The following is a 55,851-nucleotide window of genomic DNA, read 5'->3' as shown; positions in this document are numbered from 1 at the left end:
AACACAAATGGCAGAAGTACTTGTGCTCGTGGAGCACGCCGACGGTGCGATCAAGAAGGTCAGCACCGAACTGCTCACCGCCGCTCGCGCCCTCGGCGAGCCCGCCGCCGTCGTGCTCGGCACCGCGGGCACCGGTGAGAAGCTGGCCGACGCGCTGGCCGCCGCGGGCGCCGAGAAGATCTACATCGCCGAGTCCGACGATGTGGACAACTACCTGGTGACCCCGAAGGTCGACGTGCTGGCCGGGCTGACCGAGTCGGCCTCGCCCGCCGCGGTCATCGTCGCCGCCACCGCCGAAGGCAAAGAGGTGTCGGGCCGCCTCGCCGCCCGCATCGGGTCCGGCCTGCTGGTCGACGTCATCGAGGTCAAGTCCGACGGCACCGCGCTGCACTCCATCTTCGGTGGCGCCTTCACCGTCGACGCCAAGGCCACCGGCGACGTGCCGGTGATCTCGGTCCGTCCCGGCGCCGTCGAGGCCTCGGCGCAGGCCGGTGCGGGCGAGAAGGTGACCGTCGAGGTGCCCGCGCAGGAAGAAGGCGTGGTCAAGGTGACCTCGCGCGAGCCGGTCGTGGCCGGTGACCGTCCGGAACTCACCGAGGCGAGCATCGTGGTCTCCGGTGGCCGCGGCGTCGGTTCCGCCGACAACTTCGCGGTCGTCGAGGCGCTGGCCGACTCGCTCGGCGCGGCCGTCGGCGCCTCGCGCGCCGCGGTCGACTCGGGTTACTACCCGGGCCAGTTCCAGGTCGGCCAGACCGGTAAGACGGTCTCACCGCAGCTGTACATCGCCCTCGGCATCTCCGGCGCGATCCAGCACCGCGCGGGCATGCAGACCTCGAAGACCATCGTCGCGGTCAACAAGGACGAAGAGGCGCCGATCTTCGAGATCGCCGACTACGGCATCGTGGGCGACCTGTTCAACGTCGCCCCGCAGCTGACCGAAGCGGTCAAGTCGCACAAGGGCTGATCGGTCTCGCTGTCGAACGGCCCCGGACTCCGTGTCCGGGGCCGTTCGCGTTCCGAAGCTTCGGGTCTGCGGTGATATCCGCATGTCTTTGGGGTAGTTCGGAAAAGGTCGGCGCGAAATCGGTGCAATGTCCCAGGTTTAGCGTATGGCGCTCGTGACTGCGGGCGAAAAGGATTCGGCGGCAGTCGGTTTCACGTCGATGCACAGCCTGCGGACGTACACTCGGCCGGTGAGCATCCCCACGGAACCGATCGGTAGCATCCCCCGTCCGCACGACCTCCTGGCCGCCATGGCCGACGGATCCGGCGACGCCGCTGCGCTCGCCGAACTCCAGCAGCGGGCGGTTGCCGAGACCATCCGCCGCTTGGAGGAACTCGGCTCTCCCGTCGTCACCGACGGTGAGCAGAGCAAGCCGAGCTTCGCCACCTATCCCATCGCCGGGCTGGACAACCTGGCTCCGGACGGGGCGATCATCCCGTTCGCCGACGGGCACCAGCGGCAGCTGCCACGCCTGACCGCGGGACCGTTCCGCTACGCCGTCCATGCGGTGGACTATCTGCGCGCCGCCCAGCAGCACGCCACCGTGCCGGTGAAGCAAGCCGTCATAGCGCCGTCGGCGCTGAGCCTGCTGTATCCGGCCGACGGCATCGAAGGCTATCCCCGTGAGCGGTTCCTCGCCGACCTCGCCGACGCGGCCGAGGCCGACATCCGCGGCTGCCTGGACGCGGGCGCGCACCTGGTGCAGCTCGACTTCACCGAAGGGCGGCTGTCGCTGAAGCTGGATCCCAGCGGAGGCGTCCTCGATCAGTTCATCGAGTTGAACAACCTGGTGCTGGACCGATTCTCGGACCAGGAGCGCGCCAGGATCGGCGTGCACACCTGCCCGGGCGGCGACCAGGACTCCACACACAGCCTGGACGTGGATTACGTCGAACTGCTGCCCAAACTGCTGCGACTGCGGGTCGGCGCGTTCTATCTCCAGTTCGCCAGCGAGCCGGACCCGGAGAAGGTGCTCGCCGTGGTCGCCGAGCACCTGCCCGCCGCGGCGCGCGTGTTCATCGGCGTCACCGACCCTATCGACCCGGTCGTCGAGACCCCGCAGCAAGTGCGCGACCGCGTGCTGCTCGCCGCCCGATACCTTCCCGTCGAGCGATTGGGCACCTGTGACGACTGCGGGTTCTCACCGTTCGCCGACGACACCTCCACCTCACGGGAGACCGCGTTCGCCAAGATTCGTGTCCGCATCGAGGGCACGGCGCTGGCGGCGACACAACTGCGCCTCTGATCGGTGTGACGCGCTCGTCTCCACCGCTCGGGCATCGATGCCTGCGGTTCTGGTTCGGAGCAGCCCGACGCGACCCCGCCCCATCCGGTCAGCAGCGGTGCAACGCCGTGAGCAGGGTTTCCAGGATCGGTGAGCGCCGGGCGTCGGCGCGCAGCACCGCCGACACCGGGATGCGCAACTTCGGCTCGGCCAAGCGCAAAGCGACCAAGCCCTCGATGGTGCTCTCGGCGTAGAGCACGGTCCACGCGTCGGGCCGGTTGATCAGCTCCATCGTCGCGGTGTGGTCCGGGGGGATGGGTGGCCCGAACGTGGGCCCGGTGGGCAGTTCGGCGAACGTTTTGCGAATCACGGTGTGCAACAACACCTGTTCCTGCTCCGGTGGCAGCAGCAGGGGATACGAACTCAGATCCGCCAGCGTCACCATGTCCTTCGTCGCCAGCGGATGCGCGCTGGAGGTCGCGATCACCAGATCCTCGACCCACAGTTGCTCCACCACGAGCCCGGGTTGGTCGACGCTGCCGCGGATCAACGCGAGGTCGCAGTCGCCGTCGGCCACCGCGGTGATGCGCTGACGGAAGGGTTTGATCACGAACTCGATCTCCGCCTCCGGGTGCGCTGCGCGCGCCCCCGCGATCGCCGACAGCGAGCGGGTGGCGAAGGACATGTTCGCGGCCAGCCGGATGCGCGGACCAACGGTCCGCACGGCCGCACGGATCGCTGATTCCAGGCTCAGCATTTGTTTCGCGAGGGGAAGTAGCCGGGCGGTGGCGTCGGTCGGCACCACCGAGCGGGTCGAGCGCTCGAACAGTTGCACGCCGAGGTCGCGTTCCAGCCGGGAGATCTGATGGCTGATCGCCGACTGCGAGATGAAGCAGCGCGCGGCGGCGCCGCTGAAGCTGAGCTCTTCGCACACCGCGACGAAGTAGGTGAGCTGCCGAAGTTCCACAGCGACCTCCTATTAATTACGAATCAAGATAAGAGTCATCTGAATTATGCGCCCAGACACCTGAAATATCCGCCCTCCGGATCGCGGTTCGTAATGAGAGAAGGAGGCTGTCATGCAGTACGTGGATGCGGGAATCGAAACCGCGGGTGTCGTCATTGTCGGATCGGGGTTCGGCGGGCTCGCCGCCGCCAAACAGCTGGCCAAGTCGGGGGTGGACTATGTGCTGATCTCCAGCACGCCCGAGCATCTGTTCCAACCGCTGTTGTACCAGGTAGCGACGGGTGTGCTCACATCGGAGGAGATCGCGCCGCCGATCGCGGGCATCCTGCGCCGCCATCGCGAGGCGGACGTGCGCCTGGGCACGGTGGTCGACATCGATCCGGACCGGGCCATCGTCACCTACGAGCACGAGGGCATGCGCCACCGCATCCGCTACGGCTCGCTGATCGCGGCCACCGGCGCCAGCCAGTCCTACTTCGGCCGGGACGATTTCGCCGAGAAGACCTTCTCGCTCAAAACCATCGATGACGCGCGGCGGCTGCGCGCCCAGATCGAGCGCGTCTTCGCCGAAGCCGCGGGCGCCGACGAGCAGACCAGGCGCAGGCTGTTGAGCTTCGTCGTGGTCGGCGCGGGCGCGACCGGCGTCGAGGTGGCGGGTCAGCTGAAGGAACTGGCGAAACGGCATTTCCACCAGGAGATCTCGGTCACGCTCGTTGAGGGCGCGGGTGAGGTGCTCCCGCCCTTCGGCGGCGGGCTGTCGGAGTACGCGAAGAAGTCGCTGATCCGCAGCGGCGTGGACGTGCTGCTCGGCACGTTCGTCACCGACATCGAGCACGGCAAGGTCACCGTCAAGGACACCGACGGCGTCGAGCACGGCATCGCGGCGGAGACCGTGGTCTGGTCGGCCGGCGTGCAGGCGGGCGGATTCGCGAAGATCCTGGCCGAGGCCACCGGCGTGGCGACCGACCGGGCCGGCCGGCTGCTGATCAACCCGGACCTGACCGTCGGCGGGTACGCCGACATCTACGCCATCGGCGACATGACCTCGCTCAACGGCTACCCCGGCCAGTCGCCGGTGGCCATGCAGGAGGGTAGGCACGCCGCCGACATCATCCGCCGCAAGAAGCAGCCCGGCACCCCCTTCACCTACTGGGACAAGGGCAGCATGGCGGTGATCAGCCGGTTCAGCGCGGTGACGAAGCTCAACGAGCGCATCACCTTCCGTGGCGTCATCGCCTGGTTCATGTGGCTCGCGGTGCACCTGTTCTACCTGGTCGGCTTCCGCAACCGCTTCGCCGCGGTCGCCTCGTGGCTGGTCGCGTTCATCGGCACCGGACGTCCCGGTTTCGCCGAAGAGCGCACCACCCCGACGAAGGTACGCACCTCGGCGAGCCGCGCCGCGTACCGGCTTCCCGCCCCGGCGGAATCGCGCCGCCCCCCGCCGGGAGCGGCGCGATTCACTGCGTCCGGCTTCCGCGCGCACCTTCGGTCCCGGTGCTGGGCCGAGCGCAGTGACTTGTGCGACAAACCGCATGGACGGAAGCGCTGGAGGTGCCGATGAGCGAACGCGGTGGAACCGTTCGGTGAACGCTCGGTGTGACAGTCGTCTCGTTCACCCAACCGGCATCGTCGCGACACTTCGAGGTTGCTGCGGCGCATTCTCGGACTGGCTTCATCGTGGATATGACTATTTCGTCCGTGCTGACAGCCTCGGCTCGACCGACGGAGTCCGGCGAGGAACGGTCGCGCTACTCGCTGGTGGTCTCCTCCGATCTCGACCACCGTGTCGCCGCGCAGCGCCTGCGCTACAACGTGTTCGCCAACGAGCCGGGCTTCCGGATCCCGGACGACGGCACCGGTTTGGACGCCGACCGTTTCGATGAGCACTGCGATCACCTGCTGGTGCGCGACGACGCCAGCGGGGAGTTCGTGGGCTGCTACCGGATGCTGCCGCCGGACAAGGTCGCCGCCGCGGGCGGGTACTACACGGCCACGGAATTCGATCTCGCGCAACTGGATCCGGAGGGCATGCGGATCGTGGAGATGGGCCGCGCCTGCGTGGTCCCCGACCACCGCAACGGCTCGGTGCTCACTCTCATGTGGGCGGGCATCCTGCACTACATCCAGCTCACCGGTTACGAATGGGTGATGGGCTGCGTGTCGGTGCCGATGCAGGACACCCCGGCCGATCCGCCCGGAGTGAACGTGCGCGGCGTGCGCGACATGCTGCTCGGCCGCCACGCCTCCGATCCGGAACGCCGGGTGCACCCGTACAACCCGGTTGTCGTCGACGGCAAGCCGCTGGACGAACTGACGCCGCCGCCGCGGCCGAAGCTGCCGCCGCTGGTGCGGGGCTACCTGCGGCTGGGCGCGGAGATCTGCGGCGAGCCCGCGCATGATCCCGCCTTCGCGGTCGCGGACTTCGTCGTACTGCTCGGGCTGGACACCATCAACACCCGGTACCTCGACCGACTACGCGATGCCGCCGCGACCCTCGACGGGGGACGGTGAGGACCGTGGTCTTCGACGCGCCGCCCGCCATGTCCTCCGCGCACGCATGGATGCCGTCGAGCCCCTGTGGGCCCGGCTGTCTGGATTCGATCGACGAAGTCGGCCTGGCACGTGTGGCCGCCCGGCTGGCCGGGGTCGCCGGATTGCTGCTGAGCTTCCCGGTCGCGAACGCGGTGACGCCTCGCGGCAAGCGTGTGCCACTGCAGCGCGGGTACGCGCGCCTATTGCTCGGTTGCCTGGGCATGCGGCTGCGCGTAGTCGACAACCGGGTGGCCGCGGACGAGCGCGGTGTCGTCGATGAGGGCGACGCCGCGCTCCCTCCCGCCGGATTCGGAGCAGCGGACGGCGGCGTATTGGTCGTGAGCGGACACATCGGCTGGACCGATATCGTCGCGCTGGCCTCGGTGCAGCCGCTCGGGTTCGTGGCGCGCGCGGACATGGTGGACTGGCCGCTGATCGGCAACCTCGCCAAGCGGATGCGGGTGATCCCGATCGAGCGCGAGAGTCTGCGTCAGCTGCCCGATGTGGTGGCCGAGGTGGGGGCGCGGCTGGCCGCTGGCGAGCGGGTCGGCGTCTTCCCCGAAGGCACCACCTGGTGTGGCCGCGCCTACGGCACGATGCGTCCCGCGTTGTTCCAAGCTGCCGTGGACACCGGAACTCCGGTGCAGCCGGTTCGGTTGCGGTACCTGGACCGGCACGGCGTGCCCTGTACGGTGCCCGGGTTCGTCGGCGCCGACACCTTCGGCTCGTCCGCGCGACGGGTGCTGCGGTCGCGCGGGATGATCGCCGAAGTGGTGCTGGAGCCGGTACAGCAGCCCGGCACGGACCGGCGCGAGCTGGCCCGCCGCTGCGAGGCCGCCGTCCGCGACAGCGTCGTGTCGCGCCACGGTGCGCTGGAAGCCATGGAGTGGATCGAGGCGGGGCACACCCGGGTGCAGGACCCGTCGGTTGCGGCCGATGCGCCGGAAGTGGTTCGCAGGCCGCGCCGCCGCCCGGTCTTGCTGGGCCGCCGGGGTGCGGCCGCCGCGCGTTAGGAAGGGCGCAGCGCGTGGGTCCGGAGTCGCTGCCGCCGGAGTCCCGTGCTCATCCGCGCATCAGAACCGCGCGCCGCCCGTCCACACGAATCCGGAGCGAACCGCAGGCGGCTCGCTCCGGGAAACGTGAATCGGCTCAGAAACCGCTGCCCGTGGGTGGCCGGAACCCGTGGTGCCACCCGTGCCTGCCGTGATTCCAGTCGTCGTGGCGTCCCCGATCCCAGTCGTTGTGCCGCCCGTGGTTCCACCTGTCGTGGCGGTGCCAGTTGCTGTGGTCGTGCCGGTTGCGGTGGTCGTGGCCGTGGCCGTGGCGGTGGCCGGGACGGCCGTGGGCCGGCTCGATCTGCTCGGCCGGCTCGAGCACGATCGGACTGGCCAGCGCCGGCACCGCGACGGCGGTGATCGGCATCAGGGCGAGTACGGACGCGGCCGCGGCGCGTGCCAGCACACGTCGAGTACGTCCATGGGGGCGTGGTTCCATCGGAACTTCCTCACATATCGATTCGTCCGGTAGTCGACCGCTCGGCGCACCGGCCCTGGATCCGCTCCGTGATCGGGCCGGGCAGCGATCAACACGTCATTCAACGTACCGCTATTTAGCGGTACATTCAATAGGGGAATACCCTGAGATTCGCGCCCCGACGGGGGTATTCGACGGCGCGGCGGCCCGGGAACGCATCCTTCACCGGCGCGCGAGCAGGGGGGAATAACCGGCTGACGGTGACGGCTATCCTTAACTGGTCATGAAGTCGGCTTTTTCGGGTCCGGTCAACGGTGCTGCGCCCCACACGGTCTACCTCGATCACGCGGCCACCACACCGATGCTGCCCGCGGCCATCGAGGCGATGACGGCTGCCCTGCGCACCACGGGCAACGCGTCGTCGCTGCACGGCTCCGGCCGCGCCGCCCGGCGGCTGCTGGAGGAGGCCCGCGAGTCGATCGCCGCCGACCTGGGCGCCCGGCCCTCGGAGGTCATCTTCACCTCCGGTGGCACCGAGAGCGACAACCTGGCGGTGAAGGGCATCTTCTGGGCGCGCCGCGACGAAGATCCGCGCCGGAACCGGATCATCGCCAGTTCGGTCGAGCACCACGCGGTGATCGACGCGGTGGAGTGGCTGGAGCGGCACGAGGGCGCTGAGGTCACCTGGCTTCCGGTGGACGCCGAGGGCGTGGTCGCGCCCGCCACGCTGCGGGCCGCGCTCGCCGCGCATCCCGACGAGGTCGCGCTGATCACCGTCATGTGGGCGAACAACGAGGTCGGCGCCGTCCAGCCGATCGGCGAACTCGCCGCGCTGGCTCAGGAATTCGGCGTGCCGATGCACAGCGACGCGGTGCAGGCGGCGGCCCAGTTGCCCATGGATTTCGCGAAGACTGGTCTTTCCGCGGCGAGCTTCGCCGGGCACAAGGTCGGCGGCCCGCACGGTGTCGGGGTGCTGCTGCTCGGCAGGCAGGTGCCGTGTGTGCCGCTGCTGCACGGCGGTGGGCACGAGCGCGACCTGCGATCGGGAACCTCCGACACGGCGGCGGCCATCGGGCTGGCGGCGGCACTGCGCCAGACCGCGGCCGAACTGCCCGCGCGGACCGCCGAGCTGGTCGCGTTGCGGGAAGCGCTGATCGACGGCATCCGCGCGACGGCGCCCGAGGCGGTGCTCAACGGACCGGTCGGCGAGCGGCGCCTGCCCGGCAACGTGCACGTCACCTTCCCCGGTTGCGAAGGGGATTCGCTGCTTATGCTGCTGGACGCGGCGGGGATCGAGTGCTCGACCGGTTCGGCGTGCACCGCCGGCGTGGCCACGCCCAGTCACGTGCTGATCGCCATGGGCGTCGAGCCGTGGCAGGCGCGTGGATCGCTGCGGTTCTCGCTGGGACACACCTCGACGCGCGCCGATGTCGAGGCGTTGCTGGAAGTATTGCCGCAGGTGGTGGAGCGGGCCAAGGCCGCGGGTCTGGCCGGTGCGAAAGGAGGTGTCTGATGCGGGTACTCGCCGCGATGAGCGGTGGTGTGGATTCGGCCGTGGCGGCGGCGCGTGCTGTCGATGCCGGTCACGAGGTGGTCGGCGTCCATCTGGCGCTGTCGGCGACGCCGGGCACGCTGCGCACCGGGTCGCGCGGCTGCTGCTCGAAGGAGGACGCCGGTGACGCCCGGCGCGCCGCCGACGTGCTCGGCATCCCGTTCTACGTCTGGGATTTCGCCGACCGGTTCAAGGAAGACGTCATCGATGATTTCGTCGCGGCCTACGCGGCGGGCGAAACGCCGAATCCGTGCCTGCGCTGCAACGAGAAGATCAAGTTCTCCGCGCTGGCCGACCGAGCGGTGGCGCTCGGCTTCGACGCGGTGGTCACAGGCCACTACGCGCGGCTCGAGGACGGCGTGCTGCGCCGTGCCGTCGACGCCGACAAAGACCAGTCCTACGTGCTCGCGGTGCTGACCGCGCAGCAGCTTTCGCGCGCGATATTCCCGGTGGGCGACACGCCGAAGCCGCGGATCCGCGCCGAGGCCGCCGAGCGCGGCCTCGCCGTGGCGAACAAGCCCGACAGCCACGACATCTGTTTCATCCCCTCCGGTGACACCCGCGCCTTCCTCGGCGCGAAGATCGGCATCCGGCCCGGCGCGGTCGTCGACGCCGAGGGCCAGGTGCTCGCGCGGCACGAAGGTGTGCACGGATTCACCATCGGGCAGCGCAAGGGACTCGGGTTGCCGGGCCCCGCCGCCGACGGCAAGCCGCGCTACGTCACCGGCATCGACCCCGATTCCGGCACCGTCCACGTCGGTTCGGCCGACGACCTGCAGGTTCGAACCGTCGAGGCGGAGCGTGCGATCTGGACCTCGGGCTCCGCACCCGCCGGCCCGATCGAATGCGTTGCGCAGGTCCGCGCGCACGGCGGCACCGCGCCCGCGGTCGCCGAAGCGGTGGGCGACGGACTGATCGTGCGGCTGCGTGAGCCGCTGACCGGCGTCGCACGCGGCCAGGCCGTGGTGCTCTACCGGCCGGATCCCGAGGGTGACGAGGTGATCGGCAGCGGCACCATCTCCGGTACCGCACGGGATCAGGTGGCGAGTGAAGCGGAGGCCGAGGCGGCCCGGTGATCCGGACCGCCCCGCGTGGTGTGGCCTGCGACGCTGTCCGGTGTAGCCGCTGAGGACGGCGGAGTCCTGTAATGGCGGAATCGAACGGACGGAGTACGGGTGTACGAGACCGGCATGGATGACGTGGCGCAGGAGACTGGGACGGATGTGGCAACCGAGCCGGTTCGCGTTCCGGGCGGCATCGCCACCGGAGTCGGCTCCTGGCCGGGAGCCGATCCCCGCGAGGCCGCCGCGACTGTCGTCGGGGAACTGGGCGAGCTGCCACATCTGGTGGAGCTGCCCGGGCGCGGCGCGGGCGCGGATTCGATCGGCCGTGCGTCCGCGCTGCTGGTCGACCTGCGCTTCGACACCACGCCGAGGGGTTACCGGCTCGCGCCACGCCCGGGTTCGGTGTCCCGGCGGGCCCATGACCTACTGCGCGCCGATCTGGACGCGCTCGAGGAAGCATGGGAGAACGCCGGTTCGTCCGGCAGCGGACGGACGGTGAAGGTGCAATCGGCGGGCCCGCTGACCTTGGCCGCGCAAGTCGAACTACCCGGTGGGCATCGCGTGCTCACCGATCCCGGTGCGGTGCGCGACCTGTCGGAATCCCTCGCCGAGGGACTGGCGCAGCACGTCGCCGAGGTGCGCAAGCGGCTCGGCGCGCAAGTCGTCCTGCAACTGGACGAACCGTCGCTGACCGCGGTCCTGAACGGCTCGCTTGGCGGCGTGAGCGTGCTGAACACCGTGCGCGCCTTGCCCGAGCCCGAAGCGCTGGCCGTGCTGGACACGGTGATCGCCGCCCAGTCCGCGCCGGTCCTGGTGCACAGCTGCGCCGAGCCGCCCGCGCTCGGCCTGCTGCGCCGCAGTGCCACCGCGGGAATCGGCTTCGATCTGAGCACCATCGGCACCGGGCAACTCGACGAGGTGGGCGAGGCCCTGGAGGCGGGCAAACAACTGGTGCTCGGTCTCGTCCCGACCGAGGTACCGGCCGCAGCGGTCACCTGGCGAACGTTCGCCGAGCCGGGAGTGCGGCTGATCGATCGGCTCGGCTTCAGCCGCCGGACGCTGGCGCGACGGGTTGCGGTCAGTCCGGCATGCGGTCTGGGGGGTGTCTCGCTGGAGTGGAGTCGACGGGCATTGCGCTTGGCCACGGAGATCGCGCGCGCGTATGCCGAGGAGCCGGAAGAGCTTTCGTTCTCCTGACGTTCGCCGATGGGAATCGCATCGTGGCGGTGCCGGGCGGTCCACCTTGCCTCAAACAGGGAAACGGACCGGTCGGAATCTGTACGGTCGGGGGCGGCGACGTGCGCGAACATCCCGATGCGCTGTCGGTGGCCTCCGCTAATGTGCGATGCGTGAGTGACAGCGACAGCGCGGCGGCCCCGGCGACGGCAGAGCAGCGGGTTGAGTGGCAGCGACTCGCGGACGAGGTGCGTGAGCATCAGTTCCGCTACTACGTCCGGGATGCGCCGATCATCTCCGACGGCGAGTTCGACACGCTGTTGCGACGGTTGCAGGCCATGGAGGACGAACATCCGGACCTGCGCACGCCGGATTCGCCGACCCAACTCGTCGGCGGCGGTTTCGCGACCGATTTCACCGCGGTCGACCACCTCGAGCGGATGCTGTCGCTGGACAATGTGTTCGACGTCGACGAGCTACGCGCCTGGGCCGCCCGGGTGGAGGCGGAGACCGGGCCGGACCTGCATTACCTGTGTGAGGTGAAGATCGACGGCGTCGCCCTGAACCTGGTCTACCAGAACGGGCGGCTGGTCCGTGGCGCCACCCGCGGTGACGGACGCACCGGCGAGGACGTGACGCTCAACGCGCGCACCATCGACGACATCCCCGGCGAGCTGACCCCCAGCGACGAGTTCCCCATCCCCGCCCTGCTGGAGGTCCGCGGCGAGGTGTACTTCCGGCTGGAGGACTTCGAGACGCTCAACGCCGCCATCGTGGCCGAGGGCAAGCCGCCCTACGCCAACCCGCGCAACACCGCGGCTGGTTCGCTGCGTCAGAAGGACCCGTCGGTCACCGCGCGGCGCAGGCTGCGCATGATCTGCCACGGCTTCGGTCGCATGGAGGGCTACACACCGACCTCGCAGTACGAGGCGTACCGCGCACTCGCCGCGTGGGGCCTGCCGGTGTCCGAGCACAGCAGGCGGGTGCAGGGCATCGACGCGGTGATCGAACGGGTGACCTACTGGGGCGAGCACCGGCACGACATCGAGCACGAGATCGACGGCCAGGTGATCAAGGTGGACGAGACCGCGCTGCAGCGCCGCCTCGGATCCACCTCGCGCGCTCCCCGCTGGGCGATCGCCTACAAGTATCCGCCCGAGGAAGCGACAACCAAGCTGCTGAACATCCAGGTGAACGTCGGCCGCACCGGCCGCGTGACGCCGTTCGCGGTGATGGAGCCGGTGTCCGTCGCGGGATCCACGGTCGCGATGGCCACTCTGCACAACGCCTCCGAGGTCAAGCGCAAGGGCGTGCTGATCGGCGACACGGTCACCATCCGCAAGGCCGGCGACGTCATCCCCGAGGTGCTGGGCCCGGTGGTGGACGCCCGCCCCGAGGACGCGCGCGAATTCGTCATGCCGACGCACTGCCCCGAGTGCGGCACCGAATTACGTCCGGAGAAGGAAGGCGATGCGGATATCCGCTGCCCGAATCAGCAGTTCTGCCCGGCGCAGTTGCGTGAGCGCGTCTACCACGTGGCCGGCCGCGGCGCCTTCGACATCGAGGCCCTCGGGTACGAAGGCGCGATCGATCTGCTGAAGTCCGGCGTCATCACCGACGAGGGTGATCTGTTCGACCTGGACGAGGCGGCGCTGCTCACCACCTCGTTGTACGCCAACAAGAACGGCAGCCTGTCCGCCAACGGCAAGCGGCTGCTCGAGAATCTGGCCGCCGTCAAGGACCGTCCGCTGTGGCGGGTGCTCGTCGGCTTGTCCATCCGGCACGTCGGCCCCACCGCGGCTCGGGCGCTGGCCGCCGAATTCGGCAGCCTGGACCGCATCGAGCAGGCGTCGGTGGAGGAACTGGCCGCCGCCGACGGCGTGGGCCCGACCATCGCCGCCGCGGTGGCGGAGTGGTTCACCGTCGACTGGCATCGGGCCGTGGTGGCGAAGTGGCGGGCCGCCGGTGTGCGGATGGAGGACGAACGCGACGAATCCATCGAGCGCAACCTCGAGGGCCTGTCCATCGTGGTGACCGGTTCGCTGCAAACCTTCACCCGCGACGGCGCCAAGGAGGCGATCCTGGCGCGTGGCGGCAAGGCCGCGAGTTCGGTCTCGAAGAAGACCGCGTTCGTGGTGGTCGGGGACGCGCCGGGATCCAAGGCCGCCAAAGCCGACGAACTCGGGGTACCGATTCTCGACGAGGAGGGATTCCGGCGGCTGCTGGCCAGCGGGCCCGAAGCAGTCGCGCCGGAGACGGTCGCGGAGGACGCCGAAGCCGAGGAGTGACCGGCGCGTCAGCCGATGCGGCTCCGCGCTCGCTCGGGCGCCGATCGGACCGGGATGCGAGTGGTCGGCACAGCGCGTCGTGCTGATCGGTTGAAACGGGCGGCCGCCATCGAGCCCCGGCGCTCCCTCGCGTCGCTCTGATCGCAGCGCGGAATGCTCAGCGGGGCAGAACCGTTCGCCGAGCGTCTGGTGCTGGGCCCGTACAGCAGCCGTGGAGACCGGCTATCGGTGGCACGAGTCCGGCGACAGCGCTCCGGTGTTCGGGCCGCCGACTCAGTTGACCGTAACTGTGGCGCCCAGTTGACCCGCGATGTCGAACCGCCCGCAACGCCCGGAACTCAGTTCGAGTTTCTGCGTCGTCAGCTTGCCGCGGCGGTTCTTGAACGTCGCCTCGGCGGACACGTCCGCGCTCGGCGTCGAGCACACCTTCGACACCACGCCGGGCGGGTCGTAACTGACCGTCCCTGCGCCCTGGCAGGTGTTCGTGCTGTCGGCCAGGAACACGCGTGCGGTGCCCTCCGGACACGGCGCGTCCGCCACCGCTTCCGGCGCCACGACCAGCGTGCCCAGCGCCAGCGCGGCGACGACCGAGCTGCCAACCACAAGACGACGAATCGTCGGCCCCATCGATACCCTCATCCCATCGAACATTCCGGCAGTACGCCGTGGAAACGACCGCGGCGTGCAGGCATGCTAACCCGCTATCACCGGAGTTGTCCCGACGACCGACCTCGACCCGTGCGGGTACAGCAAGTCGTCCACGGCGAGTTCGGCGTCCGCGTAGCCCACGGGAATGTGGTCGCCGGACCGGTACCTGGTCCGGGAGCGATAGCCCTGGGCAGTCGGCTCGGTGTGTTCGTAAATCACGTCTTTGGTGACGACCCAATAGACCGGATACCCAGCGCGGCTGTAGAGATCTGCTTTGCGATTGAGATCCTGTAGCACCGTTTCGTCGGAGACTTCGACGACGAGCAGTACGTCGGAAGCTGCCCAGACGGACAACTTCGTGCCGATCATGTCGACCGGTTCGGCGTCCGACCGAAGTGCCCAGCAGTCGGGATCGGGCAGGGAGTCACCGGTGGGCAGCGTCGCCGTGGTCACTTCCACGCCGGCATGCGGGAGCCGACCGACGATCCGGCCCACTGTGAACCCGTGCCAGTCCCCGATTACCACCGGCCATACCTCCCCCTCGACGAGTTCGACGCGATGGTCGAACGCGCCCGCCTCCCACGCGCGCAGGAACTCGCTGCGCGTCCAGCGGTAGGCGATCGCGACTGCCCCCGCCGACGTGCACAGAGCGCGCTCCGCGGTGGTGGTGAGGCGTTCCACGGCGTCCTCGACGTCGAGTCCGCGTCCGGTGATCAGCAGGTCGAGGCTTTCGAAGCTGGTCAGCGCCCACAGGATGTCGGTGGCCCATTCGACCGAGACGTCCTCGCGGAGGACGCCCGCCGCGGCGAGGCGGTTGGCCAGATGGGCGACGCCGCCTCGTCGGTCTTCTTCCATGCGGCGCACCGCCTCCGCGGCCGAGGTCGGATCCAGCCGGTCCATCGCGTGCAGGACTCGATAGATCTCGAGATCGCGCGCCTTCATGCGGCCGGCCGCGGCGATGGCCGCGCGCAGATGAGTGCGGGGATCGTCGGAACCGACGGCGGCGGTCAGCTCCCGGATGCCCGTCCGCTCGGACAGGTCGGAGACGAATGCGTCGAAAAGTCCTGCGCGAGAGCCGAAATCGACATAGATCGTCGAGCGGGACACACCTGCGATCCTCGCCACCTTGTCGAGGCTCAGCTGCTCTGTCGGGGCCTCGCGCAACCGCTGCGCCACGGCGTCGAGGATGTTTCGCCGGGTCTGTTCGGCGCCCTCGGCCCGCGCGACTTGGTCGTACTTGCGCTTGCTCATGCGTTTCATCCTTCCATATTTCAGTTGACAGTCTGTCCGACTAAAGCTCACTATTTGACAAGACATACTGTTCGATGAAATGGAGACAAAGGGATGGACCCGTCCGTACGAAGAGCCGGCTACGGTCTGCTCGCCCTCTGGCCGACGGGGCTCGTCCTCGTCATGGCCCACTCCGAGCACTTGGTGACCACACCGGTGTTCGTGCTCTCGGACGCGATCTATGTGCTGGGCGCGGTGGTGCTCGTGCGGCGCCTCGCACCGGCCGCGGAGTGTGCCGCGACGACGTTCGTGCTGGCAGGGATCGGCTTGTTCGCTGTCTGCGGGTTCACCGGCGGTCCCACGGCCCGCCACACCTCGTCGATGATGGTGAACACCGCCGCGCTGCTCGTCATGTCCGTGGCGCTGCTGACCGGCGCTGCCGGACTGCTGCTGCGGCATCGGCGCTCTGCTTCGATACACACGGCGGTGCCCGCGGTGGTGCTACTGGCGATCGGCACCTGCGGGTTCTGCATGAACCTCCTGGCTCGCTTCGCGATCGTGCTCACGGGCGCAGACCAGCAGCAACTCATGGTCGAGGAAACACACTGGATGGCCGCGCGATACCTGCGCGGCCTGGAAGGCCCCGCGGACTTCATCGGTTACATGTTGGTCTGGCTGGATCTGGTGCAGATCGGATACATCCTCACCGCGTACCTGGCGGCAGCGGCTCTGGCACGGGTGATGGCAATGGAATCATCGGTGGTTCGGCACGCGGGAGTGGTCCTCACTCGCATCGGCTACGGGCTGGCGGCCACCTTGTCGGCCGGTGCCGTGCTCGCCGTCGTCATGCCGCGGTCGGTCGACGAGGTTCCCGCGACCGTCGCGTTCGTCACCAGCATCCCGTTCATGGCGACGCTGGTTCCCTTCGCTCTCGGCGTGGCGGTGCTGGCCGCCGCCGGTAGCCGTGCTCGACAGACTCAGGAGCTGAAATGAACGTGGTGACAGCGCTTGTCGCGGGTGTGCCGGCGTGCGCCGTGGCCGGTTCCGGGGTGGCGACCCTCGCGCGTCAGCCGAAGCTCGTCGGCATCGTCGCCGCGGTCGGCTTTCCGGTGCGGCGGATGTGGATGCTGGGGGTGGTCGAGCTCGCCGCGGCCTTCGGGTTGGCCTTCGGGCTCTGGTGGCGGCCACTGGCGGTAGCCGCCGCCATCGGGCTGGTCGTCTACTTCTGTGCGGCGATCGGGATGCATCTGCGCATGCGGCAGCGCGATATCGCCGCGCCGGTCGTATTCCTTCTGTTCTCGGTCGTGGTCCTGGCGCTCTCGGCGGTCGGCTTTTGAACGTAGCGTGCGCATCCGCGCGGTACGTTGCCACCTCGGCAGGCACCGCGACTCGCCGCTGCCGGACTGTCGAGCCGAGTGTCGACCACGCCGGAACGGCCTCAACCACTAAGGACATCAAACGTGCTCAACGACAATTTCCCGCGCTCGAACGCCTATCACCCGGACTGGGTGCGGTCGGGCGTCAGCGGTGGAGCCAACCCCCTGTGGCTCACCGAATGGCTGACAGAAGCCCTCGACCTCCGGCCCGGCATGCGGGTGCTGGATCTCGGATGCGGGCGAGGCGCGTCATCGGTGTTTCTGCACCGGGAGTTCGGCGTTCAAGTGTGGGCGGCGGATCTGTGGTTCGGCCCCGACGAACGCGCGGCCCGCTTCCGCGACGCGGGCGTATCGGACGACGTGTTCGCGATCCGCGCCGACGCGCGTGCCTTACCGTTCGCCGGGGAGTTCTTCGACGCCATAGTGAGCATCGATTCGTTCGTCTACTACGGCACCGACGACCTCTATGCCAATTATCTGGCCGCCTACGTCCGGCCCGGCGGGGCGATCGCGATCGCGGGCGCGGGTCTGACGCGTGAGATCGACGGACCGCTTCCCGATCATCTGCGGCCCTGGTGGGAGCCGAGCATGGCTTGCCTGCATTCGGCGTCCTGGTGGCAGCGGCACTGGCGGCGCAGCGGCGTCCTCGACGTCGACACCGCCGACACCATGTCCGAAGGCTGGCTGCGCTGGCTGGACTGGCAGTACGCGGTTGCGCCGGAGAACACGGTCGAGATCCGCGCGCTCGAACAGGACGAGGGCAGGTATCTCGGTTATGTGCGCGCCGTCGCGCATCGCACCGACGCCGCCCTCGACCCGCCGATCACCTCCGTGACCACCACTTATCAGCGGCATCCACTGCTGCGGGCGAGCCGGTAGGAAACGGCGTGCGCGCTCGGCGCGGATCGCGGGTGTCACCGGGCTGATGTCGCCCCACCGCGGCGCAGACGGAAGTATGGCGGCATGCTGCGCAGTTTTCAGGTGACCAACCACAGATCGCTGGCCGACGAGCAGGAGTTGCGGCTCACCAAGGGAAGCGGGCCGGTGGCCGTGCCGGTGACCGCCGTTCACGGCGGCGCCGCGGCGGGCAAGACGAACCTGATCGATGCGCTCGGGCACATGCGCGACGCGGTGCTGCATTCGGTGACCGGGTGGGACCCGTACGCGGGTCCGGTGCGGGCGCCGCATCTCGGATTTCCGGAGCGCCCTTCGGAATTCGTGGCGGCGTTCGTCGCCGAGGGCGTGCCCTACACCTACGGGTTCCGGTTGGACAACGCCGACGTGACCGCCGAATGGCTGCACACCCACCCGCGCTCGCGCAAGCGAATCGTGTTCGAGCGCAGCGGGGAACAGATCAAGGTCGGCCCGATGTTCGAGGCAGCGCGCTACGGGATCACCGCGCTGGCTCCGCTGGTGCGTCCGAACGCCCTGCTGCTCGGCCTCGCGGGCCAGATGTACTCCGACGCGCTCGTGCCCGCGTATCGATGGTTCGAGTCCATGCTCGAGGTGCAGCGCGGTCCGGTCGAACCCGACGCCATCGCCCACCGGGTGGGCAGCCACATCTCCCGGTCACCGGACAACGCGGCCCGGCTGCTGATGTTGTTGCGCACGGCCGAGCTGGGCATCACCGACCTGCTGCTCGCCGAGCACGACCCGATGTACGCCGACTACCTGCGCGAACTGGACGCCGACATCGCCGGCCTCGGCAAGCAGATCGACCTGTGCGCCACCTCGCCGGGCTACGGCGACCAGTTGCTGCGCGAGAGCGGCCTCACCGTCGTGCTGCTCGAGCGGGAGCTGACCAACCTGAAGGCGGCGCGTGACGCCCTGTACGCGCGGATGGTGGCCCGGCGCGGCGTGGGCCTGCGCTTGGTGCACGACGGCATCGACAACCCGTTCGAGATCGGCGACGAGTCCAGCGCCACCCTCTCGTTGCTGCGGGTCCTGCCCGCCATGCTCGACGCGCTGGACGCGGGCCGCGTCCTCGCGGTCGACGACATCGGCGCGCGCCTGCCCGCCGAGGAGACCGACCGGTTGATCCAGCTGTTCCAGAATCCGGAGACGAATGCCCGTGGCGCGCAATTGATTTTCACCACCGACAACCGGATGCTGATCGATCGGGGCAACGGACGTTCGCAACGCACCCGCTCCTCGGTCTGGCAGGTGCGGCGCACCGATCAGGGCACCAGCGAGCTCGCGCCCGTATGAGGCGCACCTAGCATGGGGGCATGCTGGAGTTCGCCTCGCTGCTGATCCTGACCGCGGTGCTGGTCTCGCTGATCGTCTTCGTGATCCGCGGCAGGCGGGGCTATCAGCCGGCGAACCCGGAGGAGGGGACGCTGTACATCACCGGCGTGAGCCCGCAGCCGGACTCTCCCGGTGAGCAGTACGTGACCATCACGGGGAAGCTGACCGGTCCTTCGGTCCCCGGCAAGGTCGTGTACGGCCGCTTCGTCTGGGACACGAAGTCCTGGCCGGCGACCGGCGATCTGCTCACCGTCGTCTATCCGGCGGGCAAGCCCGACCGCTGGCAGATCTCCCGGCCCGGCTGAGGACGCCACGGCCGATGGCATCATGCCGGATATGGATGTATGTGACACCGAGGTCGTCGTCCGCACGGCGCGGCCGCAGGATTACGAGGCGGTAGGCGAGCTGACCGTGGAGGTCTACGTCGGCGAAGGGTACGTGCGGCCGGACAGCCCGTACGTGCACGAACTGGCCGATACCGCCCGGCGCGCGACCTCCGCCCGGGTCCTCGTCGCCGTCCATGCCGATCGAGTCGTCGGCTCGCTCACCGTCGCGCGTCCCGGCACGCCTTATGCGGAGACCGCGCTGCCGGACGAGTTGGAGTTCAGGATGCTCGCGGTCGCGCGATCGGCACGCGGCCTCGGGGCCGGAACCGCGTTGGTGCGCAGTGTGATCGATATGGCCCGAGCGGAAGGCTTCGCCGCCGTCGCGTTGACGACCATGCCCGCCATGGCCCACGCCCGTCGGATCTACGACCGCTTCGGCTTCCGCCCTGTCCCGAGCCGGGACTGGCACACCACTGTGGGTGACCCGCTGCACGTCCTACGGCTGCCGGTGGACTCGGCGGGAGCGATTCAGGCCGATTGAGTGCGGCCGCGAGGCTGGGATCAGCCGAGAACGGTGGCGACGATTCCCGAGAGATAACCGAGCCGGGCCACCTCGGAGGGCCGGAAGTCGGGGCCGCCCGGGCGGCCGAGCAGCAGCACCTTCCCGGAGTTGCCGAGCGGAGCGGCGGCCAGTTTGGTATCCATGTCGCGCCAGATCTCCGGCACCCAGTCGGCTTCGGGATCGAGCACGGTGGGTTTCTCCAGCGGCATCCACGGCGCCGAACCCGCCTGTGTCTGTGGCGCGCTCGGGCTGCCGACCACCCGGTAGGCTCCCTGCGGCCCGACGTCGATGATCGTGCTCCAGCCGACCCGCAGTACTCGCGGCACGCCGTCCACCAGCACCTGCATCCGGTCGTCGCGGGCGCTGGCCACCTGATCGATGAGCTCGAGTTCGCGGTGGGTGTCGAGCACGCCGGAATACGGGCGGATCGAGTCCACGTGCACGTCGCCGATCGATTCGGCGGCGGTGATGAGAGTATCGGGGAGTGCGCCGGAGGGGACCTCGACGACCAGGTCGTCGACGGCGTACCCCGCGCCGCGCTCGACCACATCCAGCGAGAGGATGTCGGCTCCGACGGAGCCGAGTGCGAGGGCGAGAGCACCCAGGCTTCCCGGTCGATCCGGAAGTTGCACGCGGAGCAGATACGACACGTGCGTTTCCTTTCTTAGAGCGGCCGAGGCTCTGAACGGATACCCGGGTGACGCAATACTTACACCCCTTACGGCCGGTTATCGAGTCGAAGCCCGTCCAGTGACGTACGCCACTCGGCAAATTCGCGCCGCGGCGGCGTGTCGTGCTATCCGGCGACGTCGTGTCGCGGCTGAGCGGGGGTTGCCGGAGACACGCTGGGCGACGGTCGCGCCGCCGTGCCGACGAAGCACGGGTGCCGGGTGGTGACGTGGTCGCCGGTGGCTAGGCTGTGTGCGTTGAGCACAGTTGATAACGAAGCCGAAAGGGGTCCCGCGGTGCCCGCCATCTCCCGTGACGAGGTCGCACACCTCGCCCGGCTGTCCCGGCTCGCGCTGTCCGACGCGGAACTGGATCAGTTCGCCGGACAGCTGGATTCGATCCTGAGCCACGTGCGGACCATCTCCGAGGTCGCCGCCGCCGACGTCCCGGCCACGGCCTCGCCGAATCCGGCGACCAATGTGACCCGGCCCGACGAGGTGGTGCCGGGCCTGACCCCGCGTGAGGCGCTGGCCGCGGCCCCCGCGGTGGACGAACAGCGGTTCATGGTCCCGCAGATCCTGGGAGAAGCCGAATGAGCGCGACGGCCGGGCCGGACCTGACCACGCTGTCGGCGGCCGAGCTGGCCGACAAGATCCACGGCCGCGAACTGTCCTCGGTGGAGGTCACCCAGGCGCACCTGGATCGCATCGCCGAGGTCGACGGCGAGTACCACGCCTTCCTGCACGTCGCGGGAGAGCGGGCGCTCGAGGCCGCGGCCGCGGTGGACGCCGCGATCGGCTCGGGCGCAGAGCCCGCCTCGCCGCTGGCCGGAGTTCCGTTGGCGCTCAAAGACGTTTTCACCACCACGGACATGCCGACCACCTGCGCGTCGAAGATCCTCGAAGGCTGGGTGTCGCCCTACGACGCGACGGTCACCAGGCGGCTGCGCGAAGCGGGCATCCCGATCCTCGGCAAGACCAACATGGACGAGTTCGCCATGGGCTCCTCCACCGAGAACTCCGCCTACGGCCCGACCCGCAACCCGTGGGACGTCACCCGCATCCCGGGCGGCTCGGGCGGCGGTTCGGCGGCCGCGCTGGCTTCGAACCAGGCGCCGCTGGCCATCGGCACCGACACCGGCGGCTCGATCCGCCAGCCCGCGGCCGTCACCGCCACCGTCGGCACCAAGCCCACCTACGGCACGGTGTCGCGCTTCGGCCTGGTCGCCTGCGCGTCGTCGCTGGATCAGGGCGGTCCGTGCGGCCGCACGGTGCTGGACACCGCACTGCTGCACGAGGTGATCGCCGGCTACGACCCGCGCGATTCCACCTCACGGGACGTGCCGGTGCCACCGGTTGTGGCGGCCGCGCGAGCGGGGGCGCAAGGCGATCTGCGCGGGGTCAGAATCGGTGTGGTGAAGGAACTGCACTCCGACAGCTACCAGCCCGGCGTGCTCGCCTCCTTCGACGCCGCCGTGGCGGTGCTGAAGGATCTCGGCGCCGAGGTGGTCGAAGTGTCCTGCCCGCACTTCGAATACGCGCTGTCGTCCTACTACCTGGTGATGCCGTCGGAGGTGTCGTCCAACCTCGCGCGCTTCGATGCCATGCGCTACGGCCTGCGCGTCGCCGACGACGGGCAGCACAGCGCCGAGCAGGTCATGGCGGCCACCCGTGCGGCCGGGTTCGGCCCTGAGGTCAAGCGCCGCATCATGATCGGCACCTACGCGCTGTCGGCGGGCTACTACGACGCCTACTACGGCCAGGCCCTCAAGGTGCGCACGCTCATCGCCCGCGATTTCGACAGCGCCTACGAGCAGGTCGACGTACTCGTCTCGCCGACGAGCCCGTTCACTCCGTGGAAGCTGGGCGAGAAGGTCGACGATCCGCTGGCCATGTACCTGTCGGACCTGTGCACCCTGCCGACCAATCTGGCCGGCCACCCCGCCATGTCGGTCCCGTCCGGTCTGAGCGAGGACGACGGCATGCCCGTCGGTCTCCAGATCATGGCTCCCGCCCTCGCCGACGACCGCCTCTACCGGGTGGGCGCGGCCTACGAAGCAGCCCGCGGACCCATCGCCTGACGTTGCTCTCGGAGCCGCTCGGTTCCTCGCACCGGTGACACGGACTGCGCGGAATCGAGCGGTTGCACTGGACGCCGCACCGGCCTACTTCGCGCCTGACCGGGCGGGCTGCCGTCGCTGCCCGGTTCGCTCACGAGGCTCGCAGCGACTCCGCCTGCTTCTGGATGCCGTCGGTCATGCCTTGGAAGCCGCGCCGCAAATTCTTGCCGAGCAGGGCCACGACCACGGGATGCAGCCATCCGCCGAGTTCGAAATGCGACTCGTAGCGGGTGCGGTCGTCCCCGAGCGGCGTCACGGTGTGCGAGCGCAGGCTGCGCAGGGCGCCAGGGGGGACCGGCTTCATCGAGTAGCTGAGTTCGCGGCCGGGTGTGTGCGAGCGAATCCATTCGCGCTGCTTGCGCGGGCGCGAACCGGAGAGGCGCACGAGCATGTCGATCGGCTCGCCGGGCACCAGCGAACTGCTGCACTCCGTGACGAACGGATTCCACTCGCCGTAGCGCGGGAAGTCGGTGATCACCTGCCACACCAGTTCGGCGGGAGCGTCGATGTCGGCGGTGAGGTCGATGACGAAGGCCATGCGGAAATTAGAACATGTTCTATGACGGCTCCGCGCGGGCGACGCGCCGAACGGCTCAGCAGGAACCCATGGCGGTGCCCTGGTCCGTGCCGTAACGGTGGCCGTGGCCCGGCGGAGCGTTCAATGCGGCGAGCAGGTCGGCGGTGGTCTGCGCGAAGCTGACCACCGGAAGCCATTGGGGGACCGGAGCGTCGACGCGGGTCCCGGCCAGGTCGGGCGCGCGCCACAGCTGGGAGAGCGACCAGTGGATCACCGGGTCGGAGCTGTTGGCCAGCACCGTCGCGCCGCCGCGGTGGACCTGGTTGGCGGGCGGACCGGCCCAGAGGGCCGCGCAGGTCCGGCGGTCCAGCTCGGCGTCGTCGGAAAAGACGGCATTGCCGCCGAGAGCGCCCAGGCTCTGCCCGTACAGGTACAGCTTCGGCTTGTGCGGCAGCCCTCGAACGTGGTCTTCCACGGCGGTGAACAGCGTGCGTGCGGCCGTCACCGCCGCGTCGCGACCGAACACGAACGTCGCCCAGCTCGGGGCATAGGAGTACTGCAGCCCGACCAGCGCCACGTCACCGTCGAAGCGCTGATCGAAACCCGCTACGGCGTTCGCGTCGATCCAGCCCGAGCCGGTGGGCACCGTGACCACCAGGTGGGAGCGCGTGAAGCCGCCCGACCGTTCCAGTTCCCGAATCGCCAGCGCGACGCGGCTGTCCAAGTCCGGCGCCGAGGCTACCCCGACGTAGACGCGCACGGCCCGCACCGATGCGCCGCTGACGAACTTCCGTCCCTCGGCGCCCAGCGACGCCCAGCTCACCGCGGATTCCGAGCTACCGGACCCCGTGTGCGAAACCGGGCGCACCAGAGCGGGATCGAGTTCGGCATTGGCCTTCGCGTACACCGATTCCCGCCATCCGACCATCGCGGGCACGCCGACGACATACAGCAGGACCCCCACGACGGCGGCCAGCGAGATTCCCCGCGCCCAGCCCAGCTTGCCCCATGCCCAAGCGACCGAGCGGGTGGCGCAGGCGAATAACCCGATGATCAACGCCGCCCCGAGCGCCCATCGCACCCAGTAGTCCGTTCCGATCGGCGGTATGCCCATCGCCGCACGCAGCCGGTTCTGCCAGTGCCCCGCGTTCGCCGCGGCGCCCACCACCGATACCGACGTCGCGATCAGCAGCGGCCACCGCACCCACGCCTGCCGTTGGTCGATGTCGAAATCCCAGCGGCGCAGGAGGATGCGCAGCACGCCGGCCGCGCCGAGCGCGAGCGCCGCGAGGAGCCCGGTCAGCACGGCTTGTGCGCTGGGCGTACGCGGCAGCAGTCCCGGGGCCGAGGACGCCAGTGCGCCTGCCCCGACGCCGAGCGTCGTACCGATCCGTGGCGGCGTCACTCGCCACAGGATGACGGCAACCCGGGGACGGCGGTTCATGAAGGCCGTCACGCTCGATGTCATCGTGGCACCGCTGTCGCGTAGGCGTCGTTCGGCAAGCGGTCCGCCAGTGCGGGCTCGCGCCGCCGATTGCGCAGGACGAGAACCGCGGTGAGCCCCGCGATTCCGGCGCCGAGCACGCCGAGCAGCTTCCAGGTCGCCGCCGAACCGGCATGCGCGGTGCCGAGCAGGGGTTCGACCACCGGCGCGCCGTAGTCCTGCCGCCGCGAGTTCAGGTCGACGGCGGTCTTCGCGACCGATGCCATCGCATCGCAGCGGGCGCGGGAGAACGCCTCGACGCGGTTGGCACAGGCTCGGTGCATCTCCCGGTCCAAGGTCGCGTCGAGGGCCTGCCGCGCCCACGGTCCCAGCGGTTCGCCGCGCCGGTCGGCGTAGCGCAGCAGGTCGTAGCCGAGGTCATGGGCCTTGCACGCGGTATCGAACTCGGCGGGCAGCGTCACCGGGGACGAGCAGTCGCCGCGCGGATTGACCACGAGGCCGTCCATCGTGCTCGGCCGGTAGCCGAACGACGCGACGAAGTCCGCCGGGATGGCGCCGAGCACGCCCGCGCCGCCCGCGGCCAGTTCGGCGACGGCGGCGCCGACCTGTGCGCTCTCGATCGGGGCCGCCGCGGCGGCGTGCGGGGCGGGTGCGAGGAATACCGTCGCCGCCACGGTGGTCAACGCCGCCGCGGTGAGCGCCGCGTAGCGTCTCGGGTGTTCTGTGACGGAAAGGGTTGGGGCGGAATGGGTTCGGGCTCCTGCGGCCGAAGCGTACCGGGTCTCGGGCCCGGCGCTGGTCGGTGTCCTCATGGCGACGACGTTAGGGACCTGTCTCCCGCGACCGCCTCACGCCCGGGGAGGTTTCCCGTGCCGTGCCGCCGGGGGAGCCGTCGCGCGGGTCTGGCACCGGGGTATCGGGCCGGAAATCACCCGTGGGTATGAGGCCCCCGCGAGCCGCGAGTTCCTAGTGTCATAGGCATGAACCGAGAAGATCGCGCCTGGACGCGACGGCTGGACGCGCGGACCTGGTTCGACCTCGGCACGGTGCTGCTCGCGCTGATCTGGTACACGGTGGCTTGGCCCACCCTGCATCTGACCCACGCGGTGCCCGCCGCGGCACAGCCGTTCATCGCGGCGCTGGCCGCGTTCCCGGTGCTGCTGGTGCGGATCAACCCGGCGTTGGGCTGGGCCATCTCGGCGGGTTCCGGGCTGGTGATTGCGCTGGCTATCCCACATCAACCGAACAACGACCTGCCGTTCCAGGTCGTGCACGTGCTGAGCCTGCTGGTGCTGCTGTTCGCGGTGGCGCTGCGCGCGCCGGGACAGATCGTGGCGGTGGCCTGGGGTGCGACGGCGCTGCTGTTCGCGGCCACCATGCCCGGTGAAGGAGAGGCGTTGGCGAGCGCCGCGTGGGGCTGGCCGGTCGCGCTGGCGGCGCTGGTGCTGTTCGGGCTGCTCGTGCGCTGGCTGGCGCTGTCGCGTCGACAGCTGGTGCGCCAGGAAGAGGAGAACGAACTCGAGCGGGCCCGCCGGGCCATCCTGGAGGAGAAGGCGCGCATCGCTCGCGACCTGCACGACGTGGTCGCCCATCACATGTCCCTGGTGGTAGTGCAGGCGCAGACCGCGCCGTACCGGGTCGAGGGGGTCACCCCGGCCGCTCGTGCCGAGTTCGAGTCCATCGGCGCCACGGCGCGCGAAGCGCTCAACGAGATCCGCGGCATGCTGGGCGTCCTGCGTAGCGACGGCCAGTTGCCCGAGCACGCGCCCCAGCCGAAGGCGGCCGATGTCATCGGCCTGTTCGAGGGCGCGCGGCGGGCCGGTGTCCGCATCGAGTGGACCGTCGACGGCTCGCTGGACACGATCCCGGAGACCACCGGCCTCGCCCTCTACCGCATCGCCCAGGAATCGCTGTCCAACGCGTCCCGGCACGCCCCCGGCTCCCCTGTCGAAGTGCGCATCGCGCGCGGTGCGGATCTGCTGCTCAGCGTCGAGAACGAGCCGGGAGCCACCCCTGCCCGGCCGGTCGGCAACGGCGGACACGGCATCGCGGGTATGCAGGCCCGAGCGCTCGCCGTCGGCGGCGAGGTCACGGCGGGCCCGCGCGACGACGGTGGCTTCCACGTCCACGCGCGCTTCCCGCTCACCGCGCCCGACAGCGTCGCGGAACTCGTCGGGGCGGCCGCATCCGTGCCCGCCGAACCGGCACCTCGAGTCCCGAACCCCTGACGGCGCAGGTTCCGCACACGGCGGCCGCGGGAGATACGGGCGCAGCGCGAGCACGCGCTGGGCAATTATGGTGAGCGGGTGTCAATTACCGTGTTGATCGCCGACGACCAGGCGATGGTCCGTCAGGGTTTCGGGGCGCTGCTCGCAGCCCAGCCGGATATCAGCGTTGTGGGCGACGCGGCGGACGGAAAAGTCGCGGTGGCAGAGGCGAAGCGGCTGCGCCCGGATGTCGTGCTGATGGATGTGCGCATGCCGGAGATGAACGGGCTGGACGCGGCCCGCGCCATCCTGGCCGCCGGGTTCGACCCGCCGGTCCGCGTGCTGATGCTCACCACCTTCGACATCGACGACTACGTCTACGAGGCGCTGAGCCTCGGCGCCAGCGGTTTCCTGCTCAAGGACGCGCCCGCCGAGGAATTGGTGCGCGCGGTGCGGGTGGTCGCAGACGGTCAGGCGCTGCTCGCGCCGACGGTCACGCGCAGGCTCATCGCCGACGTCACCCGCCGCCGCAGCGCCGCCCGCGCCAAGCCGGCGCCGCAGCTGTCCGCGCTGACTCCCCGCGAGCGGGAAGTGCTCGAACTGATCGCGAAAGGCATGTCGAACAGCGAGATCGCCGAAAGCCTCTTCGTGGCCGAACAGACCGTGAAAACCCATGTCTCCAAGGTCTTCTCCAAGCTCAATCTGCGCGATCGAGCCCAGGCGGTGGTCTTGGCCTACGAGACCGGCCTGGTCACGCCGGGCTGATCCGGCTCACAGCGGCGCGCAGGAGCCGCCGCGCAGTTCGTCCAGATGACGCCCGAGCAGCTGCGCCATCCGGCTCAGGATGGCGGTGGAGTCCTCGAAGGTACCGGAATCGGCCTGCGCCGCGAGCGCCACGGCGATCATGCCGGACCGGACCGGCACCAGCCCGAACTGGCGGACGGTGTAGACGCCGGTCTCGTCGTCCGGGCCCCAGCCGCCCTTGAAAGCGGTGCCCTCGAGCACGCCCAGACCCCACGCCTGTTCGGGTGTGATCTCCGTCATCAGCTCGGTGACGTGGAACGATTCGGGCAGGCACGGCAGCTGGGAGGCGAAGCGGACCTGATTGGCCAATGTCCATTCGGTGCCGCCGAAGGAGGTGTAGTCCAGTGTGGTGCGCGGGCCCGCCACACCGGTCGTGGCGTCGCCCGCCTCATCGATCACGTCCTGGACCGCCTTGGCCGCTTCCAGCCCGTCGCCGAGCGACTGCCACAGCGCCTCGGCGGCGTCGTTGTCCGACCAGGTGATGGCGGCCTCCACCTCGTGGCGGATCTCCTCCTGGGAATCGTGACGCAGCGCGGCGATCGCGAGCGGCACCTTCATGGTGGACCACGCGATGCCGCTGACCCAGTCGCCGAAGACGGTCATCCGGCCACCGCCCACGGGCATGATGGCCATCCCGACCTGTCCGCCCAGCCGCGGTTGCAACTGGGTGAAGTCCGCGGCCAGCGAGTCGGGAACGGACACCGTGAGGTTCGGCCGCCAGGCTCCCACGGTGTCGACGACCACCGGCGGCGCTTCGGTGGCGGTGCGCTCGCCGGGAAACAGGGCGCACGAGGTCAGTGTGAGCAGCACCACCATCGCCACGGCGCGTAGCCCCGAACGACGCGTCGAAGCGGATCTCGTCGACCTCACCACCGAGTCCTCCCCACCACCAGTGGCGCGTCGCGCTGTTCTTCGGCGGTGCAAAATAGCTCATCGGGCTCGTCCGGTCGGTGACCGGACGAGAGACATCGCCGCGGCACGCGACGGTGTCGCCGGCACGATATCTCGGACATAGTTTTGCGGATCTTCCCGGAGAATTCGAAACCCCGTGGCCACGGGGTCACCCGGTAGGCTCCGTGATCGATAGGAAAGCGCCCGGACGTGATGTCCGGTCGCCGCGGTCACCTGAAGGGGGCGTGTTGCTCGACAGCGGTGCGGTGTTCGCCGGGTTCACCATAGAGAAGCTGCTCGGCCAGGGCGGCATGGGGTCGGTGTATCTCGCCCGTCACCCCAGACTGCCGCGGCAGACCGCGCTCAAGCTGCTCAACCGGGAGCTGTTCACCGACGTGGAGGTCCGCGCCCGGTTCGAGCGGGAGGCGGACCTGGCGGCCCAGTTGGACCATCCGAACATCGTCGCGGTGTACGACCGCGGCGCCGAGGACGAACAACTGTGGATCTCCATGCAGTACGTCGACGGCATCGACGCGGCGACGGTGAATCCGCAGAGCCTGCCGCCGGAGCGCGCCGTGCAGATCATCGAGGGCGTCGCGGCCGCACTGGATTACGCGCACGGGATGGGAGTGCTGCACCGGGACGTCAAGCCCGCGAACATCATGCTGGCCCGCGCGATGGGCGGCCATGGCGAGCGGGTCTTCCTCACCGATTTCGGCATCGCCCGCCTGCGCGAGGATTCCACCCATCTGACCCAGACCGGCATGTTCACCGCGACGCTGGCCTACGCCTCGCCGGAGCAGATGACCGGTGCGCACCTCGATCACCGCTCCGACCAGTACTCGCTGGCCTGCGCGCTGTACTGGTTGCTCACCGGCATCGCCCCATTCGACGCCCCGGCTCCGGCCGACATCATTCGCGGGCATCTCCAGTTGCCGCCGCCCTCCGTCGCGGCCCGCCGCGCCGGTTTGTCACCCGCGCTCGACGCGGTGATCGCCAGGGCCATGGCGAAGCGACCGGACGACCGCTTCGCCTCCTGCGCCGAATTCGCCGCGGCGGCCCGTCGGGCGCTCACCGAGCCCGCCCCGACCGTGGTGGCCGCCCAGTACCAGCCGCAGCCCGCGCCAACCGTCCTCGCGCAACCGGCTCATCCGGCGCCGGAGGCGAGTCCGCCGATCTACGTTCCCGCGGGGGCCGCCCCGAGCTACACGGCGCCGCCGCAGTACAACCCGAACCCGACCGGCGGACAGCACTTTCCCTCGTCCGACAATTACGCGGCGCCCGCTTCCCAGCCGAATTACGCGGCGCCGCCCCCGTATTCCGCACCCCCCGGACCAACGGGTTATCCGTCCCAGCCGCCCGGCTATCCGTCGCAAGGTCGCTCCAATACGGGGCTGATCGTGACGATCGTCCTGGTGATCGTGGCACTGCTCGTCGGAGGCGGCATCGTCGTCGCGAAGGTCGGATTCTCGGACTCCGCGTCGCCGCTCGACCTCGGCACCAAGACGCCCGCGGGGCCGTCCGACGCGGACAAGCTCGCCAAGGCGTTCCCGGAATTGCTGCCGCAGGGGGTCGACACGAAATACGGTGTCGGCTCCGGGCCGGGTTATCGCGGCAAGACCTGCTTCCTCGGTACGGCCAAGCCGGGCAGCAAGGTCTCCAGCGGCAACGGGGTACCCGACTTCCCGAACTGGGCGACGGCCTGGAACTGCTGGGGCACGCCGATCGACGAACCCGACTACGTCCTCATCGGCTTCAAGTCGCCGCAGGACGCCCGAGCCGCGGTACAAGACCTGCCGTCGAACACGGCGGCCACCGAACGCAACGGTGGCACAGCGTATTCGACCTACCGGTGGCAGGAGAAGTCCGGCGGATTGCCGGACGGTTTCCTGGTCGTCGATTTCGACGACGACCCGGCCCGGTCGAGCTACCTGCTGTTCGCCACGGTGACGCTCACCGACAGCATGCCGAGCTCCGGATTCGGCATCACCGCCGCGAAATTCAAGACCTGGTTCGCCGAACTGCCGTTGTGAGCTGGTCGGTTCAGTCGACCGCGAGCGCCTCCACGATGGGCAGCCGGGCCGCCCGCAGCGCGGGCGGGATCGACCCGAGCAGCGCCAGCGCCAGTGCGATCAAGCCGTAGACCAGCAACATCGGGCTCGGCTGGTAGACGACGTCGATGGTCAAGGCATGTCCGATGGCCACCGTGGCCAGGTACTGCACCGCCGCGCCGAGAGCCAAACCCAGTACCGCGCCGACGAGCCCGATGCCCGCGGCTTCGGCCAGCACCGAACGCATCAGGAATCTGCGCCCGCTGCCCATGGCACGCAGCACGCCGAGTTCCCTGCGTCGCTCCAGCACCGAGAGCATCAACGTGTTGAGCAACGCCACCGTGGCGACCAGCACCACGATCCAGAGAATGGCATTGCTCATCGCCATCCCCTGCCGGATGCTCGACGACGCGGCCACCACCGTGTCGGCGCCGGTGTCCACGTTCAACTCCGGCGGCACCACCTGCCGGATCGCCGCGAGGACCGCCGCGCGATCGGCGCCGGGTTCGAAGTCGACGGCGATGACCGTCTCGCCGGGCCGCTCGTACCAGTCGCGCATCAGATTCAAGTCCATCATCACCACGCCCGCGATGGCGGAGAAGTACGGGATCACCTGCAGCACCCGCACGGTGCGCGGGCCGGTCGGCGTCGGCAAGGTCAATTCCGCGCCCGCGCCGACGCCGAGTGAGCGAGCCACGTCGCGGGAGATCGCCACGCCCTCCCCGGCCGACAGCCGGGCGACCGAATCGTCGGTGAGCATGCGCATGCGGGTTTCGCGGGCATCCGGCGGAAACCCCTGCAGCATCACGCGACTGCCGCCGAGCGTGGCGAAGGCCATCTGCGCCGGGCTCAGATGCGCGACGCCGGGCACCGCCGCGAGCTTGCCCGCCAGATCCGCGGGCAGCAGCGGCCCGGTGGGGAATTGCGCCATCGACGCCGGACTGATGTAGGCGTCGTTGCGCGCGAGATCGGTGAAAGTCACGGTGGCCGAGTCGATCATGTTGCTCGACGCGCCGCTCATGCCGACGGTGGCCCCGACGCCGATCATCACCGTCATCGCCGTGGCCCACACGCGACGCGGCGAGCGTTGCAGGGTGGTCGCGCCCAATGCGCCGGGAGCGCGGAACCAGCGTGCGATTCCGGCCGCGGCCCACACGATCGGACCGGTGGCGGCGAAACACAGCAGGATCGCGGCGATGAAAGAGATCGAGATGGCGGTCAGCGAGTAACGGCCGAGATCGCTGCTCGCGATCAGCACCGCGGCCCCGGCCAGCCCGCCGCCGACCGCGACGGCCAGCCAGCGCAGCAGCGGGCTTCCCGCATCGGACCGGCCCGCACCGACCGGAACCAGCGCCTCGATGGGCCGCACCTTGTACACCTGGCGGGCGGCCAGCGCCGCCGCGAGCACACTGGTGAACACGCACGCCACGACGGCGAACGGAATCACGTACCAGGGCACCGAGTATTCGGTGCGCGCCTCCACCGACTGCACGATCGCGGTGGGCAGGGTGCCGATCGCGACACTGCCCATGAAAACCCCCAGCGCCGCGCCCACCGCACCGCCCAGCACCCCGAGCAGCGCGGCCTCGGCCAAGAGGTCACGCACCATCGGGCCGCGTTTGCCGCCGATCGCGCGTAACAGCGACAGCATCGGCCTGCGCTGGGCGATCGCCATGCTCATCGCGTTGTAGATGAGGAACGCCGAGACGATCAGCGCGGCGGCGGAAGCCATGGTGGTGGAGTAACGCACGATCTGCACCGCGCCGCCCGCCTGCGCGGTGCGCAGACTGGGCTCGGCCACCACCGCGCGCCCGTCCACCGCCTCGGTGAGCGCCGCGCGCACCTGCGCCGCGTCGGCGCCCTCGGCGGGAACGATCTGGACGGAATCCAGCCGCCCCACCCGATCGGTGATCTTCTGCGCGAGCCCGAGGGGGGCGGCGATGAGATGCCCGTCGTTGAGTTTCCGGGAAGTCTCCTCGTCGAGGACGCCCACGACCGTGACGGTCGTACCGCCCAGCGTGAACTGCTCGCCCTCGGCGCGGCCGAGCCCGGTGCCCACCAGTACCCCGTTGGGCACCGAGAGAAGCTTCCCCGTGAACGCGCCCATCGGGGCGGTCAATTCACTGCCCAGCGCCCCGATATTCGCGTCGGCGCCGATCAGCAGCGCGCGGTCGGCGCCGGTGCCGATCTGCGCCCGCAGCATCGGCACCGCCACCGCGACGCCCGGCGTGGTCGCGATCCGCCGCAGCAATTGCTGGTCGAAGCCGGCGTCGGTGATCCCACTGACCTCCAACTGCGCCTTGCCGCCCAAGCCGCGGGTCAGCTTGTCCACCGAGCCGGTGACCGAGCCGGAGATACTGAGCACCGCCACCAGGAGCGACGCCGAGACACCCATCACCACCAGCGACATCAGGGTGCGGCCGCGGTGGGCGAGCAACTCGCCGATATTGAACAGTCGCAGCCGATCCCACGCGGCGCCGATCATGCGGGGGTCTCCATGCTCACGCTTCGCTGCCGCCTGCGGGCCTGACCGCTCACGCGGTGTTGGTTGTTCGCGTGAGCGGGGCCCTGCGGGGTTACGCTTCGCTGCCGCCTGCGGGCCTGACCGCTCACGCGTTGACCGTCCGCTCGACCTTGTCGTTGGACCCGATCCGCCCGTCGCGCAAGGTGATCACGCGGTCGCAGTAGGTCACCGCGCCCATGTCGTGGGTCACCATCACCACCGAACTGCCCGATCCGGCGATCTCCCCGAGCAATTCGAGGATGGCGGCGCCGGTCTTGGAGTCGAGGTTGCCGGTGGGTTCGTCGGCCAGGATCAACGGCGGGTCCATGATCAGCGCCCGCGCCACCGCCACCCGCTGCATCTGCCCACCGGACAGTTCGGCGGGGCGGTGTTCGGCCCGCTGCCCGAGCCCGACCCGGTCGAGCAATTGCAGCGCGCGCGGTCTGGCCCTGCGCAAACCCGTGCCGTCCAGCAGCTTCGGGATCGCCACGTTCTCCCATGCCGACAGCGTGGGCAGCAGGTTGAAGAACTGGAACACGAAACCCACCTGGTGGCGACGGAACGCCGACTGCTGTTCCTCGTCCAGTGCGCCGATCTCCTCGCCCCGGAACCGGATCGAGCCCGCGTCGGGACTGTCCAAGGCGCCGAGCAAGTGCAGCAGAGTACTCTTGCCGGATCCCGAGGGCCCGATGATCGAAGTGAATTCGCCCGGCTCGATACGCAATCCGACGTCATCGAGCGCGCGGACGGCCTGGCCGCCGACCCGATACTCCTTCGTCACGCCCGATAGTTCCAGCATTGCCGGCTCCGCCATCGATGTCCCCCGCTCCGTACCGTCGATCAAAGTTGTTCGTCCCTCGTGGCGCGTTACCGCGCCATGGCCTCCGACGCGAGTTTGCGGCGACGATACTGTGCATCGAGCACCGCGCGCAGCACCGGCTGCTCGGCCGCCAGCTCGAGATAGGCCTCCATCGCCGTCGATCCCTGGTCGAGTTTCGCGGCGTAATGAAGGTTCCATCGGTAGCGCAGCGTGAGCAATAGTCCGTCCACGCCCCCGAACAGTCGATCCAGGTCGGGGAGCCCCTCGAACAGGTCGGGATCGGTCGGGTCGAGCGCCGCACGGGTGAGCACGGTGTGCACGATGTCGGTTCGAGCGTGCTGATCGGTCCAGGACATGGCCATCGCCTTCCTCTGTGAACTACCGCCAACGCTACGGACGCGACCGTCTTGTTGTCGTCGTGCCAGGGACCCGAATGCGTCTCCGCCCACGGTAGGAGTGGCGGCCCGCTTCGGGGACGATGTACCGGCACCCGGACGGCGGCTAGCCTTGGAGAATGGGTTCGACCGGCGTATCCGCAGCACCGCCCGGTACGCCTCGGGCAGGCCGCGTGCGGGCCTCGATGCAGCGCATCCGCCTGCGGTGCGCCGAGTTCGGCCGCGATCCGGTCGCGGCGTTCCGGCGCAGCGTCGAGGAGTTGCCCTACGACTACCCGCCTTCGATCATCATCAGCGTCGACGTCGCGGTGCTCGTCGTGGCGGTCGCGGCGGCCGTGCAGCGGCACAGTTACTTCCCGACCGTGCTTCCGATCATCGCCGTGCTGCTGACGTGTGCCTTCGGTCCGCTGCACGCGTTGCTCGGCGTGCTCCCGCGCCCGCTGCTGCTCGGCGTGCTCGCCATGGCGGCCGAGGCGCTGTTCCTCGCCCAACCGGTCGCGGCCGACTTCGCGCCCTTCGTCCTGGTGGCCGCCGCGGGTGAGATCGCGGCGATCGCGCCGAAGCGGGTGAGTATCCCGGTGACGGTCGCGATGATGCTCCAGCTGGTCGCCTTCGACGCGATCGGTCACGTGCCCGAAGGGCTGCCCACATACCTGGTCGGCATCGCGTTCGGCTGGATGGCCGGACTGATGCTGCAATATCAGCGCCGTTTCCTCTACCAGGAACGCGGGTACCAGGACATCCGCGCGGCGCAGGCTGCCGACGAAGAGCGCCACCGGATCGCCCGTGAAGTGCACGACGTGATCGCGCACTCGCTGAGCATCACCCTGTTGCACCTCACCGCCGCCCGGCACGCGCTCCAAACCGATCGCGACGTGGACGAAGCCGTGGAAGCGCTGACCGACGCCGAGCGGCTCGGCAGGCAGGCCATGGCCGACATCCGCCGCACGGTGGGCCTGCTCGACGCGCGCCCCTGGAAACAGGTACCGGAACCCGGCGTGGAGGACATCGAGGACTTGGTCGGCGATTTCGTGCGGGCCGGTCTGGACGTGCGCTACGACCGCCACGGCGACCTCGGGGCGGTGTCCCCCGCGGTCGGGCTCGCGCTGTACCGGATCGGCCAGGAGTCGCTGGCGAACGTCGTCAAGCACGCCCACGGCGCGTCCGCGCGGGTCCGGCTCGCGGTGGACGCGACGATGGTGACCCTGACGGTGGACAACACGCTGCCCGCCGGGCCGCCCGGGCAGCGCGGCGCGGGCATGGGGCTTTCCGGCATGCGGCAGCGCGCCGAACTGCTCGGTGGCCGGATGACGGCGGGCCCGTCCGATCGAGGTTGGTCGGTGCGCGCGGGCATTCCGCTCGCGCCCGGCCGCGGCGGATTCTCTTGTTCGGTGCTCGGCACCGCGGCGACCGGAAGGGAAGGGACGTGAGGGAGCCCCAGCGAGTGAGTCGAGGCAGCGGCACGACGGCGCCGAGCGTCGGCGAGGAGCGGTCGTGAGCGTGCCGTCGCCCGCGAGTGGCGAAGATGCCGTGACCGTACTGGTGGTCGACGACCAGGAACTCGTGCGCGGCGGTCTGCGGCGCATCCTGCGCAGGCGGGACGGCTTCGTGGTCGCCGAGTGCGCCGACGGCGACGAAGTGCCCGCCGCCGTCGCGCAGTCGCGCCCCGATGTGGTGCTGATGGACCTGCGGATGAAACGGGTCGGGGGGATCGACGCGACCAGGATGCTGCGGGCGCGCGAGGGCGCCCCGCCGGTGCTGGTGCTCACCACCTTCGACGACGACCAGTTGCTGTCCGGAGCGCTGCGCGCGGGCGCGGCCGGATTCATCCTCAAGGACTCGCCCGCCGAGGACCTCATCCGCGCGGTGCGGATGATCGCGGGCGGCGGAGCGTGGCTGGATCCCTCGGTGACCGGTCGTGTGCTGTCGGCCTACCGCACGGTACGTCCGGTCCGCACCACCAGCGATGCCCGGCTGTCCGAGCTGACCGCGCGGGAGTACGAGGTGCTCGAACTGATCGGGCGCGGTCGGGTCAACGCGGAAATCGCACGCGAGCTCGGCATCTCGGAAGTGACCGTGAAAAGCCATGTGGGACATATCTTCGGCAAGCTCGATCTACGGGATCGAGCCGCGGCGATCGTGTTCGCGTTTGACCACGGGGTGGTGACACCCGGAGAATCCAATCTTTGACGGGCAGGCTCCGGTCGCGTACCGCGTGATCGTGGTGTGCTGCCCGGGATGCGGAGGATGACGGGTGCAGGAACCTGGGCCGAGAACCGGAACGCGGTTCGGGCCGTACGAACTGCGGTCGTTGCTGGGCAAGGGGGGAATGGGGGAGGTCTACGAGGCATACGACACGGTCAAGGGCCGTGAGGTCGCGGTCAAGCTGCTGTCGGAAGAGCTCGCCGCGGACCCGACCTACCAGGTGCGGTTCCGCCGGGAATCGCAGGCCGCCGCCCGGCTGGCCGAACCGCACGTCATCCCGATCCACGACTGGGGCGTGATCGACGGTGTGCTGTTCATCGACATGCGGCTGGTCCGGGGCGTCGACCTGCGCACCCTGTTGCGCGGCCGGGGGCCGCTGAGTCCGGCTCGCGCCGTCGGCATCATCGAGCAGATCGCCTCGGCCCTGGACGCCGCGCACGCGAGCAATCTGGTGCACCGTGACGTCAAACCGGCGAACATCCTGGTCACGGACCAGGATTTCGCGTATCTCGCCGATTTCGGGATCGCGCACACCGAAGGCGACAGCGCGGTGACGCTGGTCGGCATGGCCGTCGGCTCCTACATCTACATGGCCCCGGAACGCTTCGACGTCGGACCGGTCACCGGCCGCGCCGACGTGTACTCACTGGCCTGCGTGCTGCACGAATGCCTGACCGGAGCGACGCCGTTCCCTTCGGGCAGCATGAACGTCTTGATCAAGTCGCATCTGTCCGATCCGCCGCCGCGGCCGAGCACTCAGGCACCTGGCGTTCCGGCCGCGTTGGACGAGGTGATCCGGCGCGGCATGGCCAAGGACCCGGCCGACCGCTTCCCGGCCGCGAGCGCACTGGCCGCAGCCGCACGCGCCGCCCTCGCCTCGGCGACGGCCACCGGACCGACGCTGGTCGTGCGCGCGCCCGACCGGACGCCACGCGCGGGCGAGCAAGCCGGTGCGGCGGTCGCACCGGAATCGACGGGCGAGTTGTCCTTGCCCGCGGTGATCCGTCCGAGCGCGCCGACGGTGGTCCGTCCGACGGAGCTCCAGTTCACGCCGCTCCCGTCGGTGGACCCGCCGCCGCAGGGTCCGCGAGCGCCGTACCCGCCCGAGGTGGAGCTGCCCCCGATGCGCCCGTTCCCGGACGCGCATCTGTACCCGGAGACCCAGGCGTACCTCGAGGCCGCGGGACACCAAGACGCGCAGCACTACCCGGCCCCGCCCACGCAGGTGTACCCGCAAGGCATCCAACAGTCCTACCCGTCGCCGGACCTCGTCGGTTCCGCGCAGCCGTACGCCGAACAGCTGGACGACTCCGCGCCGGGTGCTCCCGACTCCACCCGGGCGTACCCGGAACCGGCCGCGGGATGGGCATACGCCGACCTGCCGCCGCAGGCGTACTCCCAGGCACCCGATCAGGCCGAGACGCAACGACATCCCGGAGTCGGGAACTACTCGGAGGACACCAGGCGGTATCCGGAGCACCGACAGCCACCCGGCGCGGCCGCCCCGCCGGACGCGTCCGACCATCTCCCCGCCCCCGAGGCTGCCCCGACCGAATATCTCGCGCCGGTGGGGCAGGACGGCCTCGCGACTCGCACGGACTATCCGCCCCGGGGCGACTACCCCGCGCGCACCGGCTACCCGCTGGGCCGTGACGAGCCGGAGTACGACTACGACGACTACGACGAGTCCGCTTACTCCTCGTCGCGTCCCGGTCGCTCCATAGCGCTGCCCATCATGGCGGCCGTTCTCGCCGTCGTCGCGGTCGCCGTCGTCGGCGCGGTAGCCTGGCAGTCGTTCGGTTCCGGCGCAGTCGAGACGACCTCCGCCGCCGCGCACTCCGAGACGTCCGCGCCGGCCGTGCGTCCCAGCACTCGGGCGCCGAGCAGCACATCGGCCGCACGCGCGACGTCCACCTCGGTCAAGCCGACTCCGGTCAGCCTGCCCGCTGGTGCGCAGCCGTGCGGCGAGGGACGGGCGGCCTCCGGGTCGTTCACCCAGTCGGCGACGGGCACCGCCGTGACGAGTTGCGCCTTCGCCGAAGAGGTGCGCAGAGCCTATGCCGAACTCGGCACGGCGCAGAACGCGGCACGCGACGCGCCGCGCACGGTCGTCGCGACCAGCCCCGTCACCGGACGGACCTACACGATGAGTTGCCAACCCGAAGGTCAGATCATCACGTGCAGTGGCGGTGAGAACGCGGTCGTTTACGTCTACTGACGTGCACGACGGCGGGCTACGGCACGGCCGGCGTTCCGCCCGGGACCACTGCCAAGCCCGCCGCTTTCCATGCCCGGAAACCGCCGACGAGGTCGGTCACCCGGCGCAGGCCGAGACCGAGCCCGTCGGCGGCGGCCAGACTCGACGCGTAGCCCTCGTTGCACACGATCACCACCGGGGTGTCCGCGGTGAGGCCGGGTAGCCGGTGTTCGCCGTTCGGATCGAGGCGCCACTCCAGGACGATCCGTTCGACCACGACCGCACCGGGTATCTCGCCCTCGGCGAGCCGATTCGCGTGCGGCCTGATGTCCACGATCAATCCGCCGTCGGACTGCAACGCGGCCGCCTGCTCCGGCGCGACCCGCTGTAGTCGCGCCCTGGCTCGCGCCACCATTTCCTCGGCGCCTGTGCTCATCGTTCACCTACTCCGCTCGCTGATGTCCCCGTGAAATCCGTGAGCGTACGGTATTCGCGAACCGGGCGCAGCGGCGGCGAGTACGCGTGCACCGACGCGGCGGGCCACGGCTTGTCGTTGCGGAGCTGGTGCGCTCGATCGGGCCCGAACGCGACCGTGTCACCGGCTCGCCGTTGCGCCTTCCGTACCTGGCCGCCGAGGTGCAGGTATTCCTCGCGGAGTTCGCCGACGGTCATGGTGAACGCACCGGAAGCGCCGCCGTGGTCGTGCGGTTCGGTGCCTTGACCCGGCGCCCAGGACAGCAGCCACAATTCGACGCCCATGGTCAAGGCGAGGCGGGTCCACCAGCGCTGCTGGGGATCGAAGCGCGCGATGTCCAGCAGCGGCGTCGCCAACTCCGCGGCCACTTCGCTGGTCAGTCTCTGTAGTTGCGCCGGCGACCACAGTGCCCGGTCCGGATGGAGGGCGTCTCGCACCACCGGCAGGTCTATGCCGGGATGGATGTCGCGAGCGTGCTTGAGATTCACCGGAAGAGATGTGGTCACATGTGCTCCTGACGTGTCGGTCGGATGAGCGCTCCGCGGCTGCGCCGCGTGGATTCTGCTGCATCCCGGCACGTTTGCCACCAATCACGATCAGCGCGAACAAAATTCAACCGTCCGCCGCCGGGCCGCGCGATCCCGGCTACCGCCAGGCCCGAGAAGGCCGCCTGCACGCGGCCGTTCTACCCGAACGCGGGCAAGGGCGGGGATTTCGGGAAGACGACGGGCAGCGACACGAGGGCACGGTGGAATGGACCCGGCCGCCAGCCCAGTTCCTCCGGCGCGACCGCGAGCCGTAGCTCGGGCAGGGCATCGAGTAGTTGATCGATGGCGTCCTGCGCGATCAGGTAGGCCATGGATCTGGCGGGGCACGCGTGCGGTCCAGCACCCCACGCGAGATGCGCTCGGTTGTCGGTGTACTCGCCGGTGTGGATGGCCGGGTCGTTGTTGCACGCCGCCATGCTGATCACGACCGGCTGGTGCGCGGGCAACCACACGTCGTCGACCAGGATCGGCTGTTTCGGGTAGCTGAAGCAGTAGTTGGCTCCCGGCGGATCGGTGAACAGCACCTCGTCGAGGGCCTCGCGGGTGGAGAGGCTGCCGCCGAAGATCCCGCTCGCGAACCGGCGGTCGGTGAGCATCAACCGCAGGGTATTGGCGATCAGGTTCTGCTGTGGTTCGATGCCCGCTCCGTACAGGGTGACCAGTTGGTGGATCATCTCCATGTCGTCGAGGCCGGTGGAGTGGCGCAGCAGCCGCGAGGTGATGTCGTCGCCCGGATTCCTTCGCTTCATCTGCACCAGGTCGAACAGCGCGTCGGCGAGCATCGCGTTGCCCTTTTCCGCGTTGACGCCCTCGAAGATGGCGGCCATGCCCATCGCGACTTGCTGCCCGATCTCCGGCGGGCAGCCGAGCATCGAGTTGAGCACCGCGAACGTGAGGGGGAACGCGTACTGGCTGATCAGGTCTGCCGCGCCGTCCTGGCAGAAGGCATTGATCAGCGGGCCCGCGACCCGTTCGGTGGTCGTATGCAATGCGTGCAGATCGACCTCGACGAGGCTGGCGACATTCACTTGGCGGTAGCGCTGATGCTCGAACCCGGTATTGCGCAACGCGTTCGGCCGCCACTCCATCATCGGCAGGATGGGGCAGTCACCCGGAATGCCCTGCTGCCACGTCCGTGGATCGGCGGGAAAGTGCGTCGGGTCGTTGAGAATTCGCAGCGCCGCGTAGTAGCCGATCACCAATGTAGCGGGCACGTTCGGCGCCAGTTCGACCGGCACGAGCGCACCGTACCGGCGGCGCATCTCACGGTAGGCGTGATGCGGGTCGGCGGCGAATGCTTCCGTGTACAACGCGATCCGGGGTTCGTCGGTATCGAGCGGTGAACCGTGCTGCACGGGGCAGCCTTTCGCGCTCTCCGAGGCGGATTGCGGGGATTGTGGCGTGGACAAAGGGCTCGACTCCAGAGGGCAGACTCTTCGATGACGCGGTCGATGCGTGCCGGCACGCGGTCGGCTACGCGCCGGTCAGGTGCGTGTTCACGATGTGCCACGGGATCGTAAGCAGTCCGAACCCGGCCGTGGGGTCGTTTGCGCCGCTTGATCAGTGAATGCGGAGCTATCCGCTCCGAGGTCGCGTCGGCTGTGGACCTGCCGCGTACGGGAGTAGTCGCTCGTTCGCCGTGCCTTCCGACGCTGTTGAGCGCGGCGACGGCGGACGAAGCGGCGCGGGCAGCTCGAATCGCCGAGCCTGCCGCCGCTTCGTCCGCGCGGCGCAGTCGGGCATCCTCGTGCGGGGGCGGGGATTCGCTTACTCGCCGAGGTCCGCCGCATACCGTTCGGCCAGCACGGCGACGCGCTCGGCAGGCCAGGGGCAGCGGATGTCGCCTTGGGTGGCGGCGAAGAAGAGTTCCAGGTGTACGTGCCAGGCGGCCAGTAAGGTCGGCCGCAGCCGAGCCAGTCGCGCCGGTACGGTCTGGGTGAGTTCCACCCACACGCCGAAGTCGGGATCGGCTTCGAAGGACCAGCGCACCGTGCCGACGACGGTGCCCTCGTGCCGCCACCGGTATTCCATCGATCGGGGCGGATCGACGCCGAGGAGTGCGCCCGCCTCGACATGCTGGTTCGTCGCGCGGGCGGGTGGGGGAGCGCCCACGGCGGGAATCTCGTCCTCGACGAGCAGTGACCAGAGCGTTTCCGGCGGCTGCCACACCAGATCGCGGGCGAACCGCAGCACGTAGCCGTCGGGGACCTCGTCACACATGCCGGTGTCGAGCCCGAAATCCGCGACGTAGCTTTCGATGTCCGTCAGCCAGCTCCTGTCCGGCTCGGTGTGGGCGCCGTCGAGGTCGGCGGCGAGCGCGGACAGGCAGCGGTCCCAACCGACCGCCGACCTGGCGGCGCCGAGCCGTGCTCGCGGTCCTCCGCCGAGGACGTGGGTGAAGATCAGCAATGTCCCGTCGCCGTCGGCCACGAGCTCGAATCGCAGCACGTCCTGGCTCCAGCGGAACATGTAGACCTTGGGCGGGTCGACTTCGAGTACCTCTCCCGCGGAGACGCTGTCGGTGGTCTCGGGTGCGTCGGCGAAGGTGAAGCGCATCGCGGCGCCCGGTCGCAGCTCGGTCGTGACAGCCGCCGGGAACCAGGCGGCCATCTCGGCCGGGTCGCTGATCGCGCGCCACACCTTCTCCGGCGGATGTGCCAGCCTGCGTTCGAAACGCAGGGTCGGGGCGCCGTCGATCGTGTGCAGCCGTGCTCGGGAATCGGTCATGGTCGTCCTTTCTCGTCGGGCATAGCGTCGAGATGGCGTTCCAGGGCGTCGAGGCTGGATTCCCACATCCGACGGTAAGGCGCGAGCCATGCCTCGATCTCGGCCAGCGGTTCCGGTCGCAACCGGTACCAGCGCCGCTGCGCGTCGTGGCGGACCTCCACCAAACCCGCGCCACGCAGAACCTTCAGGTGCTTGGACACGGTGGGCTGGGCCAACCGCAGCTCCGCCACCAAGTCGCCGACCAGTCGCTCCCGCGCGCGCAGCAAGTCGAGAATCTCCCGGCGGCGAGGCTCGGCCAGCGCCTCGAACGTTGATGCCATATTGGCAATATAGCCGAAATGGAATATACGTGCCAGTGTTCTGGCGGAAGGACTCACGGAACGAGGGTCAGAGGCAGGGCCAGGACCGTAGTGCGATGTCCACGGTGCGGCGCAAGTGGGGCGATCTCGCGCCCGCGGCCGCCTGGACCGCGATCCCGTCGGAGATCGTCATGAGGTAGCGGGCCAGGTCGGCGGGTTTGCTGTCGCGCGGTAGGTCGCCGTCGGCGCGCGCCTGCTCCAGGCGCCGCCGCAGCGCGGCCTCACCGGCCAGGCGGAGCGCCACCGCGCTCTTGCGGCTGTGCTCGGCCTCCGGCCCGCAGGCCTGCGCGCTGCGCACCGAGAGGCAGCCGGGGCTGTCGTGCCCGGTGGTCAGCTGGATCGCCCCCTCGAGGAACGCGGCAGCGACCGCTCGGGCGGTCGGGAGTTCGAGCGCTTCGGCGACGTAACCGCCGGGACCCTCGGCATAGCGGGCGAGCACCCGATCGAACAGTTCGGCCTTGCTGCCGAAGGCGGCGTACAAGCTGGGACGGTTGATGCCCATCGCCGCGGTGAGATCCGACAACGCGGCGCCCTCGTAGCCGTACCGCCAGAACACCTCCAGTGCTCGATCCAGCGCACTGTCGATGTCGAAACTGCGGGGCCGACCTCCCGGCATGGACACCTCCCGGTTTCTTACCTTTCGGTACCTTACTCGGCGATCTCAAGGCGAGCCGTCCGGTTCACCGCCTCCACGAGCCGACCGTCACACACTTCAGTCGGGTTTCCCAGCCGATCGCCCGGTCGGGGGCGTCACACGCGCGTTGTCGTCGCGGCCCGGCCGTCCTCGCGAGGAGCCTCATAACTCGGTGACATCCTGTCGCACGCCGGTTTCCGCTGCTTCGGTGACGGCGTCGAGGAGGCGGCGCTGGCGCAAGCCGACGGTGAAGTCGGGGCGGGCGGCCCTGCCCTCGGTGATGGCGGCGGCGGTCTCGCGGTAGACGCCCGCCACGTGGGCAGTCGGGCCTGTGGGCAGCGTGGGCGGCACCGAGCGATAGTGGTCCGGGACATGGAGCTCCTCGACCGATCCGCCGTTGGAGCGCAAGTGGATTCGCCAGTCGGCCCAGTGCATATACATCCCGGACTGGAGCGGGCCGATGGACAGGGTTCCCTCTGTCCCGCGAATGTGGAGCGCGAATCCGTCCGGGGCGTCGGCATTTCCTCCGTGCACGGTCACCGCGACCGCCGCGCCACTGGCCAGGCGGCCGACCAGTGCCAGTTGCCCGGGCTGCCGGTTCGGGATGCTCCGGCCGGTTCCGAGCACGGTGAGTTCGTCGTGCAGCGTGGCGAGGACGGCGGCTACTTCGGTGAGTTCGCCCGCCAGGTGCTCGAGGACGCCGAGCACGTGCCCCGCCATGATCGTCAGCAGCCCGCTGCCCTTGGCGGGATCGGCGCTCCAGGCCAGTTCGGGCCGAATCGATCCGCCGCCGAACGGATCTCCGGCCGCGACGATGGTGACCGCGGAAACGGCGCCGATGCGGCCCGTGGCGAGCAGGTCCTTGACGTAGTTCACCGATGGCGAGTGGTAGCCCTGCAGGACAACGGTGTGCACGACATCCGCCGCCACCGCCGCGGCGGTGAGCTCGGCGGACTCGGCCGCGCTCGTGCCCATCGGCCATTCGCAGACGACGTGCTTCCCCGCCGCGAGCGCCGCGCGCACCACCGCCGCGTGCCCGGTGGACTTGATCGCCGCCACAACCAGATCCACCTCCGGATGCGCCGCCAGCTCCGCCGTGTCGGTGAACGCGTGCCGCACCCGGGCGGCTTCGGCCGCGGCCGTGGCCGACGCGCGATTCGTCGTCGCCACGGCCGTGATGCGGAACTCCGGCAATGCCGCCAGCGCGGGCAGGTGGGTCGCGGCGGCCCAGCTTCCAGCGGGATTCGCGCCGACGATGCCGACGCCGATGGGTGCGGTGGTGTGACCGGTCATGAGGGCTCCTAGTTCTGTACCGTTTGGTAGTAAACTAGGCGGTGCGCCGTCGACCGGCAACCGGTAAGGCCACTCGTCGACGGAGGCGTGGGGTTCGAGTGGGTCGGGCATAGTGGGGCTATGAAGTACGTGTTGCTGATCTGTGACGACGAGAAGGTGTCCCCGTCCATGGAGGAGATCGCGGCGGATCCGGCACATCGGGCGTATGCGGCGGAGGTGGATCGACGGGGAGCCGCGCGCGGTGGCGCGCGGCTGCGTCCGGTGGCGGACGCGACCACGGTCCGGGTGCGTGACGGGGAGACCCTGGTGTCGGATGGCCCGTTCGCGGAGACGAAGGACTTCATCGGCGGTATCGACATCCTGGAGTGCGCTGATCTGGACGAGGCGATCGCGCTCGCGGCGCTGCATCCCTACGCGAGCCGGGGCTGTGTCGAGGTCCGCCCCGTGTGGGAATGACGTCGCCGGAGGCGGTTCGTTCCGCGGTCGACGCGGCGTATCGGCAGGAGTGGGGCCAGGTGGTCGCCACGCTGATCGGGCTGACCGGCGACTGGGACCTGGCGGAGGACTGCGCGCAGGACGCGTTCGCCGCGGCGCTGGCGACGTGGGGGCGCGATGGAGTTCCGGCTCGTCCTGGTGCGTGGCTCACCACCACGGCCCGTCACCGGGCGACCGATCGGCTGCGGCGTGACACGACGGGAGCGGCGAAAGTGCGGCAGCTCGGCGTGCTGGCCCGAGATCCGATCTCGCGGCCTGCCGAGGAGATTCCGGACGAGCGGTTACGACTGATTTTCACGTGCTGCCATCCCGCACTGCCGTTCCCCGCCAGGGTCGCCCTCACGTTACGCACGTTGGCAGGGCTGAGCACGGGCGAGATCGCCAAGGCGCTCCTGACCTCGGAGCCGACGATGGCGCAACGCTTGGTGCGCGCCAAGCGCAAGATCGTCGAGGCCGGGATCCCGTACCGGGTCCCACCGGCGGAGTCGCTGCCCCAGCGGCTGGCCGCTGTCCTCGCGGTGCTGTACCTGATCTTCAACGAGGGCTACGACGAACAAGACGGGCGCAGGGCACTGGCCGCTGAGGGCATCCACCTCGCCAGGGTGCTGGTTGGTCTGATGCCGAACGAACCCGAGGCGCACGGTCTGCTGGCCTTGATGTTGCTGCTCGAGGCCCGCCGCGCGAGTCGCACCGAGGGCGGCGTGCTGGTCACGTTGGAGGACCAGGACCGGTCCCGATGGAATCGCGCGATGATCACCGAAGGTGTCGCGGTGCTCGACGAAGCGCTGGGGATGCGGCGTTGCGGGCCGTATCAGGTACAGGCCGCGATCGCCGCATGTCATGCCACCGCACCCGATGCCGCGGCTACCGATTGGCCGCAGATCGCCGCGCTCTATTCCGAGCTCGCGCGGCTGGCGCCGTCTCCCGTGGTGGACCTCAACCGCGCCGTGGCGATCGCGATGGCCGACGGCATCGCCGCCGGACTCGCCCTCGTCGGCCAGCTCGCCGAGTCCGGCGAACTGGATGGCTACTACCTGCTGCCCGCGACGCGGGCGGATCTGCTGCGCCGGGCCGGCCGCGTCGCCGAGGCCGCCGATTTCTACGCGCAGGCGTTGGAACTGGCGCCGACCGACGCCGAACGCCGCTACTTGACGGCTCGTCTGCGAAGCCTTTGAACAGCGCTAACCGCGCGTGCATCGAATTTTCTGGGAATTCTTCCGCGTCGATGTCGATCCCGGGCGGCCTCCTTCGTCGGTGGTGCGAAACCACCGAACAGAGAGAGGCAACAACCATGTCGAACACCGAGTACCTGACCGCCGCCACGACCGTCGACCGGACGCCGGAGGAGGTCTTCTCCGCCATCACCAACGTGCGCGGGTGGTGGAGCGAAAACATCATCGGCGACACCGCCGCCGTGCGCGACGAGTTCGTCTTCACCGATGACAGCACTCACGCCGGGGAGGCCGCCCAAGGCAAGAAAGGTATCCGTTTCGCCCGGTTCCAGCTCACCGAGGTCGTGCCGAACCGACGGGTGGTCTGGCACGTCGTGGACTCCTACCTCGACTTCATCGACGACCACGACGAGTGGACCGGCACCGACGTCATCTTCGACCTCACCGCCGCCGCGCGGGGCACGACGCTGCGCTTCAGGCACGAAGGGCTCACCGCGAAGGAATCCGCCTGCTTCGAAGCGTGCTCGCGTGGCTGGACCTTCTACATCACCGAGAGCTTGCCGCAGCTGATCACCACCGGCGCCGGCCGCCCCATTCCGAGCTACAACCGCTGACACCTGGGGTGATACTCCAATGCTATTGACTCAGGCTGGTATGCGGTGAGCTGGTCCGCAATGGCTCTCGCGGTCAGCTGCTTTCGGCGAACTGGGGCGTAACCAATTCATCTAGTACGTTCTCCGGGATAACGAGAAGCAGTTCTCGGGTGAGGCCGGCGCTCAGCAGCGCCGGTTCCGATCCCGGCCGCTCGGCGACATCGGGCGGGTAGGTGGAGGTGGCCATGCTTGTTGACCGCGCCGTCGTCATGTGGCGGGGAGACAAGAATCAGCCGACTCGTGGCCGCGCCCCTGCCGTCGCGGCCGGCGGTCGGCGTGCCGGAGGACGGTGCCCGGACGCCGCTCCGGCATCGCAACCCGGCGGAGTTCGCGGAAAGAGTGTGTCGAGAATGTCCACTGGTCGATTTCGCAGAGCTCGAAACGTTCTGGGCTGTGCGGCCCTCGTCGTATCGCTGGTAGCCGGGTGCGGCGCCGACCGCCCCGAGGATCCGGCGACGAGCGAACCCACCATCACCGAGGCCGCGGCGCGCACCGACCAGAAAGGCTTGTCGCTCATCGTGCCGGGCACCCTGGCCGCGAGCTACGCCGAACTGGCCGCGAGCGTGCGCGGCAAGCTCGGCATGGCCATCATGCCGGTCGGCGGCGAGCAGGTGGTCACCTTCGGTGAATGGACCAGCGGCCCGGCCTGGTCGACGATGAAGGTCCCGCTGACCATCGCCGCGCTGCGGCGCAGTCCCGGCGCCACGAGCTACGCCGCGTCGGCGGCGATCACGCAATCCGACAACGCCGCCGCCGACGTGCTCTGGCAGTCGCTGGGCAGCGCGCAGGAGGCGGCGCAGGCCGTGCAGGCGGTGCTGCGCGAAGGCGGGGACAGCAAGACCGTCGTGCCCGCCACGCGCACCCGCTCGGAGCATTCGGCCTTCGGGCAGGCGGACTGGTCGCTGACCGATCAGGTGCGGTTCGCCTCGCGGTTGCCCTGCCTGCCTCAGGGCGACCGCGTGACCGCGTTGATGGAGCAGGTCGTCGCGAGTCAGCGCTGGGGCCTCGGCGAGTTCAGCGGCGCCGAATTCAAGGGCGGCTGGGGCCCGGACGCCTCGGGCGCCTACCTGGTGCGGCAGTTCGGGATCATCAGCATCCCCTCGGGGCAGATCGCGATCGCGGTCGCGGTGCAGCCGGATTCCGGGGCGTTCAGCGACGGCATGAACGTTCTGGACAGGCTGGCCACGGTCATCTCCCAGCATCTCGACGAGCTGGCCGGGGGGCGCTGCCAGGCCGCATGAGGTCATCTGTCCAGGTCAGTGTTACGCGCCGTTCACGGGGGTGGGGCTGCCGAGATCGGACAAGAGGGGCAAGATAGCGGCCATGCGCATCGGAGTTCTGACCGGAGGCGGAGACTGCCCAGGACTGAACGCGGTCATCCGCGCCGTCGTTCGCACCGCGAACGGCCGCTACGGAGACGCGATCGTCGGCTTCGAGGACGGGTGGCGCGGCCTATTGGAGGACCGAAAGATCCAGATCCGCAACGATGACCGCACCGACCGGATCCTGACCAAAGGCGGCACCATCCTCGGTACCGCCCGCACCAACCCCGACGTGCTGCGCGCCGGATTGGGCCGGATCAAACAGACCCTCGACGACAACGGCATCGAAGCGCTCATCCCGATCGGCGGCGAGGGCACCCTCACGGCCGCGAGCTGGTTGTCCGACGAAGGCGTCCCGGTGGTCGGCGTCCCGAAGACCATCGACAACGACATCGACTGCACCGACGTCACTTTCGGTCACGACACCGCGCTGAGCATCGCCACCGAGGCGATCGACCGGCTGCACACCACCGCCGAGTCGCACCAGCGCGTCATGCTCATCGAGGTCATGGGCCGGCACGCGGGCTGGATCGCGATCAGCGCGGGCATGGCGGCGGGCGCGCACCTGACTCTGGTGCCGGAGGTCCCGTTCGAGGTGGACGAGGTGTGCGCCATGATCAAACGGCGTTTCCAGCGCGGCGACAAGCACTTCATCTGCGTCGTCGCCGAGGGGTCGCACCCGGCGCCGGATTCCGGATTCACCTTGCGCGAGGGTGGTATCGACGAGTTCGGCCACGAGCGTTTCACCGGCGTCGCCCAGCAGCTCGGTGTGGAGATCGAGCGGCGCATCGGCAAAGAGGTACGCACCACCGTGCTCGGTCATGTGCAGCGCGGCGGCAGCCCCACGCCCTACGACCGGGTGCTGGCCACCCGCTTCGGCCTGCACGCCGCGGAGGCGGTGCACGCGGGCAAGTTCGGTCAGATGGTCGCGCTGCACGGCACCTCCATCGACCTGGTTCCCCTGTCGGAAGCCACCAAGCAGCTCAAGCGGGTGCCTACGGAGCGCTACCGCGAAGCGGAGGCGTTCTTCGGCTGAGTGCGGTGCCGGAGCGCGACAGTCTGGACAAGCACGTCGCCTCGGATGGCATCATGGCGTCGTGATCAGGACTGTCAGCCATCGTTGGACCGGATCGCTGACCAGTGAACGCAGGCGCACCAGCGACTGAAACCGTTTCTGTGTCTGCGGTCCGCGCCGTTGCCCCGCTACGCTTGCCCGCATGGCCGAGTTCCACCTGAACGATCTGCCCGATGCCACCGTCGCCGTATTGCGCCGCCGGGCGCGTTCGGCCGAGCTACCGCTGCCGGACTACATCCGGCGCGAACTGGTCGCGCTTGCGCGGCGGCGCACCGCCGATGACACGATCGTCGAATTCCTGGAATCGGAAGGACGCGACCTGGCACCGGAGATCGGCGAAGACGCCGTGGCGCTCGTCCGGAGTTACGACCTGCCCATCGAGGCGCTCGGCGTTCTCGGCCGCCGAGCTCGCTCCGCCGGAGTCCCGCTGGGGGAGTACGTGCGTCGGGAACTGGTCCGGCTCGCTCGGCATACGACCGTCGAGGACGCGCTGCTGGAGTTCGGCGAGGTGCAGGAACGGGAGCCGGGCCTGCGGCTGGACATGGCGGAGATCGCCGCGGCGGTGCGGTACGCGCGCGGCGAATAGCTCAGGTCGAGCCGGACTGTCGGTACTGTGAACCGCATGCGCAGTGGGCGACTGATCGCGTTGGCTCTGTTCATGATCGCGGCATTGATGGCCGGGTGCTCGGAGTCGAATCCGCCCGAGCCGACCACCGGTGATTGGCACGGCGACATCGAGGTCCCCGGACAGCCGCTACAGGTCGGGGTCAGTTTCCGCGACGACGGCACGGCCACCATCGACATCCCGCTGCAAGGTGTGATGGACGCCCAGCTGAAGGATGTCAGCTCCGATCGCAACGGTGTGACCTTCGCGATCCCCGACATCCCGGGCGATCCGGTGTTCCGCGGCAAGTACGAATCCGGAACCGACCGGATCACCGGCGATTTCACGCAGGCGGGCCAGAGCTTCCGGCTGGCGCTGAGCCGAGGCGAAGTCGAACCGCCCGCGCGCCCGCAGGAACCGAAGCCGCCGTTCCCGTACAAGACCGAGGACGTCACCTACCGCAACGGCGACATCACCATCACGGGCACATTGACCGAACCACAGGATTCCGGCCCGTTCCCTGCCATCTTGATGATCAGCGGAAGCGGTCCGCAGGACCGCAACGAGGAACTCATGGGCCACAAGCCGTTCCTGCTGCTGGCCGACACCTTCACCCGCGCGGGCTACGCCGTGCTGCGCACCGACGATCGCGGCGTCGGCGGCACGAGCGGCAAGCTGGACGAGGCGAACTACACCGACCTGGCCGCAGACGCGGCCGCGGGCGTCGGCTTCCTGCGTGCCCGCACCGAGATCGACCCGGCCCGGGTCGGGCTCTTCGGCCACAGCGAAGGCGGCTATCTCGCTCCGCTGGTCGCCACGCGTCCGGACAGCGGCGTCGCGTTCGCCGTCCTGATGGCCGGGCCCGGCGTCCCCGGTTCGGACGTGCTCATCGAGCAGACCCGCCTGATCGCCACCGCGAACGGCACCCCGCCCGACCAGGTGGACGCCCGGGTGCGCGACACCACCGAGCTGGCCGCGCTGTTGAAAGCAGGGGACCTCGACGGCGCCAGGCAGCTGGCCATCCGGCAGAACCAAGCCCTGCCCGCCGAACAGCGCGTGCCGGACGACCAAGCGGCCGCGCAGATCACGCCGTATCTGGCCGCCCTGGTCGCCTACGATCCCGCGCCCGCCCTTTCCGCCCTGCGCGTCCCGGTGCTCGCCTTCTTCGGCGACAAAGACCTCCAGGTCCCCGCCGCGCAGAGCGCGCAGCCGATGCGCGAGCACCTCGCCGCCGACCCCGATGCGACCGTCCACGTCTTCCCGGGTCTCAATCACCTGATGCAGCCCACCGAGACCGGCCGTCCCAGCGAATACAGCACCATCGAAACGACCGTCGCTCCCGAGGTGCTCGACTACGTCACCGGCTGGCTGCGGCAGCGGGTCCCGCCGAAATAGCGCGTCGGCCACGACGCGAGAGCCGCTGCGCTGCGGCGGGAGCGCTTACCTAAACTGATGGCCATGAGCGCACCCACGGTCGACCTGATGGATTACTCGGATGTCATCGCCCGGTTCGAGCCGGTGCTCGGCATGGAGGTCCACGTCGAGCTGTCCACCGCGACGAAGATGTTCTGCGGTTGCCCGACCGAGTTCGGCGCCGAGCCGAACACCCAGGTCTGCCCGGTGTGCCTCGGTCTGCCCGGTTCGCTTCCGGTGGTCAACCAGAAGGCCGTCGAGTCCGCGATCCGGATCGGGCTGGCGCTCAACTGCTCGATCACACCGTGGGGCCGCTTCGCGCGCAAGAACTACTTCTACCCCGATCAGCCGAAGAACTACCAGATCAGCCAGTACGACGAGCCGATAGCCACGAACGGGCACCTGGACGTGGTGCTCGACGACGGCAGCATCTTCCGCGTGGACATCGAGCGCGCGCACATGGAGGAGGACACCGGCAAGTCGGTGCATGTCGGCGGCGCGACCGGTCGCATCCACGGCGCGAGCCACTCCCTGCTGGACTACAACCGCGCCGGCGTGCCGCTGATCGAGATCGTCACCAAGCCGATCACCGGCGCGGGTGAGCGGGCCCCGGAAGTCGCGCGGGCCTACGTCACGGCGCTGCGGGATCTGCTGAAGTCGCTCGGGGTCTCCGACGTGAAGATGGAGCAGGGTTCGCTGCGCTGTGACGCGAACGTCTCCTTGATGCCTGTCGGCGCGACAGAATTCGGCACCCGCACGGAGACCAAGAACGTCAACTCGCTGCGCAGCGTCGAGGTCGCGGTGCGCTACGAGATGCGCAGGCAGGGCGCGGTGCTCGCGAGCGGCGGCACGGTCGTGCAGGAGACCAGGCACTTCCACGAGGCCGACGGCAGCACCTCGCCGGGACGCCGCAAGGAGACCGCCGAGGACTACCGCTACTTCCCCGAGCCCGACCTCGAGCCCGTCGCCCCCGACGCGGAATGGGTCGAGCAGTTGCGCGGCACCATCCCCGAGTACCCCTGGCTGCGCCGCGCGCGCATCCAGACCGACTGGGGCCTGTCCGACGAGGTGATGCGCGACCTGGTCAACGCGGGCGCGCTGGATCTGATCATCGCCACCGTCGACGCGGGCGCCCCGGCCAACGAGGCGCGCTCCTGGTGGGTCGCCTACCTCACCGAGAAGGCCAAGGAGCGCGAGGTCCCGCTGGACGAGCTGCCGATCACCCCCGCCCAGGTCGCCGAGGTGATCAAGCTGGTCGACGCGAAGACGATCAACAACAAGGTGGCCAAGCAGGTCGTCGACCACGTGCTGGCGGGCGAGGGCGATCCGGCGCAGATCGTCGAGGCCAAGGGCCTGGGCATGGTCAGCGACGACAGCGCCTTGCAGTCCGAGGTGGAGAAGGCGCTGGCCGCCAACCCCGACATCGCCGACAAGATCCGCTCCGGCAAGGTCCAGGCCGCGGGCAAGATCGTCGGCGACGTCATGAAGGCCACTCGCGGCCAGGCCGACGCGGCCCGGGTCCGCGAACTCGTGCTCGCCGCCTGTAGCTAGCGGCCGAACTGGCTGTTCGAGGTCGGTCGATCGCGACGGCGCTGTAGGGCGTGGTGGGCGTCGGCGGCGTGGTGAAGCGGGCGTTCGGCAGGTACAGGTGCTCGCCGAACGCCGCGACGGTCGTCGGTATGTCGAAACGCGGGTCGGTGACGCGCCGTACGACCGTGCCTGTCGCGCCGGTGGGATCGAGTGCGATCACGGCGATCGCGTTGGACCGGTTCTGGACGACCAGCAGCGTGCTGCCGCGTAAGAGCAGGCCGTCACCGTTGGGCAGCTGCTCGGCGCCGAGGTCGACCTGCCGCGTCACGCCCGTCGCCGGCTCGACGTGGAACAGCCTGCCGGTTGCCGACTGCATGACGATCAGCCCCGTGCCGTCGGGCGTGCGCACGATCCCATTGGCGTTGATCGCTCCGGGCTCGTAACGGATAGCGCCGGTCAGCTCTCGTCGCATCACCGCCGCGACCGGCGGCAGCGCGGCGTCGTGGCCGAGGGGCAGGTGGTAGAGCACCGGCGTGCGCGAGTCGGTGAACCACGCACCCGCGGGCGTGAGAACCACGTCGTTGACGAACGTGTCCGGCGGCGTCGCGAGCCGGTAGCTGGCCAGCACCTCGCCCGTGCGGGTGTCCACGACGCGAGCGTCACCGCCGGTGCCGCCCGCGACGAACAGCCGACCGCGATGGTCGATCTGGAGCCCGAGCGCCGGTGTACCCGGCCCGGGGCTCAGGATGGCGCCCTGCCCGGTCACCAGGCTGGCGCGGTAGATGGAGCCGTCCGCCCGCGAGCCGAAGTAGGCCACCGGCAGCGACCCGATCGCGATACCCTCCGGCTGGAACCCTGCGGGGAGGTCGATCGCGGCGTGGAGCACCGGACGGTGCGCAGCCGGTCGATCCGCGGGTATCAGCGCCGCGACGCCGACGCAGGCGAGCGCGGTCGAGATACCGAGGACTCGCTTCATCCGTTCCTCCGTCATGGCAATCGGGTCCGTCGGTATGGTCTTGCGATCGACACACCAAGTGAGTCGGTCCCGATCGTGCGTGCTCAGTAGCCGACGGTGAAATGTCTGCTCTCGCTGGGATTCTCGAGCTCGTCGAGAACGGCCACGGCGAGATCTTCGACCGAGATCCTGGACGTGCCGTCGGCGCGGGTGACGAGGGTGGTGGCACCGCGCCGGTAGCCACCGGTGCGCGCTCCGGGTTCGAGGAGGGCGGGAGGGCTGAGATAGATCCAGTCGGCCGGGTGTGCTCGGCAGGTCTCCCACTGCGCGAGGCTGGCGGCGGCGATCGGGCGGATGGCTTCCGGCACGTACTCCGGGCTGTCGAGAACGAGCCGGTCGGGATGCCCTGGGGCCCGAAGCGGGGCCGCTCCGCCGACGACGAGAATGCGCGTCCGGGTAGCCGTGGCCGCATCCAGCAGCGCCTTGGTCGTCGCCGTGACGGTGTCTTCGTGCCCGGGAGCCGGACGGGTAGCGGCCACGATCGCGTCGGCGCCGTCGAGCAGTTCGCTCATCCGGACGGGGTCGTTCGCGTCGCCTTCGACGGCCCTCACTCCGGAAGGCAGGCCGGTCGGCCGCTGTTTGCGGAATACGGCGATGAGTTCATGACCTCGGCTCGCGGCTTCGGTGACGACGCGTGAGCCGACCATGCCGGTGGCTCCGACGACGGCGATCTTCATCGAGGTGTCCTTTCAGGTGTGGGGGTCGTGGTGGAGGTGGATGAGCGCGTGGGCGCGGGAAGCTGTCCCGCGACGATCGCGGCGAGGGCGAGCCCGAATCCCACGAGTTGGATCGGACCGAGGGTCTGGCCGAGCAGGATGGCGCCGAGAACGGCGGCGACCAGCGGCGAGAGCAGGACGAGCACCGCGACCGAGGTGACGGGCAGGGCGCCGATGCCGCGGAACCAGAGGACATAGGCGATCAGTCCGCCGACCAGGCCCAACCAGAGGTAGCCCAGAGCAGCGGGCGGGCCGATCGGGGGAGGCGGCCCCTCGACCAGGAACGTGAGGGGCAGCAGAAACAGGCCCCCCGCGGTGAGTTGCCAGCCCGCGAAAGCGGTGGGACCAGCCTCGGCCGGCCGTCCCCACCGTTTGGTGAGCGTCAGGCCGAGTGCCATCGAGGCCGCGGCGGCGAGGCCAGCCACGACACCGAGGGGGTCGAGCGCCGCGTCCGGCCCGATCACCACCAAGCCGACGCCGACCACGCCTATCGCGCCCCAGCCGATCCGCCACGCCGAGGGGTTCTCGTGCAGGACTGCCACGGCCAAGACGGCTACGACGAGCGGCTGCGCCGCCGCCAGGGTCGCGGCCACGCCGCCCGGTAGGCGTTCGGCGGCGAGGAACAGCAGCGGGAACAGCAGCCCGATGTTGAGCACGCCCAGCACCGCGGCCTTCCACCACCAAGTCCCGTGCGGCAACCTCCGCGTGAGCGCCAGTGCGATCAGACCGGCGGGCAACGCGCGCAGAAGTCCTGCGAACAGCGGGTGCCCCGGTGGCAGGAGTTCGGTGGTGACGACATATGTCGTGCCCCACGACACGGGAGCGAGGGCCGTCAGGACGGCGCGAGACATATGTCCCAGCGGCGCGTCACCGTTTCGGCCACCGGAAACAATCTGTGCAGCTGGGCTTTTCACACATGCAGTCTCGCCGGGTAGGCATCAATGAGTCCAACACATGTTTGTCACTTCATCAATCGCGATTCACGATTGATCCATGGAACTCCAGCAGATGCGCTACGTCGTCGCCGTCGCCGAGACCAACAGCTTCACCCGGGCGGCCGAACGATGTCTGGTCGTCCAGTCCGCCCTCAGTCACCAGATCGCGCGCTTGGAACGGGAACTGGGCGCGAGACTGTTCGAGCGCACCAGCCGCCGGGTGCGCCTGACACCGGCCGGCGCCGCGTTCCTCCCGGCCGCCCGCCAGTGCCTGGACGCCGCCGAGCGCGCGGCCGCCGAGGTCGCCGCGGCGGTGGGAGAGGTTCGCGGACGGCTCGCCGTGGGCCTCATCCCCACCGTCGCCGCTGTCGATGTCCCGGATGCGTTGCGTGAG

Annotated in this window: 55 protein-coding genes (1 of these 55 cut by a window edge); 32 read left to right on the top strand and 23 right to left on the bottom strand. The window is 69.6% G+C overall.

Annotated features, from left to right (window positions below):
• Positions 1-7: 7 nt before the first annotated feature.
• Together GVY39_RS03320 and GVY39_RS03315 are read left to right on the top strand one after the other, a co-directional pair.
• The gene (locus tag GVY39_RS03320; RefSeq protein WP_159920382.1) at positions 8-964 is read left to right on the top strand and encodes an electron transfer flavoprotein subunit alpha/FixB family protein; all 957 of its coding nucleotides are present in this window, start codon (positions 8-10) and stop codon (positions 962-964) included.
• A 229-nt stretch (positions 965-1,193) separates the two neighbouring features.
• Positions 1,194-2,249, top strand: coding sequence for a cobalamin-independent methionine synthase II family protein (locus GVY39_RS03315; protein ID WP_159920380.1), 1,056 nt, complete (start codon positions 1,194-1,196; stop codon positions 2,247-2,249).
• A gap of 88 nt (positions 2,250-2,337) precedes the next feature.
• Here the strand turns inward: GVY39_RS03315 and GVY39_RS03310 are convergent, their stop codons facing one another.
• Positions 2,338-3,195: a LysR family transcriptional regulator gene (locus GVY39_RS03310; protein WP_159920378.1), complete on the bottom strand. Its 858-nt coding sequence runs from the start codon at positions 3,193-3,195 to the stop codon at positions 2,338-2,340.
• A 112-nt stretch (positions 3,196-3,307) separates the two neighbouring features.
• Here GVY39_RS03310 and GVY39_RS03305 point away from each other — a divergent pair, with 112 nt between their 5' ends.
• The 3 genes from GVY39_RS03305 (at position 3,308) to GVY39_RS03295 (ending at position 6,740) form a co-directional block, all read left to right on the top strand.
• Positions 3,308-4,756 (top strand): NAD(P)/FAD-dependent oxidoreductase, encoded by a 1,449-nt coding sequence (locus tag GVY39_RS03305; protein WP_240679450.1) that lies wholly within the window; start codon positions 3,308-3,310, stop codon positions 4,754-4,756.
• 122 nt (positions 4,757-4,878) lie between these two features.
• Positions 4,879-5,706, top strand: coding sequence for a GNAT family N-acetyltransferase (locus tag GVY39_RS03300; protein ID WP_159920183.1), 828 nt, complete (start codon positions 4,879-4,881; stop codon positions 5,704-5,706).
• A 5-nt stretch (positions 5,707-5,711) separates the two neighbouring features.
• Positions 5,712-6,740, top strand: coding sequence for a 1-acyl-sn-glycerol-3-phosphate acyltransferase (locus GVY39_RS03295; RefSeq protein ID WP_236565262.1), 1,029 nt, complete (start codon positions 5,712-5,714; stop codon positions 6,738-6,740).
• A 136-nt stretch (positions 6,741-6,876) separates the two neighbouring features.
• Here GVY39_RS03295 and GVY39_RS03290 read toward each other — a convergent pair whose 3' ends face one another.
• Positions 6,877-7,221 carry a hypothetical protein gene (locus GVY39_RS03290; RefSeq protein ID WP_159920181.1) on the bottom strand — a complete coding sequence of 115 codons (345 nt, stop codon included), beginning with the start codon at positions 7,219-7,221 and terminating at the stop codon, positions 6,877-6,879.
• A 262-nt stretch (positions 7,222-7,483) separates the two neighbouring features.
• Here GVY39_RS03290 and GVY39_RS03285 point away from each other — a divergent pair, with 262 nt between their 5' ends.
• The 4 genes from GVY39_RS03285 (at position 7,484) to ligA (ending at position 13,280) form a co-directional block, all read left to right on the top strand.
• On the top strand, positions 7,484-8,713 hold the full coding sequence (locus GVY39_RS03285) for a cysteine desulfurase family protein (protein ID WP_159920179.1): 1,230 nt from the start codon (positions 7,484-7,486) through the stop codon (positions 8,711-8,713).
• A complete protein-coding gene (mnmA, locus tag GVY39_RS03280; RefSeq protein WP_159920177.1) occupies positions 8,713-9,828 on the top strand; it encodes a tRNA 2-thiouridine(34) synthase MnmA in 1,116 nt (371 codons plus the stop codon). Before GVY39_RS03285 ends, mnmA begins: the two co-directional genes overlap by 1 nt.
• Positions 9,829-9,942: 114 nt before the next feature.
• Positions 9,943-11,013: a methionine synthase gene (locus GVY39_RS03275; RefSeq protein WP_159920370.1), complete on the top strand. Its 1,071-nt coding sequence runs from the start codon at positions 9,943-9,945 to the stop codon at positions 11,011-11,013.
• Positions 11,014-11,165: 152 nt separating this feature from the next.
• Complete coding sequence (gene ligA / locus GVY39_RS03270) at positions 11,166-13,280, top strand: NAD-dependent DNA ligase LigA (RefSeq protein WP_159920175.1); 2,115 nt, start codon at positions 11,166-11,168, stop codon at positions 13,278-13,280.
• A 273-nt stretch (positions 13,281-13,553) separates the two neighbouring features.
• Here ligA and GVY39_RS03265 read toward each other — a convergent pair whose 3' ends face one another.
• Both GVY39_RS03265 and GVY39_RS03260 read right to left on the bottom strand, forming a co-directional pair.
• Positions 13,554-13,883 (bottom strand): hypothetical protein, encoded by a 330-nt coding sequence (locus GVY39_RS03265; protein ID WP_236565261.1) that lies wholly within the window; start codon positions 13,881-13,883, stop codon positions 13,554-13,556.
• A 90-nt stretch (positions 13,884-13,973) separates the two neighbouring features.
• On the bottom strand, positions 13,974-15,179 hold the full coding sequence (locus GVY39_RS03260; protein WP_159920171.1) for a Uma2 family endonuclease: 1,206 nt from the start codon (positions 15,177-15,179) through the stop codon (positions 13,974-13,976).
• A 93-nt stretch (positions 15,180-15,272) separates the two neighbouring features.
• Between GVY39_RS03260 and GVY39_RS03255 the strand changes: the two genes are divergently transcribed.
• From GVY39_RS03255 to GVY39_RS03230, 6 genes are all read left to right on the top strand, one after another.
• Positions 15,273-16,151, top strand: coding sequence for a hypothetical protein (locus GVY39_RS03255; protein ID WP_159920169.1), 879 nt, complete (start codon positions 15,273-15,275; stop codon positions 16,149-16,151).
• Positions 16,148-16,495, top strand: a complete 348-nt coding sequence (locus GVY39_RS03250; protein ID WP_159920167.1) for a DoxX family protein — start codon at positions 16,148-16,150, stop codon at positions 16,493-16,495. Before GVY39_RS03255 ends, GVY39_RS03250 begins: the two co-directional genes overlap by 4 nt.
• A 123-nt stretch (positions 16,496-16,618) precedes the next feature.
• A complete protein-coding gene (locus GVY39_RS03245) occupies positions 16,619-17,413 on the top strand; it encodes a cyclopropane-fatty-acyl-phospholipid synthase family protein (RefSeq protein ID WP_159920165.1) in 795 nt (264 codons plus the stop codon).
• Positions 17,414-17,497: 84 nt separating this feature from the next.
• Positions 17,498-18,742 carry an ATP/GTP-binding protein gene (locus tag GVY39_RS03240; RefSeq protein ID WP_159920163.1) on the top strand — a complete coding sequence of 415 codons (1,245 nt, stop codon included), beginning with the start codon at positions 17,498-17,500 and terminating at the stop codon, positions 18,740-18,742.
• Positions 18,743-18,762: 20 nt separating this feature from the next.
• A complete protein-coding gene (locus GVY39_RS03235; protein WP_159920161.1) occupies positions 18,763-19,086 on the top strand; it encodes a hypothetical protein in 324 nt (107 codons plus the stop codon).
• 22 nt (positions 19,087-19,108) lie between these two features.
• Entirely contained in the window at positions 19,109-19,648 is a 540-nt protein-coding gene (locus tag GVY39_RS03230; protein ID WP_370523761.1) for a GNAT family N-acetyltransferase, read from the top strand.
• Positions 19,649-19,668: 20 nt separating this feature from the next.
• Here GVY39_RS03230 and GVY39_RS03225 read toward each other — a convergent pair whose 3' ends face one another.
• Entirely contained in the window at positions 19,669-20,319 is a 651-nt protein-coding gene (locus GVY39_RS03225) for an amino acid-binding protein (protein WP_159920157.1), read from the bottom strand.
• 315 nt (positions 20,320-20,634) lie between these two features.
• Between GVY39_RS03225 and gatC the strand changes: the two genes are divergently transcribed.
• Both gatC and gatA read left to right on the top strand, forming a co-directional pair.
• A complete protein-coding gene (gene gatC, locus GVY39_RS03220; protein WP_159920368.1) occupies positions 20,635-20,934 on the top strand; it encodes an Asp-tRNA(Asn)/Glu-tRNA(Gln) amidotransferase subunit GatC in 300 nt (99 codons plus the stop codon).
• Complete coding sequence (gene gatA / locus GVY39_RS03215; protein ID WP_159920155.1) at positions 20,931-22,418, top strand: Asp-tRNA(Asn)/Glu-tRNA(Gln) amidotransferase subunit GatA; 1,488 nt, start codon at positions 20,931-20,933, stop codon at positions 22,416-22,418. The genes gatC and gatA overlap by 4 nt, the downstream gene beginning before the upstream one ends.
• 130 nt (positions 22,419-22,548) lie before the next feature.
• Here gatA and GVY39_RS03210 read toward each other — a convergent pair whose 3' ends face one another.
• From GVY39_RS03210 to GVY39_RS03200, 3 genes are read right to left on the bottom strand one after another with little or no spacing between them, the layout of a single operon-like run.
• On the bottom strand, positions 22,549-22,995 hold the full coding sequence (locus GVY39_RS03210) for an SRPBCC domain-containing protein (protein ID WP_159920153.1): 447 nt from the start codon (positions 22,993-22,995) through the stop codon (positions 22,549-22,551).
• 55 nt (positions 22,996-23,050) lie between these two features.
• On the bottom strand, positions 23,051-24,442 hold the full coding sequence (locus GVY39_RS03205) for an alpha/beta-hydrolase family protein (RefSeq protein ID WP_236565260.1): 1,392 nt from the start codon (positions 24,440-24,442) through the stop codon (positions 23,051-23,053).
• Positions 24,439-25,230 carry a hypothetical protein gene (locus GVY39_RS03200; RefSeq protein WP_201295138.1) on the bottom strand — a complete coding sequence of 264 codons (792 nt, stop codon included), beginning with the start codon at positions 25,228-25,230 and terminating at the stop codon, positions 24,439-24,441. The genes GVY39_RS03205 and GVY39_RS03200 overlap by 4 nt, the downstream gene beginning before the upstream one ends.
• A 168-nt stretch (positions 25,231-25,398) precedes the next feature.
• On the opposite strand from GVY39_RS03200, the gene GVY39_RS03195 reads away from it, so the two are divergent.
• Together GVY39_RS03195 and GVY39_RS03190 are read left to right on the top strand one after the other, a co-directional pair.
• Entirely contained in the window at positions 25,399-26,646 is a 1,248-nt protein-coding gene (locus tag GVY39_RS03195; protein WP_159920151.1) for a sensor histidine kinase, read from the top strand.
• A gap of 78 nt (positions 26,647-26,724) precedes the next feature.
• Positions 26,725-27,390 carry a response regulator transcription factor gene (locus tag GVY39_RS03190; RefSeq protein WP_159920149.1) on the top strand — a complete coding sequence of 222 codons (666 nt, stop codon included), beginning with the start codon at positions 26,725-26,727 and terminating at the stop codon, positions 27,388-27,390.
• A 6-nt stretch (positions 27,391-27,396) separates the two neighbouring features.
• On the opposite strand, the gene GVY39_RS03185 is transcribed toward GVY39_RS03190, so the two are convergent.
• Positions 27,397-28,299, bottom strand: coding sequence for a hypothetical protein (locus GVY39_RS03185; RefSeq protein ID WP_223512400.1), 903 nt, complete (start codon positions 28,297-28,299; stop codon positions 27,397-27,399).
• 266 nt (positions 28,300-28,565) lie between these two features.
• Here GVY39_RS03185 and GVY39_RS03180 point away from each other — a divergent pair, with 266 nt between their 5' ends.
• A complete protein-coding gene (locus tag GVY39_RS03180; RefSeq protein ID WP_240679449.1) occupies positions 28,566-30,353 on the top strand; it encodes a serine/threonine-protein kinase in 1,788 nt (595 codons plus the stop codon).
• Between the two features lie 10 nt (positions 30,354-30,363).
• Here GVY39_RS03180 and GVY39_RS03175 read toward each other — a convergent pair whose 3' ends face one another.
• From GVY39_RS03175 to GVY39_RS03165, 3 genes are all read right to left on the bottom strand, one after another.
• Positions 30,364-32,856, bottom strand: coding sequence for an ABC transporter permease (locus GVY39_RS03175; protein WP_159920145.1), 2,493 nt, complete (start codon positions 32,854-32,856; stop codon positions 30,364-30,366).
• A gap of 124 nt (positions 32,857-32,980) precedes the next feature.
• Entirely contained in the window at positions 32,981-33,688 is a 708-nt protein-coding gene (locus GVY39_RS03170) for an ABC transporter ATP-binding protein (RefSeq protein WP_159920143.1), read from the bottom strand.
• Between the two features lie 53 nt (positions 33,689-33,741).
• Positions 33,742-34,050 carry a hypothetical protein gene (locus GVY39_RS03165; RefSeq protein WP_159920141.1) on the bottom strand — a complete coding sequence of 103 codons (309 nt, stop codon included), beginning with the start codon at positions 34,048-34,050 and terminating at the stop codon, positions 33,742-33,744.
• A 158-nt stretch (positions 34,051-34,208) separates the two neighbouring features.
• Here GVY39_RS03165 and GVY39_RS03160 point away from each other — a divergent pair, with 158 nt between their 5' ends.
• From GVY39_RS03160 to GVY39_RS35165, 3 genes are all read left to right on the top strand, one after another.
• Entirely contained in the window at positions 34,209-35,519 is a 1,311-nt protein-coding gene (locus GVY39_RS03160) for a sensor histidine kinase (RefSeq protein WP_159920139.1), read from the top strand.
• A gap of 70 nt (positions 35,520-35,589) precedes the next feature.
• Entirely contained in the window at positions 35,590-36,279 is a 690-nt protein-coding gene (locus GVY39_RS03155; protein WP_195069549.1) for a response regulator transcription factor, read from the top strand.
• Positions 36,280-36,343: 64 nt separating this feature from the next.
• Positions 36,344-38,512: a serine/threonine-protein kinase gene (locus tag GVY39_RS35165; RefSeq protein ID WP_201295137.1), complete on the top strand. Its 2,169-nt coding sequence runs from the start codon at positions 36,344-36,346 to the stop codon at positions 38,510-38,512.
• A gap of 16 nt (positions 38,513-38,528) precedes the next feature.
• Here the strand turns inward: GVY39_RS35165 and GVY39_RS03145 are convergent, their stop codons facing one another.
• The 7 genes from GVY39_RS03145 to GVY39_RS03115 form a co-directional block, all read right to left on the bottom strand.
• Positions 38,529-38,927: a rhodanese-like domain-containing protein gene (locus GVY39_RS03145; RefSeq protein WP_159920137.1), complete on the bottom strand. Its 399-nt coding sequence runs from the start codon at positions 38,925-38,927 to the stop codon at positions 38,529-38,531.
• A complete protein-coding gene (locus tag GVY39_RS03140; protein ID WP_159920135.1) occupies positions 38,924-39,472 on the bottom strand; it encodes a cysteine dioxygenase family protein in 549 nt (182 codons plus the stop codon). Before GVY39_RS03140 ends, GVY39_RS03145 begins: the two co-directional genes overlap by 4 nt.
• Before the next feature lie 179 nt (positions 39,473-39,651).
• Entirely contained in the window at positions 39,652-40,869 is a 1,218-nt protein-coding gene (locus tag GVY39_RS03135; protein WP_159920133.1) for a cytochrome P450, read from the bottom strand.
• A 412-nt stretch (positions 40,870-41,281) separates the two neighbouring features.
• Positions 41,282-42,241, bottom strand: a complete 960-nt coding sequence (locus tag GVY39_RS03130) for an SRPBCC family protein (protein ID WP_159920131.1) — start codon at positions 42,239-42,241, stop codon at positions 41,282-41,284.
• Positions 42,238-42,561 (bottom strand): helix-turn-helix transcriptional regulator, encoded by a 324-nt coding sequence (locus tag GVY39_RS03125; protein ID WP_159920129.1) that lies wholly within the window; start codon positions 42,559-42,561, stop codon positions 42,238-42,240. Before GVY39_RS03125 ends, GVY39_RS03130 begins: the two co-directional genes overlap by 4 nt.
• Positions 42,562-42,628: 67 nt before the next feature.
• Positions 42,629-43,216: a TetR/AcrR family transcriptional regulator gene (locus GVY39_RS03120; RefSeq protein ID WP_159920127.1), complete on the bottom strand. Its 588-nt coding sequence runs from the start codon at positions 43,214-43,216 to the stop codon at positions 42,629-42,631.
• Positions 43,217-43,396: 180 nt separating this feature from the next.
• A complete protein-coding gene (locus tag GVY39_RS03115) occupies positions 43,397-44,527 on the bottom strand; it encodes a Gfo/Idh/MocA family protein (protein WP_159920125.1) in 1,131 nt (376 codons plus the stop codon).
• A gap of 120 nt (positions 44,528-44,647) precedes the next feature.
• Here GVY39_RS03115 and GVY39_RS03110 point away from each other — a divergent pair, with 120 nt between their 5' ends.
• The 3 genes from GVY39_RS03110 to GVY39_RS03100 all read left to right on the top strand — a co-directional run bounded on the left by GVY39_RS03110 (position 44,648) and on the right by GVY39_RS03100 (position 46,808).
• A complete protein-coding gene (locus GVY39_RS03110; RefSeq protein WP_159920123.1) occupies positions 44,648-44,983 on the top strand; it encodes a YciI family protein in 336 nt (111 codons plus the stop codon).
• Positions 44,980-46,197: an RNA polymerase sigma factor gene (locus GVY39_RS03105; protein ID WP_159920121.1), complete on the top strand. Its 1,218-nt coding sequence runs from the start codon at positions 44,980-44,982 to the stop codon at positions 46,195-46,197. The genes GVY39_RS03110 and GVY39_RS03105 overlap by 4 nt, the downstream gene beginning before the upstream one ends.
• Positions 46,198-46,313: 116 nt before the next feature.
• The gene (locus GVY39_RS03100; protein WP_159920119.1) at positions 46,314-46,808 is read left to right on the top strand and encodes an SRPBCC domain-containing protein; all 495 of its coding nucleotides are present in this window, start codon (positions 46,314-46,316) and stop codon (positions 46,806-46,808) included.
• Between the two features lie 73 nt (positions 46,809-46,881).
• On the opposite strand, the gene GVY39_RS03095 is transcribed toward GVY39_RS03100, so the two are convergent.
• Entirely contained in the window at positions 46,882-47,034 is a 153-nt protein-coding gene (locus GVY39_RS03095; protein WP_159920117.1) for a hypothetical protein, read from the bottom strand.
• A gap of 163 nt (positions 47,035-47,197) precedes the next feature.
• Between GVY39_RS03095 and GVY39_RS03090 the strand changes: the two genes are divergently transcribed.
• The 5 genes from GVY39_RS03090 (at position 47,198) to gatB (ending at position 52,812) form a co-directional block, all read left to right on the top strand.
• Positions 47,198-48,088, top strand: coding sequence for a serine hydrolase (locus GVY39_RS03090; protein WP_159920115.1), 891 nt, complete (start codon positions 47,198-47,200; stop codon positions 48,086-48,088).
• A gap of 82 nt (positions 48,089-48,170) precedes the next feature.
• On the top strand, positions 48,171-49,205 hold the full coding sequence (locus GVY39_RS03085) for an ATP-dependent 6-phosphofructokinase (protein ID WP_159838561.1): 1,035 nt from the start codon (positions 48,171-48,173) through the stop codon (positions 49,203-49,205).
• Positions 49,206-49,386: 181 nt separating this feature from the next.
• Positions 49,387-49,830 carry a hypothetical protein gene (locus GVY39_RS03080; protein WP_159920113.1) on the top strand — a complete coding sequence of 148 codons (444 nt, stop codon included), beginning with the start codon at positions 49,387-49,389 and terminating at the stop codon, positions 49,828-49,830.
• Positions 49,831-49,866: 36 nt separating this feature from the next.
• Positions 49,867-51,243, top strand: a complete 1,377-nt coding sequence (locus tag GVY39_RS03075) for a S9 family peptidase (protein WP_159920111.1) — start codon at positions 49,867-49,869, stop codon at positions 51,241-51,243.
• A gap of 63 nt (positions 51,244-51,306) precedes the next feature.
• Positions 51,307-52,812 carry an Asp-tRNA(Asn)/Glu-tRNA(Gln) amidotransferase subunit GatB gene (gatB, locus tag GVY39_RS03070; protein ID WP_159920109.1) on the top strand — a complete coding sequence of 502 codons (1,506 nt, stop codon included), beginning with the start codon at positions 51,307-51,309 and terminating at the stop codon, positions 52,810-52,812.
• Here the strand turns inward: gatB and GVY39_RS03065 are convergent.
• From GVY39_RS03065 to GVY39_RS03055, 3 genes are all read right to left on the bottom strand, one after another.
• Complete coding sequence (locus GVY39_RS03065; RefSeq protein WP_201295136.1) at positions 52,742-53,767, bottom strand: SMP-30/gluconolactonase/LRE family protein; 1,026 nt, start codon at positions 53,765-53,767, stop codon at positions 52,742-52,744. The genes gatB and GVY39_RS03065 overlap by 71 nt on opposite strands.
• 83 nt (positions 53,768-53,850) lie before the next feature.
• On the bottom strand, positions 53,851-54,483 hold the full coding sequence (locus tag GVY39_RS03060; RefSeq protein ID WP_159920107.1) for an NAD(P)-dependent oxidoreductase: 633 nt from the start codon (positions 54,481-54,483) through the stop codon (positions 53,851-53,853).
• Positions 54,480-55,373, bottom strand: coding sequence for an EamA family transporter (locus GVY39_RS03055; RefSeq protein WP_159920105.1), 894 nt, complete (start codon positions 55,371-55,373; stop codon positions 54,480-54,482). Before GVY39_RS03055 ends, GVY39_RS03060 begins: the two co-directional genes overlap by 4 nt.
• A gap of 142 nt (positions 55,374-55,515) precedes the next feature.
• Between GVY39_RS03055 and GVY39_RS03050 the strand changes: the two genes are divergently transcribed.
• Positions 55,516-55,851: the start of a LysR family transcriptional regulator gene (locus tag GVY39_RS03050; protein ID WP_159920103.1), read on the top strand. It continues 552 nt past the right edge of the window; the window shows 336 of its 888 coding nt (coding positions 1-336); it begins with the start codon at positions 55,516-55,518; its stop codon lies beyond the right edge, outside the window.

It is taken from the genome of Nocardia sp. CY15, assembly GCF_009829295.1.
GTDB lineage: Bacteria > Actinomycetota > Actinomycetes > Mycobacteriales > Mycobacteriaceae > Nocardia > Nocardia sputi.
The sequence above is the reverse complement of the archived record's forward strand: the minus strand, read 5'-3'. Positions and strand labels throughout refer to the sequence as shown.

What these genes read in the sequence shown, in the direction of transcription:
- GVY39_RS03210 (WP_159920153.1), bottom strand. Translation starts at nt 22,995, where the DNA reads ATGGCCTTCGTCATCGACCTCACCGCCGACATCGACGCTCCCGCCGAA.
- GVY39_RS03255 (WP_159920169.1), top strand. Translation starts at nt 15,273, where the DNA reads ATGGACCCGTCCGTACGAAGAGCCGGCTACGGTCTGCTCGCCCTCTGG.
- mnmA (WP_159920177.1), top strand. Translation starts at nt 8,713, where the DNA reads ATGCGGGTACTCGCCGCGATGAGCGGTGGTGTGGATTCGGCCGTGGCG.
- GVY39_RS03260 (WP_159920171.1), bottom strand. Translation starts at nt 15,179, where the DNA reads ATGAGCAAGCGCAAGTACGACCAAGTCGCGCGGGCCGAGGGCGCCGAA.
- GVY39_RS03230 (WP_370523761.1), top strand. Translation starts at nt 19,109, where the DNA reads ATGCCGGATATGGATGTATGTGACACCGAGGTCGTCGTCCGCACGGCG.
- GVY39_RS03130 (WP_159920131.1), bottom strand. Translation starts at nt 42,241, where the DNA reads ATGACCGATTCCCGAGCACGGCTGCACACGATCGACGGCGCCCCGACC.
- GVY39_RS03095 (WP_159920117.1), bottom strand. Translation starts at nt 47,034, where the DNA reads ATGGCCACCTCCACCTACCCGCCCGATGTCGCCGAGCGGCCGGGATCG.
- GVY39_RS03300 (WP_159920183.1), top strand. Translation starts at nt 4,879, where the DNA reads ATGACTATTTCGTCCGTGCTGACAGCCTCGGCTCGACCGACGGAGTCC.
- GVY39_RS03235 (WP_159920161.1), top strand. Translation starts at nt 18,763, where the DNA reads ATGCTGGAGTTCGCCTCGCTGCTGATCCTGACCGCGGTGCTGGTCTCG.
- gatB (WP_159920109.1), top strand. Translation starts at nt 51,307, where the DNA reads ATGAGCGCACCCACGGTCGACCTGATGGATTACTCGGATGTCATCGCC.
- GVY39_RS03205 (WP_236565260.1), bottom strand. Translation starts at nt 24,442, where the DNA reads ATGACATCGAGCGTGACGGCCTTCATGAACCGCCGTCCCCGGGTTGCC.
- GVY39_RS03145 (WP_159920137.1), bottom strand. Translation starts at nt 38,927, where the DNA reads ATGAGCACAGGCGCCGAGGAAATGGTGGCGCGAGCCAGGGCGCGACTA.
- GVY39_RS03160 (WP_159920139.1), top strand. Translation starts at nt 34,209, where the DNA reads ATGGGTTCGACCGGCGTATCCGCAGCACCGCCCGGTACGCCTCGGGCA.
- GVY39_RS03060 (WP_159920107.1), bottom strand. Translation starts at nt 54,483, where the DNA reads ATGAAGATCGCCGTCGTCGGAGCCACCGGCATGGTCGGCTCACGCGTC.
- GVY39_RS03115 (WP_159920125.1), bottom strand. Translation starts at nt 44,527, where the DNA reads ATGACCGGTCACACCACCGCACCCATCGGCGTCGGCATCGTCGGCGCG.
- GVY39_RS03250 (WP_159920167.1), top strand. Translation starts at nt 16,148, where the DNA reads ATGAACGTGGTGACAGCGCTTGTCGCGGGTGTGCCGGCGTGCGCCGTG.
- GVY39_RS03305 (WP_240679450.1), top strand. Translation starts at nt 3,308, where the DNA reads ATGCAGTACGTGGATGCGGGAATCGAAACCGCGGGTGTCGTCATTGTC.
- GVY39_RS03075 (WP_159920111.1), top strand. Translation starts at nt 49,867, where the DNA reads ATGCGCAGTGGGCGACTGATCGCGTTGGCTCTGTTCATGATCGCGGCA.
- GVY39_RS03100 (WP_159920119.1), top strand. Translation starts at nt 46,314, where the DNA reads ATGTCGAACACCGAGTACCTGACCGCCGCCACGACCGTCGACCGGACG.
- GVY39_RS03110 (WP_159920123.1), top strand. Translation starts at nt 44,648, where the DNA reads ATGAAGTACGTGTTGCTGATCTGTGACGACGAGAAGGTGTCCCCGTCC.
- GVY39_RS03080 (WP_159920113.1), top strand. Translation starts at nt 49,387, where the DNA reads ATGGCCGAGTTCCACCTGAACGATCTGCCCGATGCCACCGTCGCCGTA.
- GVY39_RS03120 (WP_159920127.1), bottom strand. Translation starts at nt 43,216, where the DNA reads ATGCCGGGAGGTCGGCCCCGCAGTTTCGACATCGACAGTGCGCTGGAT.
- GVY39_RS03170 (WP_159920143.1), bottom strand. Translation starts at nt 33,688, where the DNA reads ATGGCGGAGCCGGCAATGCTGGAACTATCGGGCGTGACGAAGGAGTAT.
- GVY39_RS03165 (WP_159920141.1), bottom strand. Translation starts at nt 34,050, where the DNA reads ATGTCCTGGACCGATCAGCACGCTCGAACCGACATCGTGCACACCGTG.
- GVY39_RS03320 (WP_159920382.1), top strand. Translation starts at nt 8, where the DNA reads ATGGCAGAAGTACTTGTGCTCGTGGAGCACGCCGACGGTGCGATCAAG.
- GVY39_RS03200 (WP_201295138.1), bottom strand. Translation starts at nt 25,230, where the DNA reads ATGAGGACACCGACCAGCGCCGGGCCCGAGACCCGGTACGCTTCGGCC.
- GVY39_RS03125 (WP_159920129.1), bottom strand. Translation starts at nt 42,561, where the DNA reads ATGGCATCAACGTTCGAGGCGCTGGCCGAGCCTCGCCGCCGGGAGATT.
- GVY39_RS03090 (WP_159920115.1), top strand. Translation starts at nt 47,198, where the DNA reads ATGTCCACTGGTCGATTTCGCAGAGCTCGAAACGTTCTGGGCTGTGCG.
- GVY39_RS03275 (WP_159920370.1), top strand. Translation starts at nt 9,943, where the DNA reads ATGGATGACGTGGCGCAGGAGACTGGGACGGATGTGGCAACCGAGCCG.
- GVY39_RS03055 (WP_159920105.1), bottom strand. Translation starts at nt 55,373, where the DNA reads ATGTCTCGCGCCGTCCTGACGGCCCTCGCTCCCGTGTCGTGGGGCACG.
- GVY39_RS03195 (WP_159920151.1), top strand. Translation starts at nt 25,399, where the DNA reads ATGAACCGAGAAGATCGCGCCTGGACGCGACGGCTGGACGCGCGGACC.
- GVY39_RS03290 (WP_159920181.1), bottom strand. Translation starts at nt 7,221, where the DNA reads ATGGAACCACGCCCCCATGGACGTACTCGACGTGTGCTGGCACGCGCC.
- GVY39_RS03285 (WP_159920179.1), top strand. Translation starts at nt 7,484, where the DNA reads ATGAAGTCGGCTTTTTCGGGTCCGGTCAACGGTGCTGCGCCCCACACG.
- GVY39_RS03175 (WP_159920145.1), bottom strand. Translation starts at nt 32,856, where the DNA reads ATGATCGGCGCCGCGTGGGATCGGCTGCGACTGTTCAATATCGGCGAG.
- GVY39_RS03065 (WP_201295136.1), bottom strand. Translation starts at nt 53,767, where the DNA reads ATGAAGCGAGTCCTCGGTATCTCGACCGCGCTCGCCTGCGTCGGCGTC.
- GVY39_RS03105 (WP_159920121.1), top strand. Translation starts at nt 44,980, where the DNA reads ATGACGTCGCCGGAGGCGGTTCGTTCCGCGGTCGACGCGGCGTATCGG.
- GVY39_RS03240 (WP_159920163.1), top strand. Translation starts at nt 17,498, where the DNA reads ATGCTGCGCAGTTTTCAGGTGACCAACCACAGATCGCTGGCCGACGAG.
- gatA (WP_159920155.1), top strand. Translation starts at nt 20,931, where the DNA reads ATGAGCGCGACGGCCGGGCCGGACCTGACCACGCTGTCGGCGGCCGAG.
- GVY39_RS03085 (WP_159838561.1), top strand. Translation starts at nt 48,171, where the DNA reads ATGCGCATCGGAGTTCTGACCGGAGGCGGAGACTGCCCAGGACTGAAC.